The 57,671-nt window shown below is 59.6% G+C and carries 48 protein-coding genes; 17 read left to right on the forward strand and 31 right to left on the reverse strand.

The features are described 5' to 3' along the window. On the forward strand, positions 1-2,955 hold a 2,955-nt coding region (locus tag R3F07_11570; protein MEZ5277010.1), incomplete at its 5' end, for a NosD domain-containing protein. A gap of 603 nt (positions 2,956-3,558) precedes the next feature. Here the strand turns inward: R3F07_11570 and R3F07_11575 are convergent. The 10 genes from R3F07_11575 to R3F07_11620 all read right to left on the reverse strand — a co-directional run bounded on the left by R3F07_11575 (position 3,559) and on the right by R3F07_11620 (position 11,176). Continuing rightward, complete coding sequence (locus R3F07_11575) at positions 3,559-4,047, reverse strand: zf-HC2 domain-containing protein (protein MEZ5277011.1); 489 nt, start codon at positions 4,045-4,047, stop codon at positions 3,559-3,561. 82 nt (positions 4,048-4,129) lie between these two features. Then, the gene (locus R3F07_11580) at positions 4,130-4,609 is read right to left on the reverse strand and encodes a hypothetical protein (GenBank protein ID MEZ5277012.1); all 480 of its coding nucleotides are present in this window, start codon (positions 4,607-4,609) and stop codon (positions 4,130-4,132) included. A 245-nt stretch (positions 4,610-4,854) separates the two neighbouring features. After that, a complete protein-coding gene (locus R3F07_11585) occupies positions 4,855-5,307 on the reverse strand; it encodes a hypothetical protein (protein ID MEZ5277013.1) in 453 nt (150 codons plus the stop codon). Continuing rightward, positions 5,304-5,867 (reverse strand): sigma-70 family RNA polymerase sigma factor, encoded by a 564-nt coding sequence (locus R3F07_11590; protein MEZ5277014.1) that lies wholly within the window; start codon positions 5,865-5,867, stop codon positions 5,304-5,306. The genes R3F07_11585 and R3F07_11590 overlap by 4 nt, the downstream gene beginning before the upstream one ends. A 596-nt stretch (positions 5,868-6,463) precedes the next feature. Beyond that, positions 6,464-7,483 carry an alpha/beta fold hydrolase gene (locus tag R3F07_11595; GenBank protein ID MEZ5277015.1) on the reverse strand — a complete coding sequence of 340 codons (1,020 nt, stop codon included), beginning with the start codon at positions 7,481-7,483 and terminating at the stop codon, positions 6,464-6,466. Positions 7,484-7,597: 114 nt separating this feature from the next. Next, a complete protein-coding gene (locus R3F07_11600; protein MEZ5277016.1) occupies positions 7,598-8,116 on the reverse strand; it encodes a hypothetical protein in 519 nt (172 codons plus the stop codon). 5 nt (positions 8,117-8,121) lie between these two features. Beyond that, positions 8,122-8,616, reverse strand: a complete 495-nt coding sequence (locus tag R3F07_11605) for a DUF1772 domain-containing protein (GenBank protein ID MEZ5277017.1) — start codon at positions 8,614-8,616, stop codon at positions 8,122-8,124. Between the two features lie 161 nt (positions 8,617-8,777). Beyond that, positions 8,778-9,272 carry a DUF4345 domain-containing protein gene (locus R3F07_11610; GenBank protein MEZ5277018.1) on the reverse strand — a complete coding sequence of 165 codons (495 nt, stop codon included), beginning with the start codon at positions 9,270-9,272 and terminating at the stop codon, positions 8,778-8,780. Continuing rightward, a complete protein-coding gene (locus R3F07_11615; GenBank protein ID MEZ5277019.1) occupies positions 9,269-10,126 on the reverse strand; it encodes an NAD(P)H-binding protein in 858 nt (285 codons plus the stop codon). Before R3F07_11615 ends, R3F07_11610 begins: the two co-directional genes overlap by 4 nt. Before the next feature lie 114 nt (positions 10,127-10,240). Continuing rightward, entirely contained in the window at positions 10,241-11,176 is a 936-nt protein-coding gene (locus R3F07_11620; GenBank protein ID MEZ5277020.1) for an AraC family transcriptional regulator, read from the reverse strand. On the opposite strand from R3F07_11620, the gene R3F07_11625 reads away from it, so the two are divergent. The 8 genes from R3F07_11625 to R3F07_11660 all read left to right on the forward strand — a co-directional run bounded on the left by R3F07_11625 (position 11,141) and on the right by R3F07_11660 (position 18,431). Next, complete coding sequence (locus R3F07_11625) at positions 11,141-11,281, forward strand: hypothetical protein (GenBank protein ID MEZ5277021.1); 141 nt, start codon at positions 11,141-11,143, stop codon at positions 11,279-11,281. The genes R3F07_11620 and R3F07_11625 overlap by 36 nt on opposite strands. A gap of 36 nt (positions 11,282-11,317) precedes the next feature. Next, positions 11,318-11,539, forward strand: a complete 222-nt coding sequence (locus R3F07_11630) for a hypothetical protein (GenBank protein ID MEZ5277022.1) — start codon at positions 11,318-11,320, stop codon at positions 11,537-11,539. Positions 11,540-11,740: 201 nt separating this feature from the next. Beyond that, positions 11,741-12,688, forward strand: coding sequence for a formylglycine-generating enzyme family protein (locus R3F07_11635; protein MEZ5277023.1), 948 nt, complete (start codon positions 11,741-11,743; stop codon positions 12,686-12,688). 59 nt (positions 12,689-12,747) lie between these two features. Then, the gene (locus R3F07_11640; GenBank protein ID MEZ5277024.1) at positions 12,748-12,888 is read left to right on the forward strand and encodes a hypothetical protein; all 141 of its coding nucleotides are present in this window, start codon (positions 12,748-12,750) and stop codon (positions 12,886-12,888) included. A gap of 144 nt (positions 12,889-13,032) precedes the next feature. Further along, positions 13,033-13,401: a hypothetical protein gene (locus R3F07_11645; protein ID MEZ5277025.1), complete on the forward strand. Its 369-nt coding sequence runs from the start codon at positions 13,033-13,035 to the stop codon at positions 13,399-13,401. Positions 13,402-13,465: 64 nt separating this feature from the next. Then, on the forward strand, positions 13,466-14,929 hold the full coding sequence (locus R3F07_11650; protein ID MEZ5277026.1) for a hypothetical protein: 1,464 nt from the start codon (positions 13,466-13,468) through the stop codon (positions 14,927-14,929). Further along, complete coding sequence (locus R3F07_11655) at positions 14,930-16,729, forward strand: hypothetical protein (protein MEZ5277027.1); 1,800 nt, start codon at positions 14,930-14,932, stop codon at positions 16,727-16,729. Positions 16,730-16,961: 232 nt separating this feature from the next. Further along, positions 16,962-18,431: a hypothetical protein gene (locus tag R3F07_11660; protein MEZ5277028.1), complete on the forward strand. Its 1,470-nt coding sequence runs from the start codon at positions 16,962-16,964 to the stop codon at positions 18,429-18,431. Between the two features lie 120 nt (positions 18,432-18,551). Here the strand turns inward: R3F07_11660 and R3F07_11665 are convergent, their stop codons facing one another. The 4 genes from R3F07_11665 to R3F07_11680 all read right to left on the reverse strand — a co-directional run bounded on the left by R3F07_11665 (position 18,552) and on the right by R3F07_11680 (position 25,776). Continuing rightward, complete coding sequence (locus R3F07_11665) at positions 18,552-20,141, reverse strand: hypothetical protein (protein ID MEZ5277029.1); 1,590 nt, start codon at positions 20,139-20,141, stop codon at positions 18,552-18,554. Between the two features lie 306 nt (positions 20,142-20,447). Next, positions 20,448-23,009 carry a LamG-like jellyroll fold domain-containing protein gene (locus R3F07_11670; GenBank protein ID MEZ5277030.1) on the reverse strand — a complete coding sequence of 854 codons (2,562 nt, stop codon included), beginning with the start codon at positions 23,007-23,009 and terminating at the stop codon, positions 20,448-20,450. 858 nt (positions 23,010-23,867) lie between these two features. Next, on the reverse strand, positions 23,868-24,611 hold the full coding sequence (locus R3F07_11675; GenBank protein ID MEZ5277031.1) for a hypothetical protein: 744 nt from the start codon (positions 24,609-24,611) through the stop codon (positions 23,868-23,870). Positions 24,612-24,816: 205 nt separating this feature from the next. After that, positions 24,817-25,776, reverse strand: a complete 960-nt coding sequence (locus tag R3F07_11680; GenBank protein MEZ5277032.1) for an alpha/beta hydrolase — start codon at positions 25,774-25,776, stop codon at positions 24,817-24,819. Positions 25,777-26,080: 304 nt separating this feature from the next. Between R3F07_11680 and R3F07_11685 the strand changes: the two genes are divergently transcribed. Continuing rightward, a complete protein-coding gene (locus tag R3F07_11685) occupies positions 26,081-26,464 on the forward strand; it encodes a DUF2568 domain-containing protein (protein MEZ5277033.1) in 384 nt (127 codons plus the stop codon). Between the two features lie 430 nt (positions 26,465-26,894). Here R3F07_11685 and R3F07_11690 read toward each other — a convergent pair whose 3' ends face one another. From R3F07_11690 to R3F07_11705, 4 genes are all read right to left on the reverse strand, one after another. Beyond that, positions 26,895-28,487: a hypothetical protein gene (locus tag R3F07_11690; GenBank protein ID MEZ5277034.1), complete on the reverse strand. Its 1,593-nt coding sequence runs from the start codon at positions 28,485-28,487 to the stop codon at positions 26,895-26,897. Between the two features lie 347 nt (positions 28,488-28,834). Further along, positions 28,835-30,400 carry an alpha-L-arabinofuranosidase C-terminal domain-containing protein gene (locus R3F07_11695; GenBank protein MEZ5277035.1) on the reverse strand — a complete coding sequence of 522 codons (1,566 nt, stop codon included), beginning with the start codon at positions 30,398-30,400 and terminating at the stop codon, positions 28,835-28,837. A gap of 14 nt (positions 30,401-30,414) precedes the next feature. After that, positions 30,415-31,263 carry a sialate O-acetylesterase gene (locus R3F07_11700; protein ID MEZ5277036.1) on the reverse strand — a complete coding sequence of 283 codons (849 nt, stop codon included), beginning with the start codon at positions 31,261-31,263 and terminating at the stop codon, positions 30,415-30,417. Positions 31,264-31,270: 7 nt separating this feature from the next. Continuing rightward, on the reverse strand, positions 31,271-33,568 hold the full coding sequence (locus tag R3F07_11705) for a glycoside hydrolase family 95 protein (GenBank protein ID MEZ5277037.1): 2,298 nt from the start codon (positions 33,566-33,568) through the stop codon (positions 31,271-31,273). Positions 33,569-34,442: 874 nt separating this feature from the next. Between R3F07_11705 and R3F07_11710 the strand changes: the two genes are divergently transcribed. The 4 genes from R3F07_11710 to R3F07_11725 all read left to right on the forward strand — a co-directional run bounded on the left by R3F07_11710 (position 34,443) and on the right by R3F07_11725 (position 37,361). Beyond that, entirely contained in the window at positions 34,443-34,796 is a 354-nt protein-coding gene (locus R3F07_11710) for a hypothetical protein (GenBank protein ID MEZ5277038.1), read from the forward strand. Beyond that, entirely contained in the window at positions 34,793-35,464 is a 672-nt protein-coding gene (locus tag R3F07_11715; GenBank protein ID MEZ5277039.1) for a CDP-alcohol phosphatidyltransferase family protein, read from the forward strand. The genes R3F07_11710 and R3F07_11715 overlap by 4 nt, the downstream gene beginning before the upstream one ends. A gap of 21 nt (positions 35,465-35,485) precedes the next feature. Then, positions 35,486-36,490, forward strand: coding sequence for a phosphatidate cytidylyltransferase (locus tag R3F07_11720; protein ID MEZ5277040.1), 1,005 nt, complete (start codon positions 35,486-35,488; stop codon positions 36,488-36,490). A gap of 154 nt (positions 36,491-36,644) precedes the next feature. Further along, positions 36,645-37,361: a lysophospholipid acyltransferase family protein gene (locus tag R3F07_11725; protein MEZ5277041.1), complete on the forward strand. Its 717-nt coding sequence runs from the start codon at positions 36,645-36,647 to the stop codon at positions 37,359-37,361. Between the two features lie 555 nt (positions 37,362-37,916). Here the strand turns inward: R3F07_11725 and R3F07_11730 are convergent. The 5 genes from R3F07_11730 to R3F07_11750 form a co-directional block, all read right to left on the reverse strand. After that, positions 37,917-38,312: a type II toxin-antitoxin system VapC family toxin gene (locus R3F07_11730; GenBank protein MEZ5277042.1), complete on the reverse strand. Its 396-nt coding sequence runs from the start codon at positions 38,310-38,312 to the stop codon at positions 37,917-37,919. Next, complete coding sequence (locus R3F07_11735) at positions 38,303-38,533, reverse strand: antitoxin VapB family protein (GenBank protein MEZ5277043.1); 231 nt, start codon at positions 38,531-38,533, stop codon at positions 38,303-38,305. The genes R3F07_11730 and R3F07_11735 overlap by 10 nt, the downstream gene beginning before the upstream one ends. Before the next feature lie 207 nt (positions 38,534-38,740). Continuing rightward, positions 38,741-39,127, reverse strand: coding sequence for a hypothetical protein (locus tag R3F07_11740; protein ID MEZ5277044.1), 387 nt, complete (start codon positions 39,125-39,127; stop codon positions 38,741-38,743). Positions 39,128-39,138: 11 nt separating this feature from the next. Continuing rightward, entirely contained in the window at positions 39,139-39,432 is a 294-nt protein-coding gene (locus R3F07_11745; protein ID MEZ5277045.1) for a type II toxin-antitoxin system HigB family toxin, read from the reverse strand. Between the two features lie 585 nt (positions 39,433-40,017). Further along, positions 40,018-40,398 (reverse strand): MarR family winged helix-turn-helix transcriptional regulator, encoded by a 381-nt coding sequence (locus R3F07_11750; GenBank protein ID MEZ5277046.1) that lies wholly within the window; start codon positions 40,396-40,398, stop codon positions 40,018-40,020. Positions 40,399-40,647: 249 nt separating this feature from the next. Here R3F07_11750 and R3F07_11755 point away from each other — a divergent pair, with 249 nt between their 5' ends. The 3 genes from R3F07_11755 to R3F07_11765 all read left to right on the forward strand — a co-directional run bounded on the left by R3F07_11755 (position 40,648) and on the right by R3F07_11765 (position 43,581). Beyond that, on the forward strand, positions 40,648-40,809 hold the full coding sequence (locus R3F07_11755) for a hypothetical protein (GenBank protein MEZ5277047.1): 162 nt from the start codon (positions 40,648-40,650) through the stop codon (positions 40,807-40,809). Then, the gene (locus R3F07_11760; protein ID MEZ5277048.1) at positions 40,810-41,598 is read left to right on the forward strand and encodes a hypothetical protein; all 789 of its coding nucleotides are present in this window, start codon (positions 40,810-40,812) and stop codon (positions 41,596-41,598) included. Between the two features lie 795 nt (positions 41,599-42,393). After that, a complete protein-coding gene (locus tag R3F07_11765) occupies positions 42,394-43,581 on the forward strand; it encodes an AGE family epimerase/isomerase (protein ID MEZ5277049.1) in 1,188 nt (395 codons plus the stop codon). Between the two features lie 294 nt (positions 43,582-43,875). On the opposite strand, the gene R3F07_11770 is transcribed toward R3F07_11765, so the two are convergent. The 8 genes from R3F07_11770 to R3F07_11805 form a co-directional block, all read right to left on the reverse strand. Continuing rightward, positions 43,876-45,039 carry an ATP-binding protein gene (locus R3F07_11770; GenBank protein ID MEZ5277050.1) on the reverse strand — a complete coding sequence of 388 codons (1,164 nt, stop codon included), beginning with the start codon at positions 45,037-45,039 and terminating at the stop codon, positions 43,876-43,878. 503 nt (positions 45,040-45,542) lie between these two features. Beyond that, complete coding sequence (locus R3F07_11775) at positions 45,543-48,494, reverse strand: hypothetical protein (protein ID MEZ5277051.1); 2,952 nt, start codon at positions 48,492-48,494, stop codon at positions 45,543-45,545. A gap of 827 nt (positions 48,495-49,321) precedes the next feature. Continuing rightward, complete coding sequence (locus tag R3F07_11780; protein ID MEZ5277052.1) at positions 49,322-50,422, reverse strand: SIR2 family protein; 1,101 nt, start codon at positions 50,420-50,422, stop codon at positions 49,322-49,324. Between the two features lie 7 nt (positions 50,423-50,429). Next, positions 50,430-52,358: a Piwi domain-containing protein gene (locus tag R3F07_11785; GenBank protein ID MEZ5277053.1), complete on the reverse strand. Its 1,929-nt coding sequence runs from the start codon at positions 52,356-52,358 to the stop codon at positions 50,430-50,432. Then, positions 52,355-52,708, reverse strand: a complete 354-nt coding sequence (locus R3F07_11790; GenBank protein ID MEZ5277054.1) for a hypothetical protein — start codon at positions 52,706-52,708, stop codon at positions 52,355-52,357. Before R3F07_11790 ends, R3F07_11785 begins: the two co-directional genes overlap by 4 nt. Positions 52,709-52,711: 3 nt before the next feature. Then, positions 52,712-54,568, reverse strand: a complete 1,857-nt coding sequence (locus R3F07_11795) for an ATP-binding protein (GenBank protein ID MEZ5277055.1) — start codon at positions 54,566-54,568, stop codon at positions 52,712-52,714. Next, positions 54,565-55,743 carry an SIR2 family protein gene (locus tag R3F07_11800; protein ID MEZ5277056.1) on the reverse strand — a complete coding sequence of 393 codons (1,179 nt, stop codon included), beginning with the start codon at positions 55,741-55,743 and terminating at the stop codon, positions 54,565-54,567. The genes R3F07_11795 and R3F07_11800 overlap by 4 nt, the downstream gene beginning before the upstream one ends. A gap of 4 nt (positions 55,744-55,747) precedes the next feature. Next, a complete protein-coding gene (locus R3F07_11805; GenBank protein ID MEZ5277057.1) occupies positions 55,748-57,265 on the reverse strand; it encodes a restriction endonuclease subunit S in 1,518 nt (505 codons plus the stop codon). Positions 57,266-57,671 lie beyond the last annotated feature (406 nt).

Below are 57,671 nucleotides of genomic sequence, written 5' to 3' on the forward strand. Positions count from 1 at the left end.
GACGGCCATGGCATCGAGGTGGCGGGATCCACCGCCGCAGGGTCGAGCATCGAGGGCTGCCGCATCGGCTACGACAACACGAATGGCTCCGCCTCGGCCAACCTCGGGTCCGGGATTCGAATCGCCCCGGGTTCGAAGGACATTCTGGTGGGGTCTCGGGTTGCCGTCTCCGAATCGGAGGTCAACAGCATCGGGGGAAACCAGGACCACGGCATCCTGGTTGAGGGACCCGGACTGGAGCGGATCCGCATCAACGCCGCCACCATCGGAACAGTCTACTACGGCAGCCAGACGCCGAAGGCCCTGGGCAACGGCATCCATGGGATTGCACTGACCGGCGGCGCCAGTGGTGTCACCGTGGGCGACCGGAACGACCGCTTCAGAACGTTCATCACCCACCACGTGGAGGGCGCCGGAATCTACCTTGCCGGCACCGAGACGCGCGACAATTCCATCTCAGGAGCGGTCATCGGGCGACCGGACAACCTCGCCGTGTTCAGCCTTGGATCAGGCGGCGCCGGGAATGCTATCGGCATCCACATCACCGCAGGCGCTCACGGCACCCAGGTCGGGATACCCGGCGAACTGGTCCGGAGCCCCGAATACGACAACGGTGCGATTCGACCCTGGAACGAAATTGAAAACAACAACGTCGGCATCCAAATCGAGTCGGGTGGTGATCCCTCCCAGACCATTCCGTCCGACAAGAACACCCCGTTTGCCCCTCGCGGCGCCAATGTGGTCGTGAACAACCGTATCGGCCATATCAAGGATCCACAGGTCTTCAACGATACGGACCGGGGCAACGCCATCGGGATCGTGCTGACCGGCAATGCCGCGCAGAACAGGATTGGCGGGCCGGGTCCGGCTGAAGGCAACTTGATTCATGGAAGCGGATCGGTCGGGCTCCTGATCCAGGGTGTCACCCACGACCGTCCGGAATTGGCCAACCGAATCATCGGAAACGAATTCAAGGGTACCGGAACTCTGATCGAAAATCCGGTGGACCCGCGCGAAGGCAGCATTACGAGTGCCGCCATTCTTCTCCATGCGGGTACGGCCAACCAGATCATCGGTGGGAACAACCCGGGCGAAGGCAATCTCATTACCGACGGGCTTATCGGGATAGGACTGGAAGGTGCGAACGCCAATGTGATCACCGGGAACGAAATCGGCGGCTTCAGGATCACCGGATTTCCGAACAGCATCTTCACCCAGAATCGCCAGGCCGGCATCTTCCTGATCGCCAGCGCGGGCAACCGGATCGGTCCGGGAAACACCATCGCGGGAAACGGACGACCGGACGGCCCGGCACTGGGCGGCATCTACCTCCGGCTGAGCAGCGGAAATTTCATCGTGGGAAACACCCTCGGGAATCTCCCGGTCTCTCAATTGCGCCGCAACGAGCCGGGCAACATCCTTGTCGACAATTCGCCCGACAATCTGATCGGCCTTCCGGGACCCGATGGGCCCAATGTGATCGGGCTGGGTGCCGGGTCCGGAGTTCACCTCTTTGGCGCGCTTTCCTACGGAAACATCATTGACAGCAACTTCGTCGGGACTGACGGAAACAACGCCGCTCTGGCCAATGCCACCGAGGGCATCCTCATCGACGGGGACGCGTCAGCGAATCTCGTACAAAACAATACCATTTTCGGCAACGGGACCGATGGAGTCCGCATCAGCGGTTTGAATACGGCGGAGAACCGGTTGTCGCTCAACTCGATCAGCGGACATACGAACGGCAAGGGCATCCGGCTTGAAGGATCGGCCAACTCCGGGATCCAGCCTCCCGAATTGACGACCGTCAACGGGTTCGACCTGCTCGGAAGTGCACCTGCGGGCACGCCCGACAACAGTCTGGTCGAAGTCTTCCATGATCCCGACGACGAGGGCCTCATCCCCTTTGGTCTGGTCACGGTCCGGAACGAGGAGTTCAGCTTCAACGCGGCTCTCAATCCCGGCCTTACCCTCACCGCCACCCTGACGGACCCGGACGGGAACACTTCCGAGTTCTCCTCTGTCTTGACGCTGAGCACGAACAAGCTTTCGACGCTTGACCTTCGCCGCCGGGAAGGTGCACCGGAGGAGCGCAGCGCTCCGGCGAATCCGGTCGCCCTCGCCATCCTGCCGATGGTCCTGACCGCTCCGCCGGATTTTGCGGCGGCGGTTGAGTCGGTCACCTTTGAGGCTTCCGGCAGCATCGATGAAAGCGCCGATCTTCAGGGACTTGCCCTTTTTCGCGACGAGGACGATGACGGCCTGCTGACCAGCCGTGACACCATGATCAGCCCGGTTGGGACGATCGACGTCGATGACGGCGAAGTCACCCTTACGCCGGATGCGACCCTGCAGGCAGGTTCGCGTGAGTCTTGGCTTCTCGCGGCGATTCCAAAGAATGGAATCGCCCCGGGTTCGACTTTGATCTTCCGGCTCGTCTCGGCGGAAAATGTTGCGAGCAGGGTCTTTTCATCCAACGCCGCCATCTCCGAAACGGGTGTCTTTCCCATTGTCAGCGACACGGTCACCCTGATTGAACCCGTGGACGCCTACGATCAATGGCGCGAGGACACCTTCTCTCCGGAGGACGCCGCCAACGACGCTGTCAGCGGACGCAACGCCGACCCCGACGAGGACGGCATTCCGAATCTGCTCGAATTCGCCCTTGGTACGAATCCCGGGGATCCGGATCCCTGGAACAACGCGCAGATCTCATTGGCTGGTGACCATTATGTCTTCCAAATTCCGACCGACGTTTCCATGGCGGATTCAACTGTCTTGGCCGAAGCATCGAGTGACCTCGTGGCCTGGAGTTCCGGTCAGGAGGTGGCTGATCTCGTCGGCATGATGGAGGATGGGATCGGCGGCTTCCTCGTCGTGGTGAAGGTTCCGCTTCCACTGGACGAGGCCACGCCGGTCTTCGTCCGGCTGGTATTCGAATCTGCCGGACCTTGAATCGAGACCCCTGTTTTCTTGGCCTGGTCCGTGGAGGGGAAGGCCAAGGGGTCAGACGTTGTAGTTTGTAGTTGGACTGGCCTGTTGCCGGCCGAAAGATTGATCAGAGATCAGTACCGGACTGAATCCGGGAGTGTTGACACTCTAGGTCAGAACCCTGGAGTTCTGCCGAGGCGTCGGTTACGTCGGTTGGTTGACTCCTTCTGCCTCTCTGGCGCTTTCGGCCGCTCTGGTAATACTACAATCTACAAAGCCTGACCCCTTCATTACCTTCCTAGGGCGAATCGACATTCAAATTGTGCGCTTCCGCAGACCCGTCCGAAGGATGAGAGCGAAGCGGAAGGTCGCGGCGTTGGTGGCACGGACACGTGCTTCCAGTACGCCTTCCGTGCCACCGCCTTGCGCTGCTTCCGCTTCTCTTCTCACCAGCAGCGCAATTTGAATGTCGATTCGCCCTAGGGTGGCCTGCAGGGCATTGACGAGGCCGCCTTTCCTCATCAGCTCGAGATCGACTATGTGCGGGCCAACCAGTCGGCGCGGGACGAGTGAGAACCCCGTCGGTTCCAGGAAGTCCGGATCCCTCTCGGCGGCGCCGGCGCCATATCAGGACATCGGACCCGGAGCATCCGATGACTCCAGCACCCAGACGATGGTCCATCCACTTTCGTCATCGACATAGACGAGAGTGCTTGCATCGGGAAGGCCGGTTTCGACGTATTCAACCGTCGTTCCGGTTGATGGGCGGGGGTCGGTCTGCCTCAGGCTCAGGTAGCCGACGGCAAGGAGGGCCAACGCGGCGGCGGTCCCGACCCACGGCAGGGGGCGTGCCCACCAGGCCGGGACCGTTTCGGCCGGGCGGGATTCTTCGCGGTTGCGCAGCGTCCTTCGAATGTCGTACCAGGCGGCGATCGGGTCGGGTCTCGGGGCCGGCGCGCCTGCCTTCATCGCTTCCCCATACCCGGCCCATGCGGCGGCTGTATCGCGGCAGGTGGCGCACTCACTCAGATGGCGCTCGAGCGCCTCGACCCGCGCCTCAGGCAATTCGCCGTCAAGGTGACGGCTGAGCGCTTTCTCGGCCTGGCGGCAATTCATGCTGGAAGTCTGGCACACGTTGGCTCCATCCGCAATAGTGCAGGGTCGCCGGTGGGCTACCGGCGACCCGACCCGTTCCCAATCATCCTCTTCCGCAGTGATGCCGGTCGCCGCTCACCGAGACCCAGACGCGGACGCGGGTGGTCACGTGGCGGCCCGGAATCCAGATCCGCTTCGTTTCACCACAGCGGTTGCTTCTGTAGGACCAGTAGCCGGGAACCCACCTGAGCTCGGTCCGGTAGACCCAGCGTCCGTGGTCCGCCCGATCATTGTGATGCCGCTCGACGTAGCAGCGGTCGGACCGCCTGCCCTGCTCGTTGTCGCTGTAGTTCCGACGATCAAGGCGTCCCCGGTCAAAGTTACCGTCACGACGGCCTCCGTGGCCCGCGTCAATGACCACGGTGGTATCGTCCCTGGAGTCGGAGGCCATCGTTCCCACGATGACACCTCCGATGAAGCCGCCGATGGCGGCGATCGCTTCGTCACCGGCTTTTGCCGCTGGCGGACTGCCTATCATTGCGATGACGGCCGATGATGCGATGAGGGTGGCATTCAGTTTCATGGTTTCTCCTTGGTTGAGGTGGTGTTTGACCAAGGGACGAACGCTGCCGAGGGTTTATTCAGTCTTTTTCCGAACGGCACGGTGGCCGTGCCGGGCGTTGTCACTGGAGAAGAAGCCCTGATAGAGGACTTCGTATTGAGAACGGCAGGCAGTCATACCCGGGGGCGACGCCGCCTGCCATGGGGCGTTGGGTTACCTTCCGGTTCGTGGGGTGGATGCGCACCATGCGTGCGCCGTGTCCGGCCTCAGTCGACTTCCAGGATGACGATCAGGTTGCCTTTGCCCCCCCGGGCACTCGGCCCCCCCAGCAGAGTGGGAACTCCGGGTTTCATGCGAACGGTCGTGTTAATGACGGTTTGATCACCTCGGCGCCAGGTCACCCGGGCCCTGACGGTTCCGCCACCGTCTCCGGTTGTCTCGATCGCCAGAACGTCGCCGCCAAATGTCAATTGTCCCTTGCCGGGGACATCGACCCGCGTGGAGGTACGGCCGACCTGGCGGTAACCCTCGAACTTGAAGAGACGCCGCAGGGTAGGTTCAACCTTCGACAGGCTCGAATCAGTCGGGCCGGCATCGTTCGATGCAAGGATCAGGATTCCTTTGATCGAGACCGATTCGGCCGCTGTCGCAGGCGAGGGCGCGACGGCGAAAACGAAGAACAGTGCGGCCAGTCCGGCCAGGATATTGGGCGTCTTCATAGGAGATCCTTCAGTTTACTCTGGATGGCTTTGCGCGCATTGAAAAGCCGGGACATGACGGTTCCCTTGCGGCATCCCAGGGCGTGGGCGATTTCCGCATAGGAAAGGCCCTCGATTTCCCTGAGGGCCAGGACGGCGCGTTGTTTGATCGGGAGCTTCGACAGGGCGGCCTGGAAGCGGTCTTGGATTTCGGATGATTGCGCCGCCCGGTCAGGAGTCTCATGCCTCGGACCCTCGCGGACCACAGGGCATCGGGCAGCATCCTGGTCGGGAAGGGCGACCTCGCGCATGCGCTTGCGCTTGCGCAGGAAATCAAGGGCGGTTCGGGTGGCGATCCGGGTCACCCAGGCACCGAACGGCGCATCGCCCCGGAACGACTGGATGCCGTCCCAGGCCTTAATCCAGGTCTCCTGGCTCAGGTCCCGGGCATCGTGATCATGGCGGACGAACGCCCATAGGTGCCGGTAGACGCGCTCATAGTGTGACCTGACCAATTCCCCGAAAGCGGACTCATCGCCGTTCCTGGCGGCTTCAATCAGGGCTGGGGTTGGATCGGCCATGGGGTCCTGTGGGATAGCCGGGAAGGGTTCAAAGGTCCGTAGCAGATTGTGGGGCACCCGAAGGAGGATGCAACCAATCCGGGACCGTCCGGACGCTTTGACTCTCGAACCCCCGGGTTGTTCCGGACACAAGGGTCGACCCTGCTGCCGGTCCAGGCGGGGAAGGGCAAGGGGGCAGGCGTTGTAGTCTGTGGTTGGAGTGGCCTGTTGCCGGCCGAGCGATTGATCAGGGATCAATACCGGACTGAATCCGGGAGTGTTGATGCCTGACTGCGTGGGGGGTCGCGGACCGCGCCGTGGCTCCATCGCTGGAGACCGCATGGAATCCAAGAGTAACTGCCGCTATCCCGGATGCGGCGGACTCGACACTCTAGGTCAGAACCCTGGAGTTCTGCCGAGGCGTCGGTTACGTCGGTTGGTTGACTCCTTCTGCCTCTCTGGCGCTTTCGGCCGCTCTGGTAATACTACAATCTACAAAGCCTGACCCCTTGAGGCTATTCCTGCCGAGGCTGTATGCGGTGGGCGGATCTTTGGCGGGGGCTGCGCGGGGAAGTCATTGAACCTCTGGTGGGATTCAAAACCGACCACCTCTTCATTCATTCTCCGAGCGTCGCGTACCAGACGCCGATCCGGTCGTGAACGGCGGGGCTGTTGAGCACGCCCTGGTGGGTCAGGCCGGCGAAGACGTGGGTCTCGCCCTTTGAATGGGTGGAAACGAGGGGCTCGTAGCGGCCGGCATCGAAGACTTCGTCGTTGGCTCCCACCACCACCAGCAGCGGGACCTTGATCGCTTCAAGGGCGACGGCGGCATCCTCAGGCGGATTGGGCTGGGCCGAGGCGATTGCCGCGAAGGAGTAGGCCGGGAATTCGGGAGGCTTGTTGAAGTTGATGACGGGCAATCGCTCGAAGACATGGATGCCGACCAAGCCCAGGAATATCTGCCCCATCAGCCGCTTGCCGTTCATCTGGACATACCGGCTGCCTTCGCGGGCCTCCTCTGAGCTGGGCTCCGGTGGCGGGTGACGGACGGGGTCCCCGAAGTTCGGGGCGATCAGAAGGTAACCGTCCACCGCCGGCGCCTCCTTCCGCAAGGCATAGCGGAGGGAGATGCCTCCTCCCATCGAGTGGCCGCCGAGGACGACCGGGCGACCTGGCCGGGTGGCGCCGAGCGCCGCCAGCATGTCTTCCACGTCCTCCTCGTATTGGCCGGTATGGTCGAGATTGAAGCGGTCGCCCGACGACCGGCCGTGGCCGCGCAGGTCCGGGGTGATCACTTCGGCTCCGGTCGCGACCTGCAGCTGGCCGGCGAAACGGTTGAGAATCGAACTGTCCGCGGCCACCCCGTGGAGAAAGAGGATCGCGGAGCCGTCCTCCGGTCCATACCGCCGGGCAAAGAGTGTTTCCCCGTCGCGTGTGGCAAAGGTGTCCTCCCGAAACGGGACGTCCATGCCGAAGTCGGCCCCGGCAGCGGTCTCCGCCGCCCTCATCTCCTCCAGGCTGAACCGTTCTCCGGCAAAAGGCTCTGGGTAGGGCCAGAAGACAAGGGTGGTGCAGATGGCCAGGTAGAGGCAGGCCAAACCAGTCAGGATGATGGCGGTCCATCGCAGGAATCTCATGATCAGGTCTCCAGGGGTCCGTGAATGGGTGGCTCTTTCATGGAAGTGGGTCGACGTCTTGGGGATTGGCGGCCCGGCGCGTGCAGCGGGTCTCGGTGGCGGCAGAGGGTCTGCTCAGGGGCTTCCGCTGCCAAATAGGGCAAGGGACGTTCCCAGGGCGAGGCCGAAGAGCGCTTCCGGAACCGAGAGCCGCTTCTTTCCCAGGAGGTTTCCGTAGGCGATGCAGAGGGCGACAAGAGAGAGGATGAAGAAGACCCACATGACCCAGGTCGGGAGGGAACTCCGTGTCAGGCCGATCCAGTGGAAGGCCGCTTCCTCGGAACTGGTGTGTCCGAAGACGGCCAGGTAGAAGTTGGCCTTGCTGCGTTCGAAGGTGAGCAGGAGCCCGGAGACCAGGAGCATGCAGGAAACGGCCAAAGGCAGGAACTGCGAGTAATATGCCGGAGTGAACCAGACGGTCGGGTCGGGGTTGAACTCGACCCGCCAGGCAAAGCTGATCGTGGCCATCAGGCCGGTGGCCAGGAATACGATGCCCGTGGCCTTGACCAGGGGCCGGATTCTCCGGCGGAGTTTTCCGCGCGGTGTTGAGACCGGATCCGATGGCCCTTTTTTGATCTGGTTGGGACTGGACACCTGTTCTAGAGGTTGAGAGCGAGGCCGATCAGCAGAGCCGAGGCGATGACAGCAAAGAAGGCTCGGACTATGTTCCAGCGGATCCAGCTTGCTTCGAATTGTCTACAAATTTCTTCTCGTGCGGCCCCGTCAAGGGATTCCAGATCCTGTCGCTGCAACCGGTCGTTCAGCGGCAAATGAACCATGACAGTGGGTCCCTGGACCCCGAAGAGAAAGAGCCCGCTCGCTGCGACCGCGAGAATGCGATGGGCGCCCTCCAGGTGCCAGAGCGCGAGAACGGCCGACACGACTACAGCGACGCAGGCGCCGGCCCAGACCGCGAGGAAAAGGGGCTGCCGGTCCTGGATGACCCCGTCGATGGCCTTGAAAGCCTCAAGGAAAGCGAGGTCATCCAGCCGCCGTATCCCCGGCATGGCCACGCAGGCAAACGCCCACAGGAATCCAGCCACGAGGGAACAAAGCAGGCTGGAGAGGAAGAGGCTGGTCAGGTAGAGGTCCATGGGAGTCGGGGTAGGTACGCGGCCGGAGGCTTCCCGGAGCCGGTCGGGACGGGTGGCAGGTCGAACCCGCCAGTTCGTCGTCCAATCCGGGACGGAGAAAAGCGGTGAAGTCTTATCCGACCTTCATCTTCCACAGATCCGCTGCGGCCGCCAAAGCGATCCTAAACAGGTCCATGATTCCTCCTTTCTGACAGATCAACCGGTGCCTGTATTTCGGTCCGAGCAGTTCCGGATCGGGAGGAGGCATCAAGCTGCCTCGAGATTGCCTGCCTTCTGACGAAACAGCTGAGAGCGAGCAGGCACATTGCTCCTATGATGAGTTCTGTTGCCATTGCCCAGATAAGCGGGTTGGAGGGCAGTCCATCGAGCGCAATACTGATCAACCGTGAACCACCGAACAGGCCATAGACCATCGTGGCCAGGATCAGGGCGGTCTGGGTGCTGCTCGCTCGAACCGCACCCAGCAGTATGGCGAGAGCACATCCGATCAGCAGGCCACCCGGGGCCCTGACCTCCGACAGTTCACTCGGATCGTTTCCAAGCGCTATCCCGTTGGCCGCGAAGAAAGCATGTGGCTGGAGCAGCGTCGCGCATCCAACCGCAAGCAGGAGCCCACCGGACACCAGGAGCAGGATACGGGTCAGGGGGTTCTTCATGCGACTGCCCTCCAACGACCAGTGGCGGCGACGGCTCGCGCAAAATCGGCGAAATCCTTTGGCGGACGTCCCAAAGCGCGTTGGACGCCGTCCGCCAGATGGGCATTTCGGCCGTCGAGGACGGTGGAGAACAGGTAGTCCAGCATCCAGACGACCTCCTTGGGAGCTCCGGAGGCCGCCACCTCTTTGAGGAAGGCTGCGTGCGGGACGGGCAGGAAGGTCACCTCGCTCCCGGTGGCCCGGGAGATCTCGGCTGCAATGTCGGCGAAGGTCATCAGCTGGGGGCCCGTCACTTCGTAGGTCTCCCCCTCATGTCCCGGCCCGGTCAGGGCCGCGACGGCGACCTCGGCGATGTCATCGACGTCGACGAAAGGCTCCGGTGTTTCATCCGTCGGCAGGGTTATTCGGCCTGTCTCGACCATCTCGGCGAAGGCACCCTCGGTGAAGTTCTGGAAAAACCAGCTGGCCCGGACGATGGTCCACGCCAGTCCGCTCTCCCGGACGATGCGTTCGCAGGCCTGGGCCTCGGCTTCTCCGCGGCCGGAGAGGAGGACGAGGCGGGAGACGCCGTGCTTGCCGGCACGGTCGACGAGAGCCTGAATGGCGTCGGTCGCCCCAGGCATGGCAAGGTCCGGGGCGTAGCTGATGTAGACGGCCTCGACGCCTTCGAGGCAGGCATCCCAGCCGGCCTGCCGGTGCCAGTCGAAGGGCGGTTGCGCCGATCGGGAGCCGATACGGACGGGGCGCCCCATGGATTCGAGGCGGGCTGCGATGCGGCGACCGGTCTTTCCGGTGCCGCCGAGGACGAGAATGCGCCCTTGAGTGGACGCGGACAGGTTCGAAGATGACTTCATGGTTTTTCGATGGGTTGGTGTTTGGTTGACCAGTCCATGCTACCCCATCTCCAGGACCTGTTTCTTGACCGGAGAAGCCAAAGCGTTGACTTCGGGCGCCAATCCCCGGCCCGCTCAGGCCTGGTAAATGGCGGCAAGGCGAAAGGAGCGCGGTGTTTGCCCCTGCCAGCGCTTGAACGCCCGGGTGAAGGCGCTTTGCTCCGAGAACCCCGTCATAAAGGCAACCTCGGCCAGCGAATAATCGGTTTGCCTGAGCAGGCGCATCGCCAATTGACGCCGGGTGTCATCCACCAGGGTAATGAAGCTGTGGCCCTGTTTGGCCAGCCGGCGCTGGAGGGTCCGGCCGCTCATTCCAAGTCGGCCGGCCACTTCGCTCAAGGTCGGGACACCCTCGCTGAGGGCTTGGGAGACCTGGCGCCGGACCCGACTGGCGAGGGAAGGATCTGCCTCAACGACGGAAAGCTCACTTTCGAGGTGGTTCTCGAAGAAGCGCGACAGGCCCTCGTCGCCCAGTTGGTTGGGGGCCGCCAAGGTCTCGTCCGAAAACAAAAGCGCGTCCCGACCGGATTCGAAGTGGACCGGGCAACCGAAGTAGTCTTCGTGGGCCCGGGTCGAGGACGGGGCCGTGTGCTGGAAATGGACGGCGATGGGCCGGCAGGGTTGCGTGGAGACTTCGCGACTGATGGAGATGATACTCGCCAGACTGGCCTCGTTGGACAGCCGCAAGCCAAGGCGTCGGTGACCGTCCCGGTGCAGGTTCATGAATACGCCGCCCTCGGCCGTCTCCAGTTCGTAGGCCGTGACACTGGTCAGAACCCGGGCGTAGCGTTCGGCTCGTTCGCAGGAACTGCGCAGGTTGAGGGCGGATTTCCAGGCGAGGCCGAAAGCACCATAATCGTCGCAACGCATGGACGCGCCGACCCGGAGGGGCAGGGTATGACCGGCGCTGTCCAGACCGGCCACATTTTCCAGAAAGGCGTAGTAGACCAGATCGGATACCATCGCTTTCGGATCATGGAGACACGCCGAATCAATACCTGTACCGGCCAGGAGCGCGTCCGGGTCGACATCCGCGCCAACCTGATGAAGCACTTTTCTGACAAACAACGTGGTGATCTGTCCCATGGGGTCCTGCCGGCAGTCGGGTCGGGATGAGAATTCCTCGGTCCTGGTGCCCGGGGTTGGCCTGTGGTGAAAACCCTCTGGACGGGGCAATGCGAGTCAAGAACCGATGAGCCCGCCGCGCTCGGCCTCGTCTGGTCGCGCGGCTACACCGGCCCGATCGTCTCGCAGGCTTACGACCCGGGCGGCGACGCCTATCTGATCGCGAAACGCTCGATCGATACTATCCGGGAGATCCATGACCGTTACCAGCGCAACCCCGCGCTGAATCCGTATTACGTGGAATCCTGAATTGTCGGTCGGGCAAGGCCAGGGGTCGGGCTTTGTCGTTTGTGGTTGCCGTCTGTTTTCCTGTTCCCGACTCTGGCCGGGTTGATGAGTGGTCTGATGAAACCAGGCAGGCGGTTTGATGCCCGGTTGTTCGGTCGGGTTTTTATCCGTCTGCCTTGGGGATGAAGTCGACCGTCTGAGTTCCTCGATCGGGATTCGAAGATGAAGAATTCACTGGGCATGGAATTGGTGCCGGTTGCGGCCGGGTCCTTCATGCGCGGGGCCGTCTTTGATGGAACCTGGCAGCAGTATCATGATCAGGTCCTTGGTGCGGCCGGTGGAACGCTGCCGATGGCCGCATTGACCGGCGGCGAAACCGACGAAGCTCCCGTTCACCGGGTGACGATCACCCGGCCATTCCTGATGTCCGCCACGGAAGTCACCAACCAGCAGTATGCGCAGTATGATCCCGATCATCCCCGGACGGAGTGGAACCCGGAGGACGACGCGGCGGTCGGTGGGGTCAGCTGGGATGAAGCGACGGCATTCTGCGCATGGCTGAGCGGGCGGGAGGGGAGGACTTATCGGCTCCCGACGGAGGCGGAATGGGAATATGCCTGCCGGGCCGGGTCGGACACTCACTTCCATGGCGGGCAGGACCTGGCGGAAGACGCAATCGACCGGCGGTCCCGCCGGGTCGGGCGATGCCCACCCAATGCCTGGGGGCTCCACGACATGCACGGCAATGTCGAGGAATGGTGTCTGGACGGGTACGGGGATTACCCGGGAGGCGACGTCACGGACCCGGTCGGGCCGTCGACCAGCCTGACCCGGGTGGTCCGAGGGGGATCCGATGAAGATCCGCCCGCCATCCTGCGTTGCGGGAACCGGACCAGCACGGTCGCGGCCTTCCGGCACGAGCGGATCGGGTTCCGGGTGGTCTGCGCCGACCTGCCCGCGACCCGGCCGACCACGGTGGTTGAGCCGCTCTGGCAGCGGGACGTCGGCCAGGCTGACCACGACTGGTCGGGTGGCCCGCCCCCGGACCAACCGTGGTTCGGCGAGATTCTGTCGTTTGCCACGCCGCCTCCGGCCGTGAATACACGGGTTACGGGCTCTATGCTGCGGTCTCCTACGACGAAGGCGAGACCTGGCCGGTCCGGAGACTGATCACTCCCGGGGGGCCGGGGCGACGGATGTTCGGTGGTGGGCACCATCACTTTTTCTGGATGGATGCAACCCACGCTGAACCGGGAGGTTACACCTGCACCCTGCAGACCCCGGACGGCGTCATTCACCTGGTGAACAGCTGCCTGCATTACCGCTTCAACCTTAAGTGGCTGGAGACGCTTCCGCCAGTCGAAACCTGAATCCGGCCGGCGCACCTGTGGGATCTGGAAGCGCAGCCCGGGCTTGCCGTCAGACGAGCGAGGGAAGGAGCCGTCATGGATCGGGACCGGGTTGGTTGGTTTGACTTCTGTGCAATGCCCCTTTTGACCTTTCCGGGCGGAACGATGAAATCCACCCCAACCAGACAGATTGTCCGGACCTGCGCACGAGTCGTTGGCATTCGCTGCCTCATGATCATCACTGCAGCGATTTTCGCCCAGGTCCTTGTCCGATTGAACCTGACGATTCCGGGGGATGTCCCGGCCATGGTCGCGAACATCCTTGGTTCCGCGTTGATCTTGCGCGCGGGAATCGCGGCAGAGCTTGTCGGTCTCCTCCGGCATGTGGCCCTCGCCGGAACCATGAGTCCTGTCATCCTTCTTTCGTCCGTGGTCGTCGGGGCATCTCATGCTCCTGGCATGATGATCAAGGCGGTGGGCCTTCGGACCTGGCGATCGTGGGACGACCGCCAGGCTCTTTATCCGATCCGATAATACTGTTTCCTCCATGATATCCGACCGCACACGCTTGGCCCTTTTCACGATTCTTTTTCCGGTTATGTCTCATTCGCTATCATATGGTGCGCTGAACCCGATTGGCAGCGAACGGCAGTTTTTCTTCGATGATGAAATCGTCGAGACGATGGAGAACACGGCCCGTCGACTGAATCCGGCCGTGAAGTTGCCGGACAATCCCGTCATCAGACGTGACAAGCCATGGGAGGGGCCCGATATGCGGCTGGCCTGGGCCATTTACGATCAACGGCTGGGTAAGTTTCGGATGCGTTATTCGTCGGGGGTCTTTCGCTCCGGAGGGCGCAACGAACAGGGCGAAGTGATTGTCCTTGGCGAGGGGGACTCGACCGCGGCCCAACGGGTGGTCTGCGAAGCATTCTCTGATGATGGAGTCCACTGGGAGAAGCCCGAGCTTGGTCTGGTCGAATTCCAGGGATCCAAGGCGAACAATATCCTGCCCGAGGAGGCGCTCTACTCCTACTTTTTCGAGGACCTGCATGACCCGGACCCCGAGCGGCGCTACAAAGCCCATACCCGGGAAGGGACTTACGACGGCACTGGAATGACAATTTCCGCCTACCACTCCGCCGACGGCTACAAATGGAAGGCCTCATGGAGTGAGCCCGTGATCGATACGGGCGATCAACCCGGTCGTTGGGGACCGACGGAGTTTCTCGGATGGGACCCCATCCGGAATACCTACGCCGTGCACATGGAAAACAACTTCCACATGCATTCCGCGTACCATCATCGGCGTTCAATCGGACGGGCGGAAAGCCCCGACCTCATCAAGTGGTCGGAACCGGAGACAATCATCGTGGTCGACGGGCTGGATTACCCGGATACCGAGTTCTATAACATGCCGACGGCGTTTTATGAGGGTTGGTATCTCGGGTTTCTGTGGATTTTCTCCACAACCAACACCACCCATGAACCGCACTTTGTCTTCAGTCGCGATGGGGTTCACTACAATCGGACTTACCGGGAGCCGGTGATCAGGCGGGGAGACAATGGCGATTTCGATGCCGTCTCAATCTACGCACAGAAGCCCATCATTCATGACGGAGAGATTCTCTGCTACTATACGGGTACGAATTGGCGCTCGCCGGAGCAACTCGTGGTATTGGGCGACAAGGCGACGGCCGGCATCGGTCTGGCTCGATTGCCGCTGGATGGGTTCGTTTCCCTTGAGGGCGCGCGGCACGAATTCAGCGTGGTGACGACTCGTTCGTTCACATTCACCAGCGAGAAACTTTTTCTCAACATGCGCGCCGCCTTGCAGCAATGGGGAGCGGAGCCCTGCGAAGTGAAGGTCGAACTCCTGGACGGACGTCATACCCCGTTGGATGGCTTCGCCTTCGACGATGCGGATACCCTCTCAACCACCGGTATCAATCAGCTTGTTTCGTGGAATGGTCGGACGGACCTGTCATCCCTGCAGGGGAAACCGATTCGGTTGCGCATCCATTTCAAGAACGCAAAACTCTATTCGTTTCAGTTTCAGTAAATGGACCGCAAGACACTGCGCAGGAAGCTGCCATTCCTCGCCCAAGGCAGGTTCGGAAGACCGGGCTGTTTCTCATCGGCCCTGTCTCTCGTTTTTGCGGGCGGATTGATCGGCACGCTGCACGGGGCCGTAACCGTGTCGGAGCCTGTCGTCGCCGGAGGCGGGCGACTCCTGTTCGACGACTACTATCAGAAGCAGCGATCGGATGAATTGTTTGGTCAAGGCGTGGCGCGTGGAGGGTCGTCGTTGAGGGACCTGACGAATTTCTACTCACCGGAAGCGACGGCGATCCCCAATGGCACTTTCGCCTTTTCAGAATTGATTGCCGATAAGTTCCAGGTGGAAATCAGCCGTCGGCCGCTGTCGGAGTCACTGTTGGACGGCGTGGCGGCCTATATGATGGTTTGCCCGGTTCGGCTCACGCATGGAGGACGAAGCGATCTGACTGAGACGGAGGCCTCCATCCTGGAAGCGTTTGTGGCAAGGGGAGGGTGCCTCATCCTGGTGGCCAACAGTATTCCTGAGCCTGAAACGGGTCCGATCGACTTTGCGGGGCTCAACCTGATCGCCGAACGGTTTGGCGTGCGGTTCCTTCCCGGCCAGACGGATACGATTTCGATCCCGATTGCCAACGACCATCCTCTGTTTGACGGCGTCGACGACATGATCTTCGGAAACGGCACCACGCTGGAAGTCCTGGCTTCAGCCGAGCCGACAACGCAGGTCCTCCTCGAGAGTCACAGTCAGAAAGCGCTGGGTCCGGTGGCCGTGCTGGCGACTTATCAACGAGGCAAGGTCCTTTTGTTTGGTGATGCCGGGTCGTTTGGGAATGCCCATGTCTTCCGCAGTGATATCGGGCAGGCGGAGGGTCTGAGGCAGATGGTTTTCGGGTTGTTGCCGGACGGGCCCGCTCCCCGTTATGGATGGAAAGAGGGACTGCAGATGCGTGTGCATCTCAAGCAGGAGCAGATCGTTTCCGGCTATCCGGAGTTCATGCAGATTTTCAAGCTCCCTCTCCCTGAGGGCACGCAGACCTATGCCAGTGGAATGCGTCAGATAGACCTGGAGGCTTCCGGGGGGGCGGCTGATGCCTTCGGGAGCCGTGACTTTGTATCCGCGGTCTTCAGTCGTGAAGCCGTATTTGATCTGGACATCGGAGCTTCGGATGGGCGAGGATTTCCTGTCTCCTGGAGCGATCCCCGGGGCGGGCTGACCGCCAAATTGCTTCCCAACGGTCGACAGGTGAATCCCGGGGTTCCCAAGGGGGAGGACTTGATCGCCTGGCAGGCGGTATTGTTGAACGACGCGGTGGGTGCACCTTTGAGATCCTACGCGCTGCCGGGAGAGAAATGGACGGCTGAGGGATTGGTCAGCTTGCCCCACGCTCAACTGCTGATGTCCCCGCGCCGGGTCAATGCACCTTCGGATTTTCTCTTTGAGGGCAAAGCGGATTATCGTGGAGTACCCTGCTATCTGTTCAGTCGGGTGACGCGGTTGGAAGGAGAAGACTGGTCGCCTGACGACATCGTGGGACGGGAATTCGCCATGCAGTTCAATGCCCGGGGAATTAAGATCGTGGGGGGCGGGCAGTTGGCGGTGGCGAAATACTGGATCAGCCAGGACGCGCTCCTGCCGGTACACACCGAGGTGAAGGTATCGGCTGCGCTTTGGTGGCACGACGGGCGGTTCCCATCCAGGTATGTGGGAACCCACGATTCCAAGAACTACGAAAACTGGGAGACGGTCAATTTCGTCGCATCCTTCGGTCGCGTACTCACGGTCGACTTCGAAGTGCAATGAACGAAGGCGCTCCACCCGCCTTCGGGCCAGACCGACCGGAGGGCCTTCCCGGGCGACCTCCGTCCGGAGTCTGCTGTGATGGTCAGCCTGGATGTGACAGGACACCCCGCATTATTACAAGGCCCGGTCCCGAACCGGTCGAACTGTCTTCCCGCAGTCGATGGTTGCCGAACTTGCGTTTAATCCAATGGCCTGGGGTCACCATCCTGCGGGGCGGCCCGGAGCGTTCATCATGCGCCCTCCAGACATAGCAGTCGTAATCCTCTACCTGACGGCGGTAGTCGTGGTCGGGATCGCATCCCGTGGGCGGAAGAAATCAGCTGACGAATATTTCACCGCGCATGGTCTGTTCGGGGGACGACTGGGCACCGTTCTGGTCGGACTGAGCATCGCCGCGACTTTTTTCAGTGGCATCAGTCTGATCGTCTACATCAGTTCCGCCTACAGTGGGGGTATTCAGATTGCCGTCGGTCTGGTCGCCCTGCCGGTCTCGTGGCTCGTGCTTCATTTCTGGTTCCTTCCGCGATTCTTGTCGGGTAACTGGCTGCATCCCTACGATATCATCGAGAAACGTTTTGGAATCGAGGTGAGGCTGACCCTGTCCGCGATGTTCGCACTGATGCGGATCGGCTGGATGGGTGTGCTGGTTTATGCACCGGCCGTTGTGATCCTGGGAACCGCCGACCTCGGTCCCGCCTGGTTTTGGCCCATTGTCCTGGCGATCGGCCTGTCTTCGACACTCTATACCGTGATCGGAGGGATTCGAAGCGTGATCATCACCGACGCGATTCAGTTCCTCGTTGTCGCGTTGGGCATGATTTTCATCGGGACCTTCCTCTGGTCGAGATTGGACCTTTCGACGGCCGAGATGGTGAGTGAACTCGGTGAAGCCGGACGGCTGGAACTTTTCAATTTCTCGTTTGATCCGACCCTCACCTTCACCTTCTGGGCGATCCTGATCGGCGGAGGGGTGGGAAACGTGTCCTCCTATCTCTCGGATCAGATGGCGCTGCAACGGTATCTGACTTCGGATACGCCGAAAGAGGCAACCCGGTCATTCCTGATCAATATTGTCGGAGCGGCGGTGGTCGTCGTCACGTTGGTCTGCGTGGGGCTTCTGTTGTCGCTCTGGTACCGGCATCACCCCGATCCGGACCTGCCGGTCAAACCGGACAGGGTTGTTTCCTACTTCATCGCGAACGAACTTCCGGTGGGCATTTCGGGCCTGTTGATCGCTGCGATCCTCGCCGCGACAATGAGCAGCATGACGAGTGGGGTCAACGCCCTGGCCGGCGCGTTCACCAATGATTGGATGGCGCGTTTCGGGCGGAAGAGGACGGCCGTGGAAACCTACCAGTTGAGCCGGCGCTCAAGCCTTGTGATCGGCATTTCTGCCACCGCAATGGCCGGATTGATCGAGCGCATGGGTACGATGCTGAATGCCTCACAGATCGTAATGGGGCTGTTCCTGGGCCCGATGCTCGCCTGTATGATTCTTGCCATAACGAAGATCCGTATCACGCCACGGGCCATGTTGACCGGCATGGCGTGCGGTACCGCGGCGGGCGGAGTGGTGGTCGCCTCTCCCGCGGCGGGTATGTGGGTTTCTCCAGTCGCCTTTGTTTCTTCCCTGTTGGTGCCACTTGCGGCCGCGACGCTGTTTCGCGGCTCATCAAATCAGCCCAAAGGGGTCGCAACTTGAATACTGGCATCATCCGCAGATCGATTGGCACGCATGGGTGATCTGCAGAGAGACTGCAGCCGGATTTGAAGCTGAGAACTGACTGTTGACCCCCATTTCCGCCGTTGGTCGCACCCCCGGTTAGCGGGGTTCCGTGTTCCACGGGCGGGCGGAGATTCGCAATGCCCCGGAAAGGCCGGGTCGTTGGGATTGCGAGATCGGAAGGGAGAACACGACACCGGACCCTGCGGAGTCGGTGAAAACGTCACCCCGGGCTTTTCGGCGGGCCAGGTTGGGCGTCTTGCTCTGAAAACCGTAGCAGACGCGCCAGCCGCTGCGGGTCCTGGAATCTGGAAAGGCCTCAAGAAGAATGGTCTCCCGGTAGATGGTTGCGCCTTCGTAGTGGCGATCAAGGAACAGGAAACCGTCGACTTCGTAATCGGGGACAACGACCGAAAGCTCGAAGGCAAAACTTACCGATTTGCGCGATGAGTGACTGAACTTGCGGTCGAGAAAGATGGAAAAAAGGTGAGGGCTCTGGTCGCGATCCGGTGGCCGTTTGTCGGAGGATGGCGACGGGGCGAACAATTGGTCATAGGTGCGAAAGATGGCCGAGTGCTCGCGTCTGGTTCTGCGATGAATGTCCCAATGGCAACCACGGACACTCGCCACAACCTCGAACTGGTAGGAGGCCCTGACGGTCTTGCCCGCCTTGAACTGTTTTTCCACGGCTGCGGGCAGTGTGATGTCATCAATATCCAGTCGTCCGTCGAACCGGATCTGTCCGAATAGAAACCGGGTGAGGTTCTGGTATCCTTCCTCCGAATTCACTATACCGTAATGACCCGAATGGCTGCGGTTGATGTGGGCCCTTGGCGAGGTGACGCGGCGGCCGTCGGATGCGTGGCCAAAGGTCGTGGCCTTCTCGATCCGGACCAACCCGTCGCTCGCATCGCCCGCGGCCCAGGCGGATACTCCACCCAGGACCGGGTAGTCCTTCGGATTGGTGCCCACCAGATTGAAGACACGCTCAGCGGGAAAGCCTTTGATTTCGGATACGTCGTCAGTTCCCTCAGGCAGGCCCAGATAGCCGGCCATGCGTTTGCGATTGAAATTGGTGACGTCCCCGAGGGCTCGCCAACCCGGGACGTTGTTCACAATTCGCAGGTCGATACCGTTGTGCGGCGTGGCATAGGTGAAGAGTTTATCGACTGCGGCACGGGCGGATGCATCCCCCAGCTCAGGGTTCTGCATGAAGGCACGGCAGACAAGACCACCCATTGAATGGGCGACCAGGTAGACGCGGAAGTCTTCAGGGGTTACCTCGTTTTTCGGGTTTTCACAGATCCGTTGGCGCAGACGCAGGATGAGCTGACCAAGGCGCCGGGCAAAATGTTCGATGGGCCGGCTGTTCCCGTCGCTGAACGCTTCCGATGCGTCTTCGTAATACCGATGGATGACGATGCAGCGGTAGGGGACGGCGTTGTTTGGTTTGTCAGTTGTGACGATGTCATCGCCGGCTTCGATGACATCCTGGTATTCGTAGTCGCACATCAGGCGGATGACGGGGGACTCGAAATAGAACCGTTTGAGATCACCCGTCCACGCTGTTCGCGTCTTTGTGGACCCCAGATTGAAACCCATATAGGGATCGGCCACGGCGTCTTCTATTTCGCCGGAGGTCGCTGCGAACCCGCGTACGTAGATGATGGGATGGTATGGATGCGGCATACAGAATCGCAGGTGGTCTGCGCGCTGGTTTTCCCTCTTCGGCCCCGTTGATTAGGCTCCTCAATTCCGGCCCTGTCAAGAGCCCCGAAGATGCGTCGGCCGGTCAGGCTCTAGAGTTGTGGACACTCTGGCGGTTGGGGCATTCGGAACACGGGGGACAGAAAGGATCCGCCCTGGCTTTTCGGCATCGTCCAGGGTCTGGCTCTTGAGGCGTGGGTTGACTGCAAGGGACCCCTCTTGGATCCGGAGCCCGAAAAAGGAAGGCCGAATGCTTTGCTTCCCGACCGGCAAGTGCCTATGCCGGCCCTACAAGCCTCGGGCGAACTCGAAGGCGTAGAGCTTGGCTTCCTGCATTTCAAATCGAAGGCGCACGGGCTTTCCCGCCAGTGTGGCAACACTTGACTGTCCGTTCCAGGTGACGGTCTTGCCTACGGAATCGCCTACTATCGGGTCGCATTGACCCGGTTCAAAGCCCGGATAGGCTACGCCGTTTTCATCGGTCAGGCCCACCCGGACCGAACCCTTCGCATGGATGTTGAGCAACAGCTGATCGCCTGCAAACACCAAGGGTAGCGTAGTCGCGATCCCGGGATCGGCGCCCGCATCGAGCGAAACAAATCCGTCCAGGCGCTGGCTGTATCGATAATAGAATCTTTGGTCATCGCCTCCGTGCGCACCGCCTTCATCGACGTATTGCCAGATCTCATCGCCACGGCGAACAAGTCCGTAAAGGGTGAGTTCCTCTTCCTGCGTCCCCAATGGGATGTACCAATCGGTTCCGAAAAACGACCAGTTTTCACCATCACGGCTGACCCCGAGGTCAATATGCCTGACCTCATCATTGTCGGAAGAGTATCTCCAGACGAATGCGAGATAAACGTCGGGGGCCCACGGGTACTTGATGGCCCTGATTCGGTAGACCTCGCCCGCTTCAGTTACGGGGAATGAGATCGGACCTTCGCAGGAAACGGATGGGAAAGGGTATCCTTCAAAATAGGGCGTATCCATTTTGTGAAAGGGCCAGGGTTTGAGGATTTCCTTCGTCCAGAAACCCACACCGACCCTTCCACCCGGCGGGGAGCACTCATCGTTGTGAAAACTGCTGTCGCGCTTGATGTAGCTGGCGTAACGACCCCGCTGGTCATCCCAGAAGCATTCGCCTTCGCCGCCGGATCGAAGGGGAAGCTGACTCACCTCGTTCCTCCTCCAGTTGATGCCGTCACCCGATGTATAAAAGTACATGCCCCGAGTGGCAACGAAAGCGTTGACCTTGTATTTCTCGTTGTCCGGGACATCCGGGTTCAGGTCCCTGAAGAATGACCCGTACATCGGCGTCTCGGGCAGGATCAGGCCCTTCAGGACGAAGTTGAGTCCATCCTGGGATGTGGCCAGATACGTCTTTCCTTTTTCCGAGGCGTATCCCTCCGGCAATGCCATATAGACGACTCCGTCAACGTCGAAGACGCTCGCCCGCAGCGACGATTTCCTGATGGGAAAGTCCTTGCCGATCTCCTGCCGGTTGAAGGGTTGGTTCATCCGGATCTGCACTCCAGTCCGGGTATCGATGATCGCGTCGTCGATGAAGACATGCCTGCGGGCACCGAATTTGAGTGGTATCGAGACCGCCGAGGGATCGAAAAGCAGTCCCGGACCATCGGCGACCGGCGGGGGAGGGGAATCGGGCCCGAAATTCCTTGAGTGGCTGGTCGGGACGAAATCGGCGTCGTATCGGGCCACCTTCGATATGCACATTTCATCGATCAAACCGGTCATGTGATTCTCGTTCGCGCGATTCGATCCGATTGCGACATTGAAGCGATTCAGGCGACGCCGTTCGAAGTCCATGAGCTTGAAGTCCCGGTGCTCCTTCTCCCGATCTTCGGGTTTCTGCAGGTCCGGCGCGGCGCGCTTCTCAATCCGATCAAGCCGGGAAGCAGGAGTCTGCTCTACGCCATTGACGAAACACAGCGCTTCCGAACCGCGACGGCTGATAGCGACATGATGCCATTCGCCCGCCGCCAAACCCGCCGGACAGATCAACTTGACTCCGGCAAGCCGGTTGACGAGTTCGAACCCGCCGGTGGTCAGGGTCAGGGAGAACCCGGGCTCATAGGCCTGGCCCAGATCAATCACCGTGGAGGGACCAACGTCTGGTTCCGGATTGATCCAGAATTCAATCGTCCATTCGCCACCTGCGAGTGCTTCAAGGAGCGCGCCCGGACCCTCCGTCGGTCCCCAAAGAGCACTGGGGGTTCCGTCAGGTTCGCGCAGTTCTTCTTCAGAGACCTTTCCGGCAAACCCGGCATAACAGAGCGCATAGTCCGTGCCGGATACACGCAAAGCGTGCCCGAACCGGCCTTGCACCAGGCGGCCGCCGTCCATCAGGCACAGGTCGGCCCTGGCATATTCGCTGGCATCAGTCAGAGTGGAGTGTGGGTAGTCGATTTCGTCAAACAGCCAAAGGGCAACGGTGTCACCACTCGGTTGCCGGACGCCTTCGGCAAGCGTTCGCTCCATCGGATGAGGCGGCGCTTTGATCTCCTTCTTCAGTATCGTACCGTCCGGGGCGACCTTGAGCTCAATCGCTGTGCCGTCAGCCATTGCGGCCTCAACCTCATAGACGACCCGACCGTCTTCATGATCCTTCCTGAGATCATCGATGCCGACTCCATCCAGGTGCGTTCCGATCGTCCGCTGAACCACCGGTGGCAACTCGGCGAAAGCGACATCCACATCGTCCTCCCACTCTGTTTCGGGGCCTTCAATACCTGCCTCATGGCCCGGAGTTTCAGGCCGCTGGGCGCTGCCGACAGGGGAAATTACCAACCCTGATCCGATCAGAGCGCCGAGCATCAGGAGATTCTTCATTGTGCGGTTCCTTTGAATGGAAACACCTTCGTTCCATTGTCCGCCTCAGGGCCCGACTTGGAAAGTCCGGCATCCATGGAAACAAGCAATATGTTTCAGTCGCTGCCATTCCATGAACGGTATCCATTCCACTGACACGAGAGGTGGTTGATTGCGCTGATTCCTCCGGGAATCGGCATTGTGAGAAGGACAACAAGACAGCCGTCAGCCTGCGTCTTTATGTTAAGTGTTGCAAGAGGATAACCCTGCATCCGGCCGTCAGGTTCGCCAGAGACAGTTGGAGGGAGTCGGCCTGTTGACTCTTGATCCTGACCACGCTTTCAGATAGCGAAGTCCGACCTCAGCTCCTCCGGCTTGCATGACCGGAGACCGGTCGGTCTGCCGGGAAACCATGGACAGAACGTTGAACGCTTTCCAGCGCCCGTCGGATCACTTGAACTGAATCCGGACGAATCGATCACCGGACAGGTTTTGCCGGAATGGCCAAAATCCTGAGACGCCGTTCGCCTGGTTTTCCCTGCATGCCAATTCGGGGGAAAAAGGGTCAGGGGAAAAAGGGTCAGGCTTTGTAGTTTGTAGTTGGGTTGACGGGTTGCCGGCCCAGCGATTGATCAAGGATCAATACCGGACTGAATCCGGGAGTGTTGACCCCTGATTGCGTGGCGTATGTGGGGGCTCTTTGTTCGACCTGCCGTTGTTGCGGCGGCGACAGCGTTCCTTTGCGGGTCGCGGACCGCGCCTTGGTTCCATCGCCGGAGACGCAAGGAGTCCATGGGCACCCACCGGGCTCCCTGATGCGGAGGACTCGACGCATGAAGTCAGGACCATGGGAATCCGGACCCCTTTGGTCTGCCCCTCTCAAGGCGCCGGGTCGAACAGGATGCCACCCATGCTGGCTCCACCGCCGATCGCCACGTCCCCGGGCATGCCGGCCAGCTGGATCTTGATGAAGTCCCCCGCCACGAAGCCGTCGAAGCGGAAGGTGTAGATGTCCGCGACGCCGTTGAATCCTTCCTCCCCGGGCTGCGGCCAGGTGTCCGGCTCCACTGCGTTTCCCTGATGGACGCCCCGGGCCCGGAGGCGGGAGATCGCGTTGTACTTCCCGCCCGTGTTATCGACGACGATGCGCAGATAGAACGACGCCGGCGTGCCTTCCCCGAGCATGATGCGGTTCACTGCATTGCTGGTATTGCCGGCGGCATGGGGATCGAGGATGATGCCCGAAAGACCCACTTCGCCGTCGGGCAGCGTAAACCGATTGAACGCCGCGAAACCACCGGCCGAACGGCACGGGCCGTCCTGGGAAAAGGTGCGCCTGAAGAAACGGATGCTCATCCATGAGTCGAGGTGGACCAGCGGACCGGCCCAGACCGGCAGGCCGTTGCGTTCGAGCTCATCGGTCGGGCGGTCCATCACGGGCTCCGGGGCATTGAAATGGGGGAACCAGTAGCCAAGGACGCCCATCTGCGGCGCCGCGTGAAAGTCCGTCCGGTCCGTCGTCCTGCCGATGTAGGTGATGCCGGCGGCATGCAACCCACCGGCCGCAGTCAGTGCCACCGCCAACGCCCACCACCGTGAACACCGTCGCCGCGGAAGTTTCATGGACAGATCGAAACCGGGCGCCGTTGCCGCGTCAACTACGGCAGACCACGCCGTTGTGCCGGCGTGTGGGCCACGGTTGGGCGCCTCGACACAGCGAGATGGCAAAACAAAAACAGAATTTCGGAATTGCGGCTCGGGCTGAGGGCGAACTTTGGGATCTCATCCGTCTACATCACCGAGTGAGAGGCGATCTCTATTGCGCCCCTTACGAGCTGGACGAATCGGCGGTGAGGAAACCGTTCACGTCCAGCCAGTGGATGAAAGCGTCGAACCAGCGGTTGCTGGTCCGGTCGGGGTTGCCGAGACCGAAGCCGTGGCCGCCGTTCTGGTAAAGGTGAAACTCGACCGGCCGGCCCGCATCGTACCAGGACTTGATCAGGCCGAACTGGCCCCGGAAGAGAAAGTCGTCGGTTGCGATGGCGCTGAACAGGGGCGGGGCATCTGCCGGCACCTCAACCGGTCCCATCCCGCCGTATATCGGGCCTATGAAGGCGAGCTTCATCGTCTTCGAGTGGAGCGTGCTGTGCATGGTGAGCCCGGCGCCGGCAGAAAAGCCGATCATGCCAATCCGCTTCGTATCGACACCCCATTCCTCCGCCCGGTCGACAATCATCGCGTAGGCGGCTTCGGCATCTTCGAGCTGGTTCGTCAGATCCCAGCGCGGTGGTCCCGGCGGTTCCTCCGTCCGCGTTGAGTCCGAGGACTGACTGGCGGCGGCGAAGGTCCGGTTCATCGAGTCTCTAAAGCCATCAAGCGACTCGGGCGTCGGTTGGAGTCGGTATTTGAGGACAAAGGCAGCGATGCCGTGGGCATTCAATGCCTCCGCAACCTCCCAGCCTTCGTTCCCCATCGAAAGCCAGCGGAACCCGCCGCCGGGCGCAACGATGACGGCAAGACCGTTCGCGATGGCCGGATCGGGCAGGAACGGTGTCAGGGTGGCGTTCGAGACATTGCGCGCCATGGGGTCGCCCCACTGACGGAACCAGCTCTCCGGCGCGGGCTGGTCGTCGACACCTCCCGTGCCAAGCGCAATCGCGTTGGGCTCGGCAGGGGCTTCGAGCGGGTAGATCGTCCCGTCCTGCGCCATGGTGGATGCGGTCAATGCCAGAAGGGAGGCCAGGGCGGAGGCTCTGGCAAGATTGAACAGGGTATCGATTGTGAACATGGATTTATGCCTGAATGTGTATTGTACGATGGATACGTTTTGGAGTGGATTCATTCTCTGCCGGAACGGCGCGAACTGCAATACGGAAAGTGCCAACTGTCCAGCCCGGCCGGGTCTCCGATCAACCCGCCCATTTCACCGGGGTTGAGTTTTCGAAAGGGGGCAGTCCCCGGAATCCGTCATCGTCCGGGGTTTGACCGTTCAATGTTGCGGATCAGCAGGGTGGGACCACGACCGGATCGGAAGTTGAGAATCCGAACATTGACTCCTTCCGGCACTCCAAGCTTGTTCTCGCAATCGGACGATGACCGGCTCAGGTTGTCGTGTGGCCAACAACCCACTCAACCTTCTCCTTCGACTTGCTCTTGAGATGGCCGCCCTGATCGCCTTCGGGGTTTGGGGCTGGTCCTGGGCGAATGGCCCGTTGCGGTTCCTCATCTGCGCGGCATGCGTTATCCTGCCGGCGGCGATGTGGGGGATATTCCGGATGAAAAACGACGGTGGGACTCCGGTCATCGAAGTCGGTGGACGGGTGCGCCTGCTCCTGGAAATCGTCTTCTTCACCCTGGCCTGCGGCGCGGGTGTCTCGACCGGGAATACAGGCCTCGCCGGGACTCTCGGGATCGTCTGCCTCCTGCATTACGGGCTGAGTTACGATCGTGTCATCCGCATGTTTCGAGGTGGTTGATCCCTGACGGAAGACAGGGCTCATCTTCGGGAAGTCGAACGCGCGGTCCCGGGCCGTCGAGCAAACCCCACCGGCCTTCTTCGTATCTGAAACCTCGCCGACCCAGGAGCCTTGCCGGGGGACGCACCCGCCACTGGATTCTTCAGCTCAGACATCCTGGCCGGTCCCAACTGTGTAGACCTCGATGAACGCGATGCCCCCATCGCCTCTTCCGCCGCTTGCCGTCCTTCCACACTCTCAGGTAAGGACCGGAAGGGACTCCTGCCAGTCTGAAGCGAGCGTCTCCCAACTCTGGCCCGACGCCCTGGACCGGCACCCGATTCAGGATGTCTCCGACGATGACATACCCTCCGGTCAGGATCGACGCCCCCTGTCCGGTGTGTCCCCGCGTCGAAAGGTTGACCGGCAGGGCGGCGTTGTACTCCTCGATCTAGCCTTGACCCCACTCGAATCCGAAGATCTTTCCCGACCGCATCCGGAACTGAATACCCACTTTGGCCCCCGGCTCGATTCGGAGCGCCTTTTCCCCCCGCCAGGTCACAACCCTGGTTGAATGGTCGCCCACGATGGGGTCGCAGTCGTCGAGGGAGCGGCCGGGAACTTTGTCCAACCCGACCTGCAGGATGCCGGCCTGATGAACCTTCACGTTTACGCGGAGTTCGTTGCCCGCAACCGGAAGGTCCAGGGTCTGGAATCTCCCATAACTGTCCGCCGCGATGGCGCTCAACCGGTCCTTATCCCAGACGGCATAACCACCGAGGCTGTCCCGCACTCCCGGCCAGCGCGGGTACTTGTGCGGGTGGCGGACTTCGCTGAACGGCAGTGCGATCCTGTCTCCGCCAAGAGGAATGAGATTCCCGCGCAGATACCCGAAGACGCCACCTTCCCACCCGGATCCTCCGGGTGCATAGACCGGCCCGCCCGGGACCCTGTCCCAGCAGATTCCGTCTGCGCTGGAGAACAGATCAGACTCGGAACTCTCCGTATCCAGATGGTAAACGCCGGGGAACATGAGGTGGTAGCCCTCCAGTCCGGGATAGCCCGTGTAGCAGTTGACGTAATACTCGTCGGTGTAGGGAGGTTGGAGATCCGGCCAGATGATCGGCTCCAGCGGAGTCCATCTCCTGAAATCGACCGATTCGGAGCGGACGATGATCCGCTGCTGGAAGCGGACCGAACGGGTGTACATGACATAGCGGCCCAGCCACTCATCGTAGAGCCCGATGCAGTCGGCGTCGGCCTTGGCGACATGCAGCGGCGTCTCGATCAGCCGCCACGCCAACCCGTCCGGGGAGACGAGTCCAAAAACACAATTGAGCTCATCCCGGCTCACTCGAGGGTCACGGTGGCGGGGGTGGAGATTCTGGAACCTCTCCCAGAGCTGCTCGAAGCGTGGGTGATCCCGGCTCAGGCGGACTGAGAGGAAGCCTTTGAAACGCTCCGCTTCGGGGGCATGGCGATCTACGAAGAAGTCCGCGTCCGGCGCGGTGAAAGGTTGAACCGCAATCTCCGGGCCTGTCCGGGAGGTCCATTCGTAGCCGTCCCGAGATTCGTAGGCGGTGACGGTCAACGACTCCACCTTTGCGCCGGGCGGGATGGCCGGGCTTCCCCGGTCCGAAGCGTTGGTATTCAGCCTCCACGCACGGTAGACACCCTCATCGAAGACACTTCCGCGAGGCGGAATGGGATCGAGAGGGCCTTCCTTGCGACACGGTTGCGCTTCGAGCCTTATCCCGAAGGGCGTCGGGCCGAGATCCGCGATCGCGTCAACCTGCGGCATCGGCGGGTCGTTCAGCGGCAGCAATTCGCCCGCCCGGTTCCTCCAGAGCAATCCACCCGAGTCGACGATACGCAGATCCGTAAAGAGGTATTTCCGTGGCGCTGATGGCCGGGAAAGCCCGGTCGACGCTGAACCCTGAAGACTCAGGTCCGTCCCGCCGTCCAGTGAAGATGCCCGGCTCAGGCTCAGGGATGTGCCAATCGCGCCGCTGCCGACAAGGTGAATGAATTTCCTTCGATTCATGTGTTGGTCGATATGTTGATGAAAGATGATGCCTTGGAAACTTGCCGGGAGTGCCTCGGGGGGGCGGGAACGGAGCGGATCAAGGAAAGGGGAATAGTCGGATCTCTATATTTCGCGTTTGACCCCTTTTCAGCGCCGTCACGACCACGGTCTCGGCGGCCGGGGCCTTGACCCGAAATGTGATGGTGCGGTCGGGGTGCAACTCGGGGGAGGTGAGCGGCGGTCTGAAGGGAATGAGGTTATCCGCGTTGGGCCGGGGATTTCAGTCGAGGTTGGCGTCGGCCTGTTGGACGAAGGCTCCCGAGGCGGAGAGCAGCAGGGCGGTGAGGATCGGGCGGAATATGTGATCACTGTTCGAGCGAGATTTCGAGTTGGGTGAACGAGTGGGCCGGGAAGGTGTGGCTGATGCGGTTGCTCCCGAACTTGAAGTCGCTGGTGGCGATCGAGACCTGTTCCTCGTCGATCGTGTTGGTCGCTTCGATGGAATTCGCGGTGATGAGGTGCACCTTGCCCTCTCCGGTGTAGTCGCCGGCCTGCAGTTCGACGTCGGCCTCGATGGCGTCGGTTTCGCTGCGATTGACCACGTTCACGAACAGTTTGCCCTGAGCTTCGTTGATGACCGCGGTGACGTCGAGCACCGGAATGTCTTGGAAGATCTCGGTGTTGTAGGTTTCGCAGCGGGTAAGGACGTCGAGCGAGGTGCCGCGGCAGTGGTTGGAATAAAGGTGGAAGGGGTAGTAGAGGGAGGTCTTGTAGCTGCCGTCGGGGGTGATGCCGGCGAGGCTGCTGAGGAAGGTGAGGTTCGCCATTTTGACGATGTCGGCGTGGCGGATGAAGGCGTTGAGATGTTGGGCCAGGAGCAGCGGACCGGCGAGGGTGTTGCCACGGGCACCGTATTCGTCGAAGGCGATGTAGATGGGGCGATCGGTCCCGGATTTGACCATTGCACGTTGGATCTGGCCGCGGGTGACTTCGATGATGCGATTGATCTCCAGACCGAGGGACATCTGGTCGGCGAAGGTGGGTTCCACGCCCTCGTCCAGCGCGCGCAGGACCTGGAACACGTAGCGGTGGACGGAGAGGTAGTCGATATCACCGGCCAGTCCGTCGAGCACGTAGTCGGTCCAGTCGGTCCAGCCGTCCTTGGGGTCGTAGGTGGAAGTGACCAGCGGATAAAGAGACGGACCGGCGGCGACGAGCAGGATGTCTCTGTCGACGTTTTCCATGAGCTTGGCCGCCTCGCGGGCAAACTTCACGTAGTCCTCCTTGTTCTTGTGGCCGAGTTGCCACGGACCGTCGGGTTCGTTGCCGAGGGCCCAGTATTTGACTCCGTAGGGTTCGGGGTGGCCATACTCGGCGCGGAGGTCGGCCCAGCGTGTGCCGGTGGGCGCGTTGGTGTATTCGACCCAATCCGCGGCCTCTTCAATCGTGCCGGTCCCGGCGTTGATGCAGATGAAATTCTCGGCGCCCACGAGGTTGCAGAGGGCGATGTATTCGTCGGTGCCCATCTGGTTGGATTCCGGCCGGGTGCGGGAGAGGTCCAGGGTGACGGGACGCTGGTCCTTGGGGCCGATGGCGTCCTTCCAGTGGTGACCGGAAACGAAGTTGCCGCCGGGCCAGCGGATGACGGAAACATTCAGGTCTTTGATTTGCTCGATGTAGTCTTTGCGGAAGCCGTTTTCGTCGGAGTGCGGGGACTCCGGATCATACAATGGGCCGTAGACCACGCCGCGGCTGAAGATGCTGCCTTCGCGTTTCACCGGTTCGAGGAAGCTGCCGAAGACGTTGGGATGGACTTCGCCAATGGTGCGGTCGGGATCAATCTTGATCAGGGCCGGTTCGCGGGCGGCAACGGGACTCAGGAATGTGCCGGTCAGGAACAGTGAGGTTAGCAGGATGCTCAGTTTTTTCATCGGTGGTGGTGGGTTCAGCGGGGGAGTAAGGCCAGCATGGTCTCGGCGTAGCGTTGGCCGAGCAGGCGGTAGCCGGCGGGGGTGAAATGCAGGCCGTCGGGGTGGGCGGCACAGTCGAGAGAGGACACAACGTGCGCAGTCGGGATCAACTCGGGCAGGGTGGCGATGATCGGATTCATGCCGGCGCACTTCCCGCCTTGGTCGGCGCCGACCAGTTCACCGGCGAGCAACGGCACTTCGTCGGCGTTGAGGTCGAGGTCGCGCAAAAGGTTCTCGTAAATGGCCTGGACCTTGGCCGGCCACGTCGATTCACCGCTGTTGGATTCACCCTGGTGAAGCAGGATCCCTTTGATGACACCGTCCTGTTGCGCGCGTCGCCCCATCTTCACCAGATAGCGATAGGGGTCACCGTCGTAGATATTGATAATCTCCATCAGCCAAACAGGGGCGTCGGCGGTGTAGGATTCGATATTCGCACTGTCATAGGCTTCGATGCGGCAGCCGGCCACCGAGACATTGACGATGCCGACTTTGATGTCGGCGGGAAGGTGTTCGACCATGGTGCGACCGAAAAAATCGGAGGGACTGAGACCGGAGTTGGGTCGGCAGAGGGGCGGGGCCGCGGGATACCAGTGGTTCTTGACCCGATCCAGCTCCGGGAAATCAACGGCGGCGAGGACTTGGAAGCGGGGGTTCTGGTAGGCCCGATCCTCCGCGGGAATACCAGGAAATCCTTCCATGTTCGATTGGCCGAAGCAAAGGTAGATGTGGAAGTTTGGATCGGGAGCGGGCCGGGCGGGAGCTGTGGGGACGACGGTGGCGAGGCCCAATAGCGTGGCGGCACACAGGGAGGAAAATCTCATGGCAGGTCTAGGGTTGCGGCGGGGAGAATGCGGTGCGTTGGCCGGCCTTCAGCGACAGAGAGGACAAGGTGCCGTCGACGGTGCGGACGGTGATGGTGCGGTCCTGTTCGGCGGTGAACCAGGCGGAGGTGAGGGCGCCTTCGTCCCAAGCGAGGTCGACGGTGATTTCGCCGCGGGCGCGCAGACCGCTGACGGAGCCGGTCGGCCAATCCTTCGGGAGAGCCGGCAGCAGTTGGATGCGGCCGCCGTGGGATTGCAGGAGCATCTCGGCGATGCCGGCGGTGCCGCCAAAATTGCCGTCGATCTGGAAGGGTGGATGAGCGTCGAAGAGGTTGGGGTAGGTGCGAGCGGGGCGTAACAGGAGCTTGAGGATGCCCATGGCGTGCTCGGGTTCATGGAGACGGGCCCAGAGGTTGATGCGCCAACCGATGGCCCACCCGGTGGCATCGTCGCCGCGAAGCTCGAGCGAACGGCGGGCGGCTTGCGCGAGTTCAGGGGTCGTCAGCACATCGATCTGGTCGCTCGGATAGAGGCCATACAGATGTGAGGTATGGCGGTGTTGTGGCTCGGGCGCGTCGGCATCCCAGTCCTCCAACCATTCCTGCAGTTGTCCCTGGGCACCGATGTGGTCGGGCGGCAGCCGGCGGCGCGCGGCGGTCAGAGTGGCGCGGAAGGCGTCATCCTGTCCGAGAATTTCGGCGGAAGCAATGCAGGCGGCAAACAGGTCGCGCAGGAGCTGTGAATCCATCGCCGGTCCCGCTGCAATGGAGACCCCCGGGTGGTGGGCGTTTTCGGGCGAGACGGACGGACTCGTCACGAGCCAACCGTGAGTGGAATCCTCGACCAGAGTATCGATAAAAAACTGCGCGGCGCCTTTCATCAGCGGGTAGGCACGGACCAGAAAATCACGGTCAGGCGAGAATTGATAGTGTTCCCAAAGATGCAGGCTCAACCAAGCGCCGCCCGCGGGCCACATGCCCCAGAATGCTCCGTCGATGGGCGCGGTGGCGCGCCACAGATCGGTGTTGTGGTGAACGACCCAGCCGGAGGCACCGTAGTGCTCGCGGGCTGTGATGGCACCCGTCACGCTGAGGTCCTCAATCAGGGCAAAAAGGGGTTCACTGAGCTCAGCCAGGTTGGTGACTTCAGCCGGCCAGTAGTTCATCTCCGCGTTGATGTTGAGGGTGTATTTGCTTTGCCACGGCGGGTTGAGGTTGTCGTTCCAGATGCCCTGCAGATTCGCGGGCTGGCTGCCCGGGCGGGAACTGCTGATGAGCAGGTAGCGGCCGAATTGGAAATAGAGCGCGGCGAGGGCAGGGTCGTTTCCGGTGGCGAAGCGGCGCACGCGTTCATCCGTGGGCAGATCGGCGGCGGAGGTGCGGCCGAGGTCGATGGTCACGCGGCGGAAGAGCCGTTGGTGTTCGGTGGTATGGGCGGCGAGGAGATCTTCGTAGGACTTTCCGGTGACGGCGGCGAACGTGGCGGCATTGCGGGCGGCGGGATCGCCGCCCGTGTCGTCATAGCGGTTGAAACTGGTGGCCACGGCGATGATGACCAAAGCCGTGCTCGCGCCCCGCACATGGAGTTGTTGACCATCGGCCCGAATCGATCCGTCTCCGACGATTACCTTGGCCTGGGCCTGATAGGTGAGGGCCCCCGCGATGCCGGCGTAGTCGCCGTTTTTGCCGGCAAGAATCAAGGTGTGATCGTCGACGGTCCAGCTGGTCGCCATCTGGGGGCTCTGGTAGCCGAGCGTGAAGTTGAGTTGGCCGGGTTGCCCATTGCGGCGGGCGGAAAGGCGCATCACGATCACGTCATCGATGGGACTGGCAAAAACCTCCCGGGTGTAGGTCGTGGCCCAGGCGCCGCCGCCGATGGTGTAGGAAGTCGTGGCGACGGCGGTATCGAGGTTGAGTTCGCGATGGTAGCCTGTGGCGGTATCGCCTCCGGCAAACGAAAGGATCAGGTCGCCCACGGTCTGGTAGGGCATTTGGGTGCGGGGCCGGCCCATCATCTTGCTGTCCGCGAGCTCTTGCGCGGCGGCGAATTCGCCTCGATCGATCAGCGCCCGAACCTCTGGCAGGGCCACGAGGGCGGCGGAATTGGTCGGCTCATAGGGGCCTCCTCCCCAGAGCGTATCCTCGTTGAGTTGCAGGCGTTCCTGGTGGATGCCGCCAAAGACCATGGCCCCGAGGCGGCCGTTGCCGACCGGTAGTGCCTCCACCCATTCGGCGGCAGGACGGTCGTAGAACAGGATCGGCGTATCGGCTGGAAGGATTGAAGAAAAACAGCTGGCGAGGCTCACAGCGGCGAAAATGCGAATTCGGATCACGGAAGAGGGGCGGGTTGGGAAGAGCAGAAGGGGTCAAACGCAGAATTCAAGGATCAACTCTTGTTCACCAGATTGCAAACGTAGTCGGGGTGTCCCATTTGCAGGCGTTCGGCGATCCATGGGTTCCTGGTGGTGGTTTCCTTGTGCAGATGCTCTGCGATGTGCACCTTCCAGTCTGCTCCCTTGGGGGGTGGTCATGATCGCGCTCTCGTTCGGCTTGCACGATGCGTTCCCGTGTCGATTCGTTGAGTTCCTTCAGATTTGCGCCCTCCCGATCGGCCCGGGGGCATGAACCGGAGCTGATTGAGGAAAGGGGGGGGATAGTCGAATCTTTATGTTTTGCGTTTGACCCGAATGGCACTCAGATAAGCAGATTCTTTGGCTCAGAACTGGCATTTCTTGTTGGTGTATTTGTCTGGTGTAGTCGCCCCCTGCCTGTCACGGCGCAGCTTCAGCGAAGCCGGATCACTTGGGGCGTTTCAACGTGGATACGCGGCAAGAGACTGCCGCGGCTACATCTCGTGATCCCTCCTGAATACCCCTTAACTTGGTGCCATTTGCGTTTGACCTCTTTTCAGCGCTCCAGGGTGATCCCATTCCCCGCCCGATTCCGCATGGGTCGGGGAAGGGCATTCGTCATCCGTTCATTTCCGGTCCGGATGCCTTGTTCGCCAGGCTGCCCCGATACCTCCATGGCCAATCACGTCATTCTCAGCCCGCCTCTGATTTCCCGTCAGCTCGATGAGTCCTCGTTCCCGTGGGCTTACAGGAAAGAAACTCCCGGCACCGGGTCGGCTCTGCGGGGTGCTTCAGCCCCTCTGGAACAGCCTCCTGTTACAACGACTTTATGAACACACCCATTGCCTCAGTCATCATGTTCCTGGTGGCCTCGATTGCCGGGGCGCTGGGACAGTATCTCTATAAATCCGGAGCTGACCAGGCAGACGGTTCGGTTCTTGGCTACCTCACCAATATCCGCCTCCTGGGCGGCGTGCTCTGCTACATCGCGGTGATGGTCCTGTTTGTCGCTGCGTTCAAGAAGGGTGGTTCCCTCACCGTCCTTTATCCGGTATATGCGAGCACCTTCATCTGGGCAGCCTTGATCGCCATGTTGGCCTACGGGACGCCGATTCGGGCCATCAATGTCGCCGGAATGATCCTGTTGGTGATCGGGATGTATTTGATGGGAAAAAGCTCATGAGTGACGCTTATCCAGAACTCGAGCGGAGGCCTTTGACGACCCGCAGACTGGCCGTCTCGAAAGCACTGGCCGGGGTGATTGCCGCAAGCGGCATCACACCGAACGCCATCTCCGTAGCCGGGTTGGTTTTTGGGGTCCTTGCCGGCGTTTCACTCGCCCTGACCGCACACGCTCCGGTGCCGATCTGGTACTGGCTGGGCGGGGCCTTGCTGATTCAACTGAGGTTGCTCGCGAACATGTTCGATGGGATGGTCGCCCTTGAGACTGGCAAGCATTCCCGTGTCGGCGAGTTGTTCAATGAAGTGCCGGACCGGGTCAGTGATGCGGCCATCCTGATCGGGCTCGGGTATGCTGCCGGGTCATCGCCCGCTGCAGGGTATGTCGCCGCCTGTGTATCCCTGTTTGTCGCTTACGTGCGTGCGATGGGGAAGGCGGCCGGTGCCCCTCAGGATTTCTGCGGACCGATGGCGAAGCCCCAGCGCATGTTCTTTGCCACGGCTGTCTCCCTCTGGTGCGGTCTATGTCCGGCGGCCTGGCTGACCTGGGGCGGGGTTGGGGCGCCGGTCTGGGTGCTCGGACTGATCGTCGTTGGCGGCGCCTTCACCGCCGTCCGACGGCTCATCCGGGTCGGCCGCGCCCTGCGTGGTGGCGAAGAAGCCGGTCGGTGAATTCCGGAAGGACCGATCAACATGAATGAAACGACGAGACAACGCCTTTTCGCCATTTCCGGTGCCTTCGATCATCCGGTAACGGTGGGGATCACTGTCGGGCTGGTCGTGGTCCTGACGGTCGCTTCAGTTGTTATCCGGGTGCTTCAGAAGAGCGGACGTCTGAGTCCGGAGATGTCTCGTGAGCTGGTCCAGAGAACGAGGTCGTGGTTCATCGTGACACCGGCGCTGGTGGTGCCTGTTCTCCTCGGTGCCTGCTGGACAATGGTGGGCATCGGTATTCTGAGCCTGATCTGCCTCAGGGAATTCGCGCGGGCGACGGGCTTCTTTCGGTATCGGTCGCTGCATGTGATCGTCATGCTCGGGATACTGGCCGTCACCTATGCCGTGCTCGATGACTGGTACGGGCTCTTCACGGCCCTGTCGACCTTGGTCGTGATTCTGATCGTGCCCGTCGCGATCATCGCGGATCAGCCGATGGGATACATTCAGCGGGTGGCTCTGGGCATCTTTGGCTTTGTCTTCTTCGGGACATGCCTCGGGCACCTTGGATACATGGCGAACCATGCCGACTTCCGGCCCATTATCCTGATGCTGTTCCTGACCGTGGAACTGAACGACGTGTTCGCGTTTCTCTCGGGCAAACTCATCGGCGGACGGAAGTTTCTGCCGAACACGAGCCCGAACAAGACTCTGGGTGGCGCGCTCGGTGCACTTGTCCTGACCACGATCCTGGCTGCGACACTCGGACATTTCGTCTTCAAAGGGGGAGCACTGGATACTCCGTTTTTCCTGATCGGGTTGGGGCTGATCATCAGTGTGGCCGGCCAAGTTGGTGACCTCATGATGTCGTCGATCAAGCGGGATCTCAAAGTCAAGGATTTGGGAGCTTCCATTCCCGGACATGGTGGTTTCCTTGATCGGTTTGACAGCCTGATATTGGTGGCCCCCGCCGTGTTTCACTACGTCAACTATTTCGGGAGACCCGGCTTCGACCAGGCCTCCAGGTTCTTCACCGGGCCATGAGAGGTCTTTCTGGAGATGATGGGATGCTTTGTCGTCAGACCAGACCGTTCGGGCAGAGTTGCCTTGGGTTGGTGTCCGGCCTTGAGCATGGGGAGGCGGGCCCCGAGTCAATCGTTGCGACACGCTTCACCGCACTCAAGACACCCCCTGAATCATGAGCGCGGACTGGAAATACGAACCGGCTCACGACTTTGGGCTGACACCGGCTGAGCGCCGCTGCAGCCTGCGCCGTGAGGCTGGTCTGTCGGGATATCTGGTGAACTTCTTCTGGCGGTGCCTGACGCGGTGTTACATGAGTGTGTTTCACCGTTTGGCAATCGAGGGCCGCGAGAATCTGCCGTCAGAACCCCCGTTCGTCCTGGTGTCCAACCATGCCAGTCACCTCGATGCCGTTGTTCTGGGACTGGCCACGCCCTGGCGACACGTGGGGAAGGTATTTCCGATTGCGGCGGGTGACCATTTTTTCGAAAAGGCCTTGGCGGCAACTCTCGTAACGGCCAGTATGAATGCTCTTCCGATCTGGCGGAAATGCTATACCGGGCACACTCTCAGAGAGCTTCGGCATCGGCTGATAGAGGAGAAGTGCATCTTCATCATCTTCCCTGAAGGAACACGATCGAAGACGGGCGCAGTGAACCGCTTCAAGCCCGGGATCGGGCGGGTGGTCTGCGGAACCACGGTCCCGGTGGTTCCCTGCTTCATTGAGGGTGCCTGGAAGGCGATGCCGTCGGATGCGTCGTGGCCGCGTCCGGGAAAGATCCGGCTTCGAATCGGCAAGCCGCTGCTCTTCGACCGGTTTTCCGACGATCGCTCCGGCTGGGAAGCTGCGACCGCCGGGATGGAATCCGCGGTCAAGTCACTGTCCCGGTAACTTCGGAGCCGATTGGGGTGGGGCACCCTCTTCCCGGGGGTGCGGAAGACTCAAGGGGCCGACCGCTGCTGGATATCTTTGGATGGAAATTTTGGATACGTCCTGTCGGGCCGACTGTCGCAAGAGTAAAGAGTAACGGCTGATCCTATTCCGACTGTTTCGTTCCTTGCATGTCCCGGCGTATCATCAAGTAGCCGGAAGCGAAGCGGGTGTTCGTTCACCCCCGAAGCATCCGTCACTCGAAAATCATTCCACAAGCAGCGCCTTTCGTATCTTTCGTCACTTCCGTGTTCGCTCCCACCCCGAAGCATCCGTCACCCGAAGCATCCCTCACCCAAAAACCATCCGTAAGCCGCGCCCTTCGTTACCTTCGTTCCTTTGTAGTTCAATCCCATCCGGAACACCTGTTACCGCGACGCGGTATCCTGCTCCCGCGCATCGCGGGATCCTTGTTCCAACAACCCCGCCCTTCCGACCTACCATTCGTTACCTTCCGTTCCTTCAGCGAAGCGAGTGTTCAATCCCCCCCCGAAGCATCCGTCCACGGTCCACAGATCACTCGCCGACCACTTCCAACTGCAACCCGTCGATCCGATGGAAATGACGACGGTTCCGGGTCACCAGCGGTTTGCTCTCGGCCAGAGCCGTGGCTGCGATCCAAAGATCATTTTGACCGATCTCCTTCCATGCTTTCGTTGTCTGGAGGGCGGCGCAGATCCGGGCATAGCAGGGAACTGCGGGCTGGGCGTCATGGATGGGGATTCCGATGGAGAGGAACTCACGGACCTTTTCAGGATCGTGTCCGGCCCGGAGGGATCCGTGCCAGAACTCGCCCATGACCACCCAGGGAATACCGAGAGATCTTCCCGCATTCGCCGAAGCGAAAGCGGCCGCCCATTTTTGTCCGCGCCAGAGCCCGACCAGAAGGGTGGTGTCTGCGATCAGATCCATGGCTCTTCCTTGGCTGAGGAGCGGTTCTCCACCGACTTCTCAAGAGTCTCGTTTCCGGTCATCAAGGCTGTCTGATTGGCCTCGGCAAAGCTCAGGAAAGCACCCAGTGTGCCCGGTTCGGGCAGGACGCGCTTGACCACGGACGAAAACGACTCCCGGCTTCCCCGTTTCCACGCCTTAAGCCGGTTGTAGGCATCGTCGTCCAGAGTGATTGTCTTCATAGCTCGTGTATACACGAACGACCGCACAAATCAAATCATAAACCCGATTTCCTGGCAGACTCCAGAGATCACCGGTCACTCCACCCACCGCCCGCCTGCTCCCCTCATCTCCCACCTCCGTTGCGGTTTTGACCGTCCACCGTCCCCCGCTTGTCCGGGCGTATCGAAGAGTAGCCTGATCCACCGTCCACCTGAAGTGGCCTAGTCTCAGCGTTTCGCTGCCTTGCCGTAGTCTGCCCTGGGTTCGCGGACGAGTATCTCGGCAGGAATGCCGAGTCCTTCGTGGAGCGAACGGATCATGCTCAGGCTCAACGGACGTTTCCGGCTCAGGACTTCCGAGATCTTGCTTTTGCTCGGGATATAGCGGGTCAGATCCGCCGGCCTCAGGCCTTCCTGATCCATCCGGAACTTGATCGCCTCGATGGGATCCGGAGGGTCGATGGGTTGGTGGGTGTCTTCATAGCGTTCCACCAGAATCGACCAGAGTTCGAGTTCGTCCTCCTCGGGCGACCCTTTCTTTGCGTCCATCAATACTTCGATGCGCGAGAGCACAGCTTCATATTCGGATCTGTTTCTGATGACCTTTGGGTTCATGGCGGGAGTGGTCAGATATTTGCGGCGTCGATACGGTCGTAATCCGCATGTGTCCCCAGATAGCGCACGAAGACAATACCGGTATTGTAGTGGATTTTGACGATCAGGCGGTAGGCGTTGCCCTTGATGTTGAAGATGACCCGGTTTCCGGGAAGAATGTCTGCGGACTGATAGCGTTTTCTCACATCCATTGGCGTTTTCCATCGGGCGTCCGTCACCTCGTGGAACCAGGCCCTGAGTGGCTGCTCGGCATCCGGATGAAGCCGCCAGAATTCCCTGAGTGTCTTCCTGGCGATGATCCGCATTTGCTTTCTCGAGATTCTGGCTGCGTTCAATAGAGTTCCCGAAAAGGGAACTTTGTCAAGAATCAATCCGAAGCATCCGTCCAGGATCTACCGTGCACAATCCCACTCAAGCTCCGCCCTTCCGCCTACCTTCGTTACCTTCCGCTCCTTAAGCGAAGCGGGTGTTCAATCCCCCCGAAGCATCTGTTACTCGAAAACCACCACAAGCAGCGCCTTTCGTTTCTTTCGTCACTTCCGTGTTCCTCCCTCCCGAAGCATCCGTCACAGGAAACCACACCACAAGCCACGCCCTTCGTTACCTTCGTTCCTTTGTAGTTCAATCCCCCTCCAGAAGCTGCGCCCCAAAACCCGAAGCATTCATCACCCTAAGGGACACTCCACAATCCACGCACAACTCCACTTCATTTCACCTGCCCTGAGCCTGTCGAAGGGTTCCTTGCAGGTCCCGGCGTATCATCAAGTAGCCGGAAGCGAAGCGGGTGTGTCACCGATCTCCTCCCACCTTCGACCTTCAGACCTTCGGCTTGTCCCCATCTCCCATCTACCATCTTCCATCTCCGCCGCGTCAGCGGCCTAATCACCTCTTCAATCACCGTCCTCAATCCCCTCAATCAACTCCTTCGATTCATTGAGAATCCTTTCGAAGAACGCATCCGCCTTTTCCTGGCTGCGCCGAGTGAAGGTGTAGTACGTTTTCCGGCCGTCCGGTGCCTTGACCGGGGCGAAGACGCCGAGTTCCACCATCCGGGCGATGGCGGCGCTGGTGGTGGAACGGGGGAGGTTGAGCCGCTGGGCGATATTGGTCACGGTGGCCTTTTCGATCGTCCCCTTGATATAGTAGATGGAGAGGATATTGGTCAGCCGGATCTGGTTGATGGTGACCGACCCGTCCATGTGTTCGGCGAGGGCTTGAAAGACTCTGAAAATGATCCGGGCCGAGGCCAGGTTTCGCTCATTGATCGGCATGTCAGAGTAGAGGGATTACGCTCTTGAGCACCGGGCAGGGAGATCCGCCAGCATCCGGACCTATCCTTGAGTATTTCACGGATTAACCGGAATTATCCGCATGTCCATCAGAAAGTTAAGCGGTATTTCATTGGGATGAGACCATCGGATGACTAGCGGCCTGTTCAAACCCCATCTCCCATCTGCGATCTGCCATCTCCGCCGTTCCAGTGACCTCGGCCCATACCCCCTACAGGTGAACTTCAAGACATGAACGTGACCTTCGAAAAGGAGAAGTTTCTGCGGCTGTTCAAGTACCTGCGGATCGGCGGGCGCCGGGGACGCCAGGTCACAATCTCATCCTCTGTGTTTGTCTCCAACCCGATCTCCGATCTCCCATCTTCAAACCTCGCCGCACTGCGGCTTCTCTGATTGAGCACCATCGCCGGCATCAAGCTCTCCGAATCCGAGGTCGCGGTTCTTTGCGACCTCATCGATGGGCTTCCGGATGCATTCCTGTCGAAGAAAGGGGCCACGCTGTTCAGGGTTGGGTTCACAGAACCCGCGGCCCTGCGGGTCCACCTGAAGAAGCTGGTCAGCGGGAAGAATTCAGTGCCCAAGGTCCTGGTGGATCTGCTCAGTGAGGAACTCCCACTACGGGAACTTGTGGATGGAGTCCGGGCGGATTGTCTCGAGGGTTTTCTGCCCGCCCTGGCGGGCCTTCACGGGCGTGATTCAGTGAGGTTGGTGCTTCTGACTTCCGAGTCGAGAAAGGTCCAGCAACTGGCCTCGAAGGTTCCGGAAAATCCGGTTGACGACAAAGCGGCGAGCGCCAAGGACCTCCTGCTCAAGATCACCCGTTTGGTCGAACTCGATCCTGCGATTCTTTCTGATCAGCACCCGAATCCCGGCAGACGGTCAAACGACGACGGTGAAACCGATCAGACGGTCAGTGAACAAGCAGAGTTCAAGGAATTGGCTGCCGTGGTCACCGCGGAAGAGGATTCCGGGGCCAACCAGGAAAACAGGCCGCGGGTGGCGATCTCGGATCTGAAGAACCGCATCGCGGAGCTGGACGCCGCGCTGGCTGCGAAGGAGACGGCGCTCAAGGCATCGACCGCGCGGGAAGGCGAGCTTCTCGAGCGAATCGCGGAGCTCTCAAGAACCGAAGACAAGCGGATCGCCAGGGAGGTCGGGAAGCGTCTCACAGACATCGAATAAGCGAGACCGGACCCGCCGGCGAAAGGCTGGCCTGACCAGGCCGAACAAATCCAATCTCAAAAGAAACTGTAGCATGCAACGTATTCTTTTTCCGTCCGAAAGAAACCGTATCATACTACAGTTTCTTTCAGAATTCCCGGCCAGCCCGGCCCAGGCGCAGATTCCCTCATGCATACCCAATAACGAAACTGAAAACTGAACGATGACCCCTTTTCAGCGCCCTTTTCAGCGCCCTGGCGCCGGAAGACCTCGCTAACGAGGTGCTCGAACGACTTCCAGGTTAGGTCTTTCATGGACTCCAGTGAGATTGAACGATCGGCCAATCGCCGGCACCGGGCCCTGAAGAAGAGCGAAAGAAGCGAAAAAAGGAGGAAGGGCAGGGTGGCGAGGCAACCCAGAGTCTGATCACCGACCTGGATCGAATCAGCAATCACGGTTCCAGACCCGAGAAGAGGCAGACCGAAGGAAACGACGCGATAGGCGCCTGCCCCTAGGAGGAGACTGACCCAGAAGGGCGCCCTTACCAGAATATCCCCAAACGATTCCCGTCGACTCGTCACCTTACTGGTATCGGATCCGTCCCCATTGGCATTCAATCGAGGTAGGGCAAAAGGTGAGTCTTGGTTTGACAAATCCCTTCAACTCCAAATCGGAAGACTGGCAATCAACGCCAGTCCGAAACTCGTGTTGGGCGTGAACTACAAACTACAAAGCCTGATCCCATTTGCCTTTCCCCGTTTTTGAGATCGACGCGAGGAGTCGGCCGGATCAGATTCTTCAGGCAATGGACGTGGGATGAGCAGTTCCGAGCACAACGAGAAGGCGCTTTCCGAACTCTACCGGCACGCCCTGGTTGAGGATGTCCTGCCTTTCTGGTTGCGTTTCGGGCTGGACCGGGAGCACGGCGGAGTCATCACCGCGCTGGATCGCGACGGATCCATCCTGGATACCGACAAGGTCATCTGGTTTCAGGGGCGTGCGGCGTGGATGTATGCGACCGCCTTCCTGACCGTCGAGCGGCGCCCCGAGTGGCTGGACGCCGCAAAGTCCTGCATTGCCTTCCTGCGCCAATTCGCATCGGACGCGTCCGGGAAGATGTACTTCCTCGTCAGTCGCACGGGTCAGCCACTCCGCATGAGGCGTTACGTCTATTCCGAATCGTTCGCGGCGATTGCCTCGGCGGCGTATGCCGGGGCCGCAGGCGACGGTCGCGCGGCCGACGAAGCCGTGACCGCGTTTGATCGCTATATTGATCACTCCTTTACGCCCGGTCGGATGGAAGCCAAGGTTGATCCATCGAGTCGTCCCATGATCGGCGCGGGTCCACGCATGATCGGTATCGCAACGGCACAGGAGATTCGCCAGCACTTGGGCGAAATCCGGATTCGGGGCCGCACGCCATCCGAATGGATCGACTGCTGGATCGACGACATTGAGCGGTTGTTCTTCAAGCCGGAACTGGGTGCCATGATGGAAACGGTCGCTCCGGACGGTGCGATCATCGATCACTACGACGGGCGCCTCCTCAACCCCGGTCACGCCATCGAGGCGAGTTGGTTCATCATGCATGAGGGTCGGCATCGTGCGGACCAGCGTCTAGTCCGGCTGGGTGCCGCAATCCTCGAGTGCATGTGGAAACGAGGTTGGGATGAGCACTACGGCGGATTGTTCTACTTTCGCGATCTCAGAAACCTGCCGGTGCAGGAATACTGGCAGGACATGAAATTCTGGTGGCCGCACAACGAAGCGGTCATCGCCACCCTGCTGGCCTGGAAACTGACCGGCGACCCCAAATTCCGCGAAATGCACCGGGCGGTTCACGACTGGAGCTTTGAACACTTTGCCGATTCCGAGCACGGCGAATGGGCACGGCTACCTCCACCGCGATGGAACACCCAGCAGCCTCGCCAAAGGCACGTTGTGGAAAGGTCCCTTTCACCTGCCGCGGATGCTTTAGTACTGCCATCGCCTCCTGACGCCTGAAGGCACAGGGCAAGAGCCGTGAACGACGTCTTCTGTTACCGCGGATACAGCAGCGTTTCCCGGGCGCCTCTCCGTGGCCAACACCCAACACCCATCATTCCGGAGCAAACCCATCCCGTCGCATCAGTTGGCGTCGGGAGCGACTCCACGCCCCCCCGCTCAACACTGGAATTGCCCTGGATCCTTGGACTGCCTCCTCTTCCGTAGATCCACTCGAGAATGGCACTGGCAACAGAGTCCACGGATCAGCCTCCGGAATTGCATTTCGCAAGTAGCAGCGAAGTTTCTGCGCGATCAGGAAAGGGTTTCGAGAAATGACACCAAGCCCGTCGCAGTCACGGTCTTGGACAGGGGGTAGGATCTTCCTCCGGGAATAAGGATCACACCCCGGTCCGCCTCGAGCGTGTCCATGCTTTCGACGAGCCCTGGAGTCAGTTTGGGCGAGAGCGTGCGCTTGATTTCCACCGCGAGGATTTCGCCGCCGGCCTTCTCGATGACGAGATCCACCTCCGCGCCTGCATGAGTCCGGTAATGAGTGGCGGTCGCGCCCGTCGGGAGACTCCCCAGAATTTGCTCGATGCAAAAGCCTTCCCATGAAGCACCGCAGAGAGGATGCCCGAGCACCTGTTCCAGATTGGATAGTCCGGCGAGGGTGTGGAGGATTCCGCTGTCTCGCCAATACACTTTAGGTGATTTGACCAGGCGCTTCCCGGCGTTGCGCGTCCACGGCGGGAGCGAACGTACGAGATACAGGCCTTCGAGCAGATCGAGATAGCGGCGGGCAGTCTTGCCGTCGATCCCAAGCGATCCCGCCAGCTTGCTGAGATTGATCGTCGCGCCTTGCTGGTGGGCGAGCATGGTGCAGAAACGGCGGAGAACGACAGGCGTCGCGGTGATGCCTTGTTGCGGCAGATAGCGCTCCACGTAGCTGGTGATGAAATCCTCCCGCCACTGGATCGAGCTTTCCTCATCGGGCGCCAGGTTGCTGTCCGGGTAGCCGCCGCGTTCCCAGAGCGTCTGGAGGGACTCGTCCGGCCCGGGGAGTTCCAGAAGCCCGAGCGGGCAGAGTTCCAGGTAGCTGATCCGGCCGGCCAGCGTTTCGGAGCTTTGCTGGAGAAGCTCCGGCGAGGCGGAACCGAGAAGAAGAAAATGTCCCGCCTTTTCTCCCGCCCGCCGGCGCTCGTCGATCAGGCTTCGCAACACTGGGAAGAGATCCGGCGCGCGCTGGACTTCGTCGAGGATTACCAGCTGGCCGCCGAAGCCCGAAAGATATAGCTCCGGGTCCGAGAGTTTCGCCAGATCCGAGGGGCGTTCCAGATCCAGGTAGTGGCGTGGCTTGCCGGGATCCAGCCCTCTGGCCAAGGTGGTTTTCCCCACCTGACGCGATCCCAGTAACGCAACCGCCGGCGACTGTTGGAGCCGTTTGAGCAGGGTCGATGTCAGCTTTCGAGGGATCACTTTACCTTGAAATTGCGGAATCGATTCCTAAAATTCAAGCCCGAATGTCATGCATTGTGTAGCGCTCCAGCGCGAAACGCTCGGTCGTGGCCAACACCCAACATCCAACATCTCCGCCGCAAACAGGTCCCGACGCCGCCTCGCGGGCCGGGACAAGACGGTTCGGAGGTGTGTCACGATCTCCTTCGTCCCACCTTCGACCTTCAGACCTTCGACTATTCCCCACCTCCCGCCTGTCCCGGCGCATCAGATGACGTCGGGAGCGGCTCCGATATCCCGATCTCGCTCCAATTCCTGATCGGCGCGTTTTCAAGCAAAGGCCTGGCAGAGCAAACCCATTTCCCCAGACAAGCCGTAGCATGCTACGTATTCTTTATTCACCAAAAAACAAACGGTGGCACCGTTCGTTTCGGAAAATCCGGGCAAACCTGACCAGGCTTAAAGCCCTCCATGGACACCTGATCAAACAACTGAAGTCTGAACGATGACCCCTTCTGGACCTGTCAGTATTGGCTGCCCCATCGGACCCGGCTGGATCCCGGGCCGGTGTCAATGTTGTATCCGTGCTGGTGGGCCCATTCAGTGGCAATGGATCCGAGCCGGGCGTTCCCGCAATTGAGATAATCCTCCGCCAGGGTCCGGTTGCCGTAAAGGAAGAGAAGGTCGCGAAGATCTGGGATTCGGGAGGCATCCCCGCGACGGATATAGTTGTGGCATGCCTCCACTACGACCGGTGAGATTGACTCGTCATGCGGGACGAGGGAAATGCCTCCGAGTACATCACCCATCCTCTCGGGAGTGGCGTGCTTGTCGCCCGCTTCGGCGATCAGATCACTCCAGGTGGTTCGGCCCAGTTTGACTTCCGCCGCGAGTCGGACGGAGATAAGGCGTGCCTTGGACGCGATGGTTTCGAGCGTTTCGGGGTCCCGGATGCGTGCCAGAATCAATTTGGAAACCCCACGGTCGCTTGTCTTGATCGCGACCCGGACAAGCTCATCGGTCGACCTCAGCCGCCGCACCGCTTCCTCTCGAATGACATCGTAGTGAGACGTCAGGGCGAGGTTTCTCAACTCGGTCTGATCGGCGATCAACGCGACGGCGGCGGTGCGCGTTTTGAGTTCTTCCTGTGCCTCCAGGGCCCGCGAGAAGGGCAGTTCGGTCTCAAGAGATTCCTGATAAGTCCTGACCGGCTGGTCGCGGGAGAAGACAGCCTCGATGTCCACACGCCTCGTCCAGCTGGTGTTGCGGAGCCGACTCATCGCAGCCTCTCGATAACGTTTCCTGCCGTCGGCCTCGACGATGTGAGCAAGGATGGCGGGATCACTGACCCGCTCGAGTGCCTTGTCGCGTTCGTAGTCGCTTTCGGCCTGCTCGTAGCGCCCGTACCAGAATACGTCATCCTTGATTTCGTAGCGCTGGATATAGCGACCCGCCTGCTCTGGTTCGTCAAGAAAGAGTTCCTTCATGAGGTCGTCGTCCTCTACCGACTCGATCACAGCTCTCTGGAAGTCGTGGCTACGGTCGGCAAACAGGGTGTCACGCACCCGGTCCGGATCATCCGACGAAATCAGGGCCGCCGCCCTTATTTCCAGATAGGGCTCGGCGATAAGCTTTTCCAGGACTTCGGGGTCACGGACGCGCCTCGCAGCGACGGTCCTCTGTTTCATATCGCTCTTGCCAAGGGCGATCTCGGCCAGAACCGCCTGATCCTCAACCTTCTTGATCGCAACCAGACGGGTCCAGTCGTCAGGGCCGCGGAGTGCAAGTTCCACGAGGTGATCCTGGTTGGTGATTTTTTGAATCGCATCCGATGCCCGGTAAAATCCTTGCTTCATCAGAAATTGAAAAAGGAACTCCTCGTCGCAGGTCTCGAGCAGCCGGTTCGTGGCGGGAGAAGCGATTCTGCTGTCCTGATTGTCCAGCAGGCGCGCAAGGATTGTGCAATCGGTGAGCTTGCTGATCGCGAAGACTCTGAGCTCAACCGGTACGGCGTGATCCGAGGCGAGTGCCTGCAGGGAATCCTGATCATCGAGTCCCGCGACGGCATCAATGCCCCTTAAGATCGACTCGTCGTAGTCGTCGGTATCCAGATTTCTCAGATCTTCCAGATCCGGCGGCTCGCCGAGTTCCGCCAGGCGCTGCCGGGCCGCCCGTTGAGTATTGTCCCACCAGTCGCCATCCGTGGTGGCGATCCGGTTGAGCAGTTCGAGATCCTCCAGACCACGGATTGCCTTCTGCCGCATCCAGTCGCGCGAGTCATTCTCTGCGGCATGGGCGAGGACCTCCTGATTCATTGTCCGATTGACGGCTGCCGCTGTCCCGAATTCCTGGGCAGTCCCGTTGATGTATAGGGTTTGCCGACCGTAATAGTGGTCCCGGTATTCGCGCCCCGCGTTGACGTAGAGATCCTTCCAGAACGGGTCGTTGAATGGGACGACTTCGCATAGACCGGCCGCTGCAGCGAGCTGCACGTCAGGGTCATCCCGGTCCAACAACTCCCTCAGGACGGCGGGATCCCGAATTGCCAGGGTCGCTGCGACCCGAACCCGCTTGACAGGATCGGTTTCCGCCAGCTGCCGCAGCAGCAATGGATCATCAAGACTGTTGACGGCGCTTATCCTCACCTCTGGATCGGGATCGCTTCCTGCCCGGTCTCTGGCAAAATCGGGATCGGAGATGCGGTCCATAGCGATGGTCCGGACTTCCCATGTATCCTGGCTCGCTGCGATGGCTCGAAGCGATTCCGGATCGGTGATTCGGACGACTGCAGCTCGTCGGTTCATCCAGTGTTCAGCCTGCACGGCAACCCGTGCGAGTTGGGTCGAGTCCTCAAGTCTTTCGATTACGCCTGGCGCCATATCGAGGTCCAGGCACCGGATAAGGTAGTCAGCCCGTTTCTCATCGTCAGCAAGGCGGTCGACGGCCACGCGGCGTGCGAGCCACGAGGTATTCGATGTGGCAATCTCAACAAGGATGTCCTGATCGCTGATCCGTTCGACAGCCGCCTTCCGCAGCCTGCGATCGCCGAATTTCTCGGCCAGATTCAGCAGCATCACATCGTCCTCCAGGCAGGAGATCGCGTCTTTTCGCGTGGAATGGGCTTTGGCTTCCGCGGCAACCTTGCCCAGATTGGCGGGATCCCTGATTCGGAAGACAGCCTCCCGGCAAGTCTCGGCAACCTCGTCCGGGTTGAGTAGATATGCCTTCGGGTCGATCGCAAATTCGGTCAGGAGGGTATCGTCGCGGAGTTGGTGGATGGCGGCGGCCCGCACTCGGGCGACCCGATCATCCCGAGCGATTCGGATCAGACGTTGGGGATCGGATATCCCGGCGATTGCGGCGATCCTTTCGTCAGGGTTCGCGCTTCGCAAGCTCGGACCGCATCCCGGAGTGATCACCAGCAGAAGACAGCAGGTGAGGACCGGAACAAGAGTATGGGGTTCTGTCTGAACCATGACATCCGAAGAGGACAGACTTCACTGAAGCGGTGTCGGTTGGGGGAGCGGTGGGATCATGATCTCGAATCGCATCCCTGGTCAACGGCAAAGGCAGGCGCATGAATGGGTCACCGAGAGGCTGTCCTGAAAGCGCTGAAACCGCCTCACCGACAAGGGGCGGGCGGTGCTTCGGCAGGCGAAGGCAGAGGTGAGGAAATGGGCAACTGCCAAGATCAACAGTCGATGGAAGCGGATCCACTTGCACGCCAGAGCCGCCATAGCGTGGGTCTGGCCTGCTCCGTCCAATCCAACCCACAGGCGCTCAAGGCAAGGAGTAAGGGCTGACCCCATCCGGGCTGCTCCGTCCAATCCAACCCACAGGCGCTCGAGGCAAGGAGTAAGGGCTGACCCCATCCGGGCTCGGACCCCATCCGGGCTCCCGACCCCATCCGGGCTCCCGACCCCATCCGGGCTCCCAGCCGCACCCGACTCGGCGTAACGCCTCAGATACTTGTGCCCGGTCTTGCGACTGATGCCATGGTCCCGGCACAACTCGCTCAGCGTAAAGCGACCCGTCCGAGCCAGGGTCACAAACTTCAGTTTCTCGTCCATCGGTTCTACTTCCTTCCAGGGCATAACGCCCTATTCGGAGTGTTGCCGATGTCTTTGGACTTTCTGTTACCGATCTCTCCGGTTCATACCGATCCCGCCGATCCATCGCACCATGACCACTGCGAGATCTTTTACTTTTGCGTATTGACCCCTTTCTGGCGCCCTATTCGGAGTGTTACCGATGTCTTTGGACTATCTGTTACCGATCTCTCCGGTTCATACCGTAGGACTTATCAGAACTCCGCATCGGGAGGTTTTGGAATCATTCCCAATAGCTTCATGTGTAAGTCCGTTGTCTTGAGAAATCCTTTCGATGAGCCTTTTTCGACAAGAACTTGCTCGGGTCTCACTGAAAGGGCCGAGCATACTTCAGTTTTCTTTGGTCCCACGGCATCGTCGGCTCGGCAGTTGGCTACCACCAGGAGCCGCCTCGTCTCGTCTCGTTGCAGCGACTGGGTCAAAATCTTGTTGATATGTTGGTCTCCGAAGCCGTATCCGATGCATACGATTAATCTTGTTTCTAGCGAGTATTTTCGGAGTTCGTAAGCATAGAAAAGGTAAGGATCGGCCGCCTCTAATTTTAGGTCGCGCCCAAAGATCAAATCCATCTTTTCAGGTGCTATGCCTTCCGTCTGCTCCAAACAGATTAGGTTTCTCGTCGCATCCCGCTTCCAGTTAATGGAGCCGTGGAGCTTGTAGAGGTAGATTTCAGGCGGAGTCGGCCCTGCGTTGCTGTCCTCGAATCGCTCCCAATCCCAAGGGAACTTTGGCCCGATACCTTCAAATCCCGTCTCAACTCGGAATTCGAGGGTGTTCAGTCGTTCAACACACAAGTCGTAATTCAGCGAAAATATTCGCAACGGAAATGTCAACCCTCGCTGAAGCGGGATGAGGCCTTGGAAGTAGTCTGCCAGTGAGATGTCATCGGGTGACACCCAGCTTTTCAATTGATTGAGAATCAGGCGCCTGAAATCCCTCACCTTGGAAAAATCGCCGTCGTCTCCGCGAGAGAGCGATACGAGCCGCGAATTCCATGAGGCGATAAATGGGTAGAGCGGGTGTTCCTCATTTCGTTCGAGTTCGTAAAGCGTATTGACCAGCGTCTCAATGTTGTAGGCGACGCCGTCCCTGAATTGCCCCTTGAGCCCGGCTGCGTAATGAATCGCGCTCTTGATATGGTTGTAAAGCGTCGCGTATGGGGACCATTCAGCGTGGTCTTTGCCGGTCAACAACTCCTCAATGTGGTCAATCATTTGGCCCGACGGCGGGATTTCCGCCTCGGCGCTCGCGCCCGCTCCGAGAAGAAAAATGATGTCTTTTGATTTGCTAGTCATATCCGTATCACAAAAACCACGGTCTCAGGTCATTCACGGCTGGAAGCGGCAATCCCCGTTGCTGACAGTCGTGCACCAGGTCTGCCACCAACTGACAATAAAATATGGATACCGGCGCACTCTTCGCGTTAAATCCCCGCCAATTCGCTCCGGAGAGGTTCACCAAATCCTGGAGCAAGATTTCGTCGTTGATTCTGTTGTCATCGGTTATACTCAAAAACTGGAGGTGTGTCGGACCCGGAAACGCCTTAGTTACTGTGGGCTTGTCGGGGAAAATGCCCTCAAACCATACGAGGTATTCGCAATGACCAAGCTTCACTCGGGTTCCCTCAAATGGAACTAAACTGTTGACGTTGCGGTTGGCTCCGAAAAATCGGCTTTTGTGGTTTACCTTGACCACCGCAAATTGGCAGTGACCGTTCTGCGTTTGAAGCGCGGCTTCTTGGACGACTTTCTGAATCGCGGTTATCTCGTGCTGCTTCAGTTTGAATGACGTGTGAATCACTACTCGCGAAAACTCATCTGCACCAGCGGTCAGGACTTGCTTCAGATTCTTCCGGAGCTGATCCAAGTATGTGTTTTCGTTTTCGCTCTCCCCGAGCACCTGAAGCTTTTGAAACAACCCGCTCGAATCAGTAAGAATTGAAAACGCGGAATATCTTTCGACGACGGTTTCTTCTTCAGTTTTTCGCAGCTTGTGCGATTGGCTGATGCCAATAATCAAGCTCCGGTCGCCAGCTGGTCGGACTTTCCATGGCCAACCCCCCGCTTTGCAAAAAATCTGGAGCGCGATGTTGGCGACAGACCATTTGAGAGAGTTCTCATCTTGAATAACCCCCACAGTGCAGACCTGACTTGGCAGCCCCGCGTGGGTGAAGAGGGCTTTGTGGTTGAGATACCCCTCTTCCTCATCATCGGGTATGATCAAGACTGGAATGCTGGTATTCGCTTTCTGTTCCATTCGCTCTAGAGCGATGGTCATCGAATCGGTCGAAAAATCTGGAACAACGATGGGGTCTCGGTCGATTCCAATGGGTGTTTTGAACAGACTTTCAAACCCGGGAAAACTGAATCGCTCACGTTTGGTGCTTCCTTTGAGAGCGGCGGCAAGCATCCGGGCTGTTTGCCGGTCACGCTCACGGAACACAAACACCAGATTGGGTGATTCCGACAATGGCCGCAAGGGACCGTTATCCTTTAGCCCCATGAATTGGCTCCGGGATTCATGCCCCCCCTTAAACACATAGCTGCGCGGGCGCAGGCTGGCGGCTGGCATTCCTTCAGAATCTCGCGCCAACATTACGGGTTCTTTCGCGCCAGGCAGATGGATAGCTGAGACAACTTCGCGACGCTCTTCCAAGAACTCAGTAATTTTCTCGATCCGATCTACGTAGAAATCCAGATTCCTACGAAATCGCTCGTCGAGGCTGAGACTCAACTGCTGAACACGTCTGGAGAATCTCACTTCGTCCTTCATCCGAAAATGAAAGTCAGCTAGCACGCCGAACTTCCGAGTTGCACGCATTCGATAGGGTTGAACGACCAGTTGTTCATTCCCCTCCTTATGCGGTCGCATGTTGAAGTGGATCTCCCTGAGAAAGCCACCCTGCGACAGCCAGAAGTCTTCCGGTGCGAGATTCACTTTGCACTGTTCACCAATTCCTTTGAACAAGGCCCAAACTGTGAGGTGGTTGTTATAAGAAGGTTCTACGTAGAACGGCTCAAAACCTTCTCGCGGTCTGAATACAACCCAATAGTGGGCGCGATTCTCTGTCTCCGCCGCCTCCCTCGGCAGCGAATATCGTCGGACGTCGTCTCCCTCCGGGCGATCCTCTTGAGGGTTAGCAACCAGTCTGCGACAGATTTCAAATCTGGGAATTTCGCTCACAATTGGAAAAAAATTAAGGTGGATCCGATATTCGTCTGTCGTGTTCATTTTGGCTTTTGACTCCCAACCAGGTTCAAATGGTTCACGCGGGGCTTCGCAGCTATCAGTTCGTGAAGGAGGGTGCGGAAGAGTTCTCGGAAATAGTCGCGCTCGCGCTTATCGTCGTGGTCGAAGAACATGCTCCGGTTGCACAGGTGTTCGGCGAGTTCCCGCACCGTGGCGTCGAGCAGATCGTCGAAGAAGAGCGATCGGTTTTTGGCGCGTTCGGCGGTTGGCAGGGCCGAATCAAATCCGCGACGCTGCTCGGCCTCCTCGCGAGACACGGTCGTCCACCCAACGACCTCGGCGTAGACGAGGATCCGGGCCTGGACGGTTTTGTGTTCTCCGGGTGTGGGCATGAGTTAGCCAGCCATTCGATTAGCGATTTCTACTATCTCGGCTTCGGATAACCGGTCCAATGTCCATCCTTTTGCAAACTTGGCAGTTTCCGACTTCGGAAGTTGCTCATCCGTAAGGTCGCGAATGCGAACCCTCGCCGGCATGGACGCGCCTTCTCCGACAAAGATCGCCTCCTGCTGGGCCAGGTTCGGCAAAGCCTTCGTCATCCCAGACAAGCCGTCCGGCAAGAAACGGGAAACATGCTGCTGATCTGCTGCGTTCGTCAGTCTCAGAACGAGCCAGGTGCCACACTGCGAGATGACTGTGCTCTCAACATCCGCAGGTCTCTGACTGACAAGCATGAGACCGATGCCGTATTTCCGCCCTTCACGCGCTATTCGTCTGATTGCTGTTTGGGCCGCTGCATATTCAGCCTCGCCCCGATCCGGCACGTATCGGTGGGCTTCTTCGCACACAAGGACTACTGGATCGCGTCTTCTCTCCTCCGTCGTCTGGTAGACTTTATACTGGAACAGCAGGCGGGCTAGCATTGCAGCCAGCGGCCCTGCAACCTCGTTTGGGAGACCAGAAATGTCTAAAATCCGAATATCCTGACCAACACCTCCATCTCCTTGGATCTGTCCGACCAATTGGGCGATAATGTGCGGTAGTGAAGGACTCTCATCGGTCCATTCTCGCATCATGAATCGAATCCGGGGATCGCGTCTGAGAACCGCCAGCTTGTCCAAAATGGATTTGAAGCCTTCGGAGAATTCCCCTGCTGGAACACGTTCCGTGAGCTGGGTCCCCTTTTTAAGTCGTGCAGCCTGAAGGAACTCAATGTGGTTCTTCACCTCTTCGAGGCTAAATGGTCTCGGCTTATCTCTATCAAACTCACCGAGGTCCTCAAACTCGACTCCTTGCTTGGCGCGGGGCGAGTCCGGTTCCGACCCGTCATCCGGAATTGTAACGGCATATTCTGTCGGGGCAGGATCGACCAAACCTGCTACCACCATCCGCGCATGGGTGAGCGCTTTGTAAATAATGTTATTCTGTGATGTAGCTTCTCGCTCCGTCTTTCCTATGACCAGAAGGCGAAACTCTTCCGCGCTCATCAGCCAGTATGGAAGACTGATTGGGGTGCCAGCAGCGGGTTCGTTTCCAAGTGGGTCGTAGGCGCGATACACAACAGCACGCTCTTTGAAGGCATTGCCGTATTCAGCGTGGGGGTCAATGACGAGGATTCTCGGGTGGCAAACTGCATCCGGCTCCGGGATGTGATCCAACATGCTGTGAAGCAAAGCCGCAACCGCGCCGGACTTTCCAGAACCGGTTGAGCCGAGCACCGCGCAATGCATGCCCAACATCTTGTCTACGTTTGCCCGGCATACAGCGTTGTCCGCGCCTACGTAATGAGCGAAAGGCACAAGAGGGCTGTAGTCGCCGTCATTTTGTTGCCCTTCTGCCGCTGAATAGATCTGCGTAGTCTCCTCCCGAGTGAGCAGATGGACGCTCTGGCGGGGTAGCGGATAGGTCGTGACACCTCGAACAAAACGTAGCCTTTGGTCTGCCGCGTTCCACACGCCTTCAGCGAACAATTCGACCTCCATGAGGCGCTGATCGGCATCTGGCGGGATCGGCTTGCTGATCTCCAGCAACTCCTCCGACCGCATGCGAAGCAGCGTCACGAATCCGAATACCAAACGCCGCCCAAAATGGACTTTTACTATGCTGCCAATCTGACCGATGGGATAGACTCTCCCCTCGTAGCTTCGGGTCAACTCGGTCACATCGCCGGACAATTCTACTCGAATCGTCGTCCCAGACACCTCAACGATGTGTCCAATCTTCAGGTCGGAAATCAGGTCAAAGGTATTCATAGTGCGCAGGCCTCCGCTCCACTGCTTAGCATTTTCGTGACACCGGAAAACGTCCACCAATCTCGTTTAGCGCCTGCGGATGGAGGAGCATGCGGACCGTCTGAACCAACATACAATCCGTCTTCGGCAATGACGTAAACCCGCCTGCCCCAAGGACCGCTCCTCCATTTCTCAAGAGTTGGATTGAGCTTCGATGCGAAGGCTAGGATGGTTGTCTTGTTCTCCGGGCGCTGAAGCGTGAGCTCGATCTCTTGATTGATGTGCTCGTCCCCGTAGCTGTATCCACAGGTCGCAAGCACATTCTCTTCGCGTGCCCCAAGCGAGCGCCGGAACAGATCAAATTGGGCCGCAAAGGGGTCCCGTTGGGTTGCAAGGTATTTAGTGGACTGCGGGTAGATCAGAACGCGAGAAACCTTCTTCGGATAAAGGTCGCCGTCACGGACTCGCCATACGCGGTCGTCTTCACCTAGATGCCAGTCGATCGACCCGTGAAGCTTAATCACATGGGCTCGATCTCGAAGATTCGGTTCCTCGTCACCGTAACGATGGCTGCGATACGCAACAGCACCTCCAGAGAAACCGTCCCAGTATGAGAAACCTCCAAGCGCCAGAGCGTCTTCGAGGAGTGTGTCGTAGTTGGTGGTGAAGAGGCGAACCGCTCTCCGCCGTTCGGCGATTCCTGCTTGGCTTCGATTGAAGAGAGCGGAAACGAATTCTGAGTGGCTCTCGATAAGGACAATCCGGTTCTCGTGGGTTCCGATTTTCTGGGGATCTCCCCCGGGTATCGCGGGCTTGTATCCCCATCTGATTGTTTCAGCAATCCATGTAAGAACCCTTTGGTGGAGCGCGTCCAGATCATCGACAGAAAGCGAAACGGCGTCAAACGCGACGTTCCTATCCTTGGATCGATCGGCAATTGCACGGTGGTCCCCTAGTTGACTCAGGATATGTTCGATATGTGAATCATCCGAGAGCTGTCCTTTTACGAACTCGAGGACCTTAATGTCATTCGGTTCTCCTTCGTCTTTTGCCCTCGCAAAAACCCGCTCCGTCAATGGCCACATTAGAGGAATGCCCGCATCAAGGCTGATTCCTGCGCCAAACAGCCAAGATTGGTTGCTCGCACCGAGCAGATTGTCGAGCTGAGCTAGAGTGTCTTTGGTCGTTGGGTCCATGATGTTATGCGGCTCCTTGGTGTTTCGGTAATAGGTCCAGTTCGTGAACGCGGGTCTTCGCGGTCATCAGTTCGTGAAGGAGGGTGCGGAAGAGGTTTTGGAATGAACGTTTGCGTCTCTCGTGGATAGTGATCTTGGATTCTACCGCTTCAAGTGCTTCGCCGATCTCCGCCTGTTGGTCCGTGGGGGGAGTCGCGATCTTCTCGCCGTGAACAATATTCCGATTCAACGTTTGGTTTGCCGCTCCAGTATCGAATCGTTTCAGCCGCATTTTCTCGAGTAGGTAAGCGACAAATCGCGGATTATTCCCATTGAAATCTTTAATCCACAACGTCGTGTCATGCAGCCAATAATCGGAGGGAACGTAATTAACGGTTCCAAATGAACCCTTTCGAGCAATCACGACACCAGAGCCTTTGACTTTGGCTTCATCGTGATAGCTGCTAATTCCGCCTGACGAAACGACCGGATATTCTCCGACGCGCTGATCCTTTTTTGTGATGTCGAAACCTCTTTGAAGAACCGCAAATGAATCGAAGCGTTTGACCTCCCAACTCCTGGGAGCGGGGCCGATTTCGGATTGTTTTTGGGGTTCGTTGCGGAGGCCTTTGGTAAAGGGCTTGCGCATGAGGGCCTTTTTCAGCTCGGTGGTGGTCTGAATGATCCGCTCCTGCGTTTCGATCGCCCGCTGTACCGTCGAAAGGATGTGCGCGATCTCCTTCTGCTCGCGGAGAGGGGGGAGAGGAAGCCACGACGCGGTTACGTCTGAATCCCGAACTGCTGGGTAGCTCGCCCCTCGTTCCAAGCCCGCCATGCGGGCATTGAAGTGACCAGTGATCAGTAAAGTGTAGAGGAACCGAGGTACTGCCTTCGCCTTATCGCAACGCAAAACGCAATAGCCGGTGCCCGCAATCGGACCGTCACGTTCTGGCGGAAACAGCGCAATTAGGTTGAGGGTCGGACGAACCGTCGCGAACAGAACTTCGTCGGTTTCAGTTGCTTTCCTTGCTCGGCTTGGTGCGTCAGATCCAAGTGTCGGAGCCGCGCCAGTGATCCTAAATGACCTGTTGGAGACAGCCAAAACATCGACGTATTGAGATACCTCGTCAGGCTTTTTGTGCGGATCACGCTGCTTTGCTTTGACGACGATTTTCCCGATGGGCCGGTTGGTATCGGCCTCGATGGTACGGATGTAGCGAATCGGAGAGTTGTTGTTTTCGTTCTTCTTCAGCTCTTCGTGATTGACGATGCTGCTGTGCTTTTCCTCCGCCTTCCGCTCGGTGAGTTTTTGCGCGACGCGCTGGATACCTGCGCTGGGAAAGAGGCTCCTGGGGACGCCCTTTTTGAAGACCTGGCTGGCGTTGACGAGGCAAACCGGAACCGGCCGGGTCTTCGACTGATCGTTGTTGAGGAAGACGACAATCCGAGGGGCGGTGGTGGCAAAAGAGAGGTTATGATAGGCGACGTCACTCTCACCCCGGGGGCTGCCCCAGCGGGTGGTCTGTCTCAATCCGTTCGGCATGATGGGGAATTGCTCTGGTCCTGTTCGCGAAGGCCAAACTGCCACCGGAAGGGCATCGCCATGGTTTCAGAATAGTTTTCCTATTGTCTCAGAGGAACTTAGATTGCAAATATAAACCCGGATCTTGGCGGATTCTGAGAGGGGCTCTGGATAGACTGTTTTGGGCTCTTGCTGACTACATGCCGGTGGCAGGGAATGACTTCGCTTTGAAGTCCTTGAAGGGGAACAATGAAGCAACCTATTTGGGGAGGGGAAAGGCTCTATCGTTCAAAATCAACGTCACCCCACGCTCTGAATCCGAAGCAAGTCGGAGACCAAGACTGTGAGATATCAACGGTGACACCCTTCCGAATTCATTGGGCTCCATGTTTCAGCGGGTCCCCATAGTGCAGGGGGGGGGGTTACG

It is taken from the genome of Opitutaceae bacterium, from assembly GCA_041395105.1.
In the GTDB taxonomy this organism is placed as follows: domain Bacteria; phylum Verrucomicrobiota; class Verrucomicrobiia; order Opitutales; family Opitutaceae; genus B12-G4.

Coding starts and splice junctions, on each gene's coding strand:
- R3F07_11575 (MEZ5277011.1), bottom strand. CDS start 4,047: ATGAATTGCCGCCAGGCCGAGAAAGCGCTCAGCCGTCACCTTGACGGC.
- R3F07_11580 (MEZ5277012.1), bottom strand. CDS start 4,609: ATGAAACTGAATGCCACCCTCATCGCATCATCGGCCGTCATCGCAATG.
- R3F07_11585 (MEZ5277013.1), bottom strand. CDS start 5,307: ATGAAGACGCCCAATATCCTGGCCGGACTGGCCGCACTGTTCTTCGTT.
- R3F07_11590 (MEZ5277014.1), bottom strand. CDS start 5,867: ATGGCCGATCCAACCCCAGCCCTGATTGAAGCCGCCAGGAACGGCGAT.
- R3F07_11595 (MEZ5277015.1), bottom strand. CDS start 7,483: ATGAGATTCCTGCGATGGACCGCCATCATCCTGACTGGTTTGGCCTGC.
- R3F07_11605 (MEZ5277017.1), bottom strand. CDS start 8,616: ATGGACCTCTACCTGACCAGCCTCTTCCTCTCCAGCCTGCTTTGTTCC.
- R3F07_11610 (MEZ5277018.1), bottom strand. CDS start 9,272: ATGAAGAACCCCCTGACCCGTATCCTGCTCCTGGTGTCCGGTGGGCTC.
- R3F07_11615 (MEZ5277019.1), bottom strand. CDS start 10,126: ATGAAGTCATCTTCGAACCTGTCCGCGTCCACTCAAGGGCGCATTCTC.
- R3F07_11625 (MEZ5277021.1), top strand. CDS start 11,141: ATGGAGACACGCCGAATCAATACCTGTACCGGCCAGGAGCGCGTCCGG.
- R3F07_11635 (MEZ5277023.1), top strand. CDS start 11,741: ATGAAGAATTCACTGGGCATGGAATTGGTGCCGGTTGCGGCCGGGTCC.
- R3F07_11640 (MEZ5277024.1), top strand. CDS start 12,748: ATGGATGCAACCCACGCTGAACCGGGAGGTTACACCTGCACCCTGCAG.
- R3F07_11645 (MEZ5277025.1), top strand. CDS start 13,033: ATGAAATCCACCCCAACCAGACAGATTGTCCGGACCTGCGCACGAGTC.
- R3F07_11650 (MEZ5277026.1), top strand. CDS start 13,466: ATGTCTCATTCGCTATCATATGGTGCGCTGAACCCGATTGGCAGCGAA.
- R3F07_11655 (MEZ5277027.1), top strand. CDS start 14,930: ATGGACCGCAAGACACTGCGCAGGAAGCTGCCATTCCTCGCCCAAGGC.
- R3F07_11660 (MEZ5277028.1), top strand. CDS start 16,962: ATGCGCCCTCCAGACATAGCAGTCGTAATCCTCTACCTGACGGCGGTA.
- R3F07_11665 (MEZ5277029.1), bottom strand. CDS start 20,141: ATGCCGCATCCATACCATCCCATCATCTACGTACGCGGGTTCGCAGCG.
- R3F07_11670 (MEZ5277030.1), bottom strand. CDS start 23,009: ATGAAGAATCTCCTGATGCTCGGCGCTCTGATCGGATCAGGGTTGGTA.
- R3F07_11675 (MEZ5277031.1), bottom strand. CDS start 24,611: ATGAAACTTCCGCGGCGACGGTGTTCACGGTGGTGGGCGTTGGCGGTG.
- R3F07_11680 (MEZ5277032.1), bottom strand. CDS start 25,776: ATGTTCACAATCGATACCCTGTTCAATCTTGCCAGAGCCTCCGCCCTG.
- R3F07_11685 (MEZ5277033.1), top strand. CDS start 26,081: ATGACCGGCTCAGGTTGTCGTGTGGCCAACAACCCACTCAACCTTCTC.
- R3F07_11690 (MEZ5277034.1), bottom strand. CDS start 28,487: ATGAATCGAAGGAAATTCATTCACCTTGTCGGCAGCGGCGCGATTGGC.
- R3F07_11695 (MEZ5277035.1), bottom strand. CDS start 30,400: ATGAAAAAACTGAGCATCCTGCTAACCTCACTGTTCCTGACCGGCACA.
- R3F07_11700 (MEZ5277036.1), bottom strand. CDS start 31,263: ATGAGATTTTCCTCCCTGTGTGCCGCCACGCTATTGGGCCTCGCCACC.
- R3F07_11710 (MEZ5277038.1), top strand. CDS start 34,443: ATGAACACACCCATTGCCTCAGTCATCATGTTCCTGGTGGCCTCGATT.
- R3F07_11715 (MEZ5277039.1), top strand. CDS start 34,793: ATGAGTGACGCTTATCCAGAACTCGAGCGGAGGCCTTTGACGACCCGC.
- R3F07_11720 (MEZ5277040.1), top strand. CDS start 35,486: ATGAATGAAACGACGAGACAACGCCTTTTCGCCATTTCCGGTGCCTTC.
- R3F07_11725 (MEZ5277041.1), top strand. CDS start 36,645: ATGAGCGCGGACTGGAAATACGAACCGGCTCACGACTTTGGGCTGACA.
- R3F07_11730 (MEZ5277042.1), bottom strand. CDS start 38,312: ATGGATCTGATCGCAGACACCACCCTTCTGGTCGGGCTCTGGCGCGGA.
- R3F07_11735 (MEZ5277043.1), bottom strand. CDS start 38,533: ATGAAGACAATCACTCTGGACGACGATGCCTACAACCGGCTTAAGGCG.
- R3F07_11740 (MEZ5277044.1), bottom strand. CDS start 39,127: ATGAACCCAAAGGTCATCAGAAACAGATCCGAATATGAAGCTGTGCTC.
- R3F07_11745 (MEZ5277045.1), bottom strand. CDS start 39,432: ATGCGGATCATCGCCAGGAAGACACTCAGGGAATTCTGGCGGCTTCAT.
- R3F07_11750 (MEZ5277046.1), bottom strand. CDS start 40,398: ATGCCGATCAATGAGCGAAACCTGGCCTCGGCCCGGATCATTTTCAGA.
- R3F07_11755 (MEZ5277047.1), top strand. CDS start 40,648: ATGAACGTGACCTTCGAAAAGGAGAAGTTTCTGCGGCTGTTCAAGTAC.
- R3F07_11765 (MEZ5277049.1), top strand. CDS start 42,394: ATGAGCAGTTCCGAGCACAACGAGAAGGCGCTTTCCGAACTCTACCGG.
- R3F07_11775 (MEZ5277051.1), bottom strand. CDS start 48,494: ATGGTTCAGACAGAACCCCATACTCTTGTTCCGGTCCTCACCTGCTGT.
- R3F07_11780 (MEZ5277052.1), bottom strand. CDS start 50,422: ATGACTAGCAAATCAAAAGACATCATTTTTCTTCTCGGAGCGGGCGCG.
- R3F07_11785 (MEZ5277053.1), bottom strand. CDS start 52,358: ATGAACACGACAGACGAATATCGGATCCACCTTAATTTTTTTCCAATT.
- R3F07_11790 (MEZ5277054.1), bottom strand. CDS start 52,708: ATGCCCACACCCGGAGAACACAAAACCGTCCAGGCCCGGATCCTCGTC.
- R3F07_11795 (MEZ5277055.1), bottom strand. CDS start 54,568: ATGAATACCTTTGACCTGATTTCCGACCTGAAGATTGGACACATCGTT.
- R3F07_11800 (MEZ5277056.1), bottom strand. CDS start 55,743: ATGGACCCAACGACCAAAGACACTCTAGCTCAGCTCGACAATCTGCTC.
- R3F07_11805 (MEZ5277057.1), bottom strand. CDS start 57,265: ATGCCGAACGGATTGAGACAGACCACCCGCTGGGGCAGCCCCCGGGGT.